Genomic DNA, 57,671 nt, shown 5'->3' on the forward strand with positions numbered 1-57,671 from the left:
AATTTGAATTTTGTTGTAAAAGTTCGACGTTGACGTGGCATAATAGCAGGCTCCCTTTAGGTTAGTATGTTAAGTCTACTAGCCCTTATAGTATCTGTCCAACTTAGTGTAACCGATTCAGGGTATTTTTTGAAAGGATTTAATAAAGAACCCCTACAACAATTTTAGGTTATTATAGTTCCCATAAGTATAATATTCGTACTTATAGGAACTTAATTGAATAACTCAATCGTTACCTTAGAAAAACATTAAGAAGAAGGAGTACCTGTTATTAAGGCTCGATAATAATTGTAAGCATTTAAATCATAGCTAATCGAAGTTCATTAGAAGAATTACACTTTTTAATTTAGCAAAGAACCTTTGATTAATTTGGAAAGACGGTTCACAATCATTTTCCAATCAGAAAAAGGTTCAATTTTTTCAATTTCAAGAAAATCAAGAATTTCATATTTTAATGGCTTAAGATATAAATCAATAATAGTATTTATTATATTTGTCGGATAATTGGATTCTTGATTTATCTTGTTGGTTAAATACCCAAAAAAGTTACTTTCATTATTCTCAGAATCGATGTCATAATGAATCATGTTCCTCATTTCACTACATTCTTCTTTAATTTCTATTTCATATTTCTCTATAAGTCGTTTTACTCTCCCATCACTTTCATTATTCCATTCATTAAATTGTTTTTTGGAGTGGTTTCTTATATTCAATAAGTTGTCCATAATTTCATCAGTCTTTAAGGTTGTTAATCTTAATAGTATATAAGAATCTAAAAACAAAGGATTTTTTAATTTGGTCATATATCTGTCCCTAAGCCAAATTACATCGTTTATTTCTTGTAAACTAAAAATCAACCTAAGTTTAAAGGTATTCATTAAATCATCATCAGAAGAAAATAAAGCTTTATGATTTATATCTCTACATTCATACGAATTTTCTGCATCTATTCTTTCAATAAAATCAGTATTGGTAGGTAAGCTTATGCCAAAAGTCTTTTCTAATGATTGTGATAATAGTACGCTTATTTCACCTATATATTCAGCAAAAGAGAGTGTACGCTCTCTAATTTGTGCTTTCTCTTCCAAACTAGGAAAAGGGAGATTACCTGTATCAATAAGAATGTATGCTATATAAAGTGTGCTGCCAACAACTTCATCATCATCATTCAAATAAAATCCTATGTTGTTCACATCTTCACCATAAGCATTAATATGATAATCCAGAACTTTTCGATACATTTTTTGATTATGACCTCTTTTTTTTATGTAGAGATGAATATGGTTTCGAATTGTATTCACTCGTTCATCAATTCCAATAGAATCTGTAAAAAAAGCATTTGAAAATTCATCAATGATTAAGCATATATCTCTCAGTAACGAATACACATGTGTACATGTAAATTCCTTATTTCCACGCATATTCAAAATAAGCCTTTGAATCGCTTTTAAATCTGTATAAGCTGTAAGTACAACACTTGAATTAATAATATCACCTAGCTTTCCAACTTGATTTAATACATATTCTTATTTTATACAATAGTTGAAAGTGCATAAAGTAGTAACTATTTATTTTAATAGCTTCTAATATAATAGCTGCTGTAAAATGTAGAATTCTCCTAAAAAAGAGCAGCCACAATGACCGCTCCCTTTTTGTCCACATTATACATCTAGTGTATTTAGTGGATTATTATTAGCAACATCACATATCAAAGAGACTTGTTATGCACAACCTTTTTTTGCTACTTTAGGGTTGTTATTATTCATTTAGAGGATTGTGTACAAGACTATTTCTCCCTGTAATTCACAATCCCTAATTAACTTCTATAATATTCGTAATTTAGTCACAAACTTCCGGTATACCTTTAACTTTAGCTGTTCTAAAGAAGTACCGCAGCCACATGATGCGATGGCGTTCGGATTGTCCATTAATAATCCACCGTCTATATGTCAAGATTATTTAAAGGACTATGTTTTTGATATTTTCTACCAATTTCAACGTCAGAGAAATCTAAATATGCTTTCATCGTTGTTGAAATATCTGAATGCCCTAACAGTTTTGATAACGTAGCAAAATCACCATTCTGTAAAAGATAATACTTCGCAAAATTATTTCTAAGCAAATGTGGATGAACTTCTAATCCGATTTCTTTACCCTTCCTCCTAACTGTAGCTTCGAAATTAGTAACATTTAATTTCGTACCTTTGCTTGTTGGAAATAAATAGTCACTATTTCTGAGTATTTATCCCTATGTTTAATCCATCTTTTTAAATCCATAGACATTTTATAACCAAAATACACATACCTCTCATGACCATTTTTAGTTTTTCTTACAAGAATCGATTTAGTTTTAAAATCAATATCTTCTGGCATTAATTCACAACATTCACTAGCACGTAATCCCGTATCCAGAATTAATTTAAGTTGAATAAATGTTCTATATTCATGAAATTTAGACAAATCATAAGCACCTAACATTAACTTAATATCTTCTGGAGATAATAATTCTTTCTTTTTTCGTTTAGGCTTTATTTTATCGATTTTTTCCATAGGGTTGTTATCTATTTCACGTTCACTTTTTAGGAAATTAAAGAACACTCTAATATTTCGAGTATAATTGGCTATTGTAGTGTCACTTATCGGCTTTTTATAGTCTTCCCGTCTATTTGGGTAGTTTATATTTAAAGTCTTGTCTGAACCTGTTACAGTGTATTTCCCACGTTCCCTTAAATATTTTATATAGTGTCTTATATGACTCGTTTTAACCTCTGAAGCATCGTGAATTCCCAATTCCTGTACTAAATAATTTCTAAATAATATTAATGTCTGCTCATAAGACTTTAATGTCTTTTTTGACAAATTTTTGGCATCACAATACAACATAAAATTGTCTAACTGTAAATCTATTTCGATAATTGTTCTGTCTTTTTTTGACATAAAAAAGCACCTCCATTTATTAGTTGATATAAACCCAATAAATAGACGTGCTTAAGAATTAATTGATATTCATTTAGTTATTTATTGCTTTGTTTAGTAGTTTATTTCTTAATTAATTTAGTGTAATGACACCTTTAAACTACTACAAATACCATCACACCAACCTTAGCTCGCCACTAATTCAATACGAATTTTATCGGCAATCATGGCAATGAATTCTGAGTTAGTTGGTTTTGATTTTAAATGGTGGACTGTATAACCAAACATTTGGGAAATCGATTCGTAATTTCCACGGTTCCACGCCACTTCAATGGCATGACGAATTGCTCTTTCTACACGAGAAGGAGTTGTACCGAATTTTTTTGCTATCTCTGGATATAAAATTTTTGTCACAGAACCTAACAATTCAATGTCATAATAAACCATTTGGATTGCTTCCCTTAAATATGAATAGCCTTTAATATGAGCAGGAACACCAATTTCCTTTATAATTGCAGTAATCGTTGTGTCAAGTTGCCGTTGATTTACTTTAGCTTGTCCATCCGGTTGAAGAATACTTTGTCTTTTTACACTCTCTGTTTTTTGACCCGCACAGTGTAATATTTTTTGTACAAGCTGATCGAACTCAAATGGTTTTAACATAAAGTAGGAAGCACCATATGTAACTGCTTGCTTCATTACATCTTCTTGTCCAAAGGCTGTTAACATAATCACTTGTGTTTTCGCAAGACGATCGTCGCTATACATAGCCTCAAGTACGCCAAGTCCATCTAAATGTGGCATGATTATATCAAGCAGTAATACATCAGGTTGAAATTCTTCTAACATTTTAATACAAAGCTTACCGTTTGCTGCAGTTGCTACTACTTCAATATCAGGATGATTTTCAAAAAATTGCTCCATCGTTCTGACTAAATCGCGGTTATCGTCGGCAATTGCCACTTTTACTTTCGCCAAAAAAATTCCTCCTTAGATTCAATAATACAAGTATTCTACTTAATTAGTATTCCGTCTCATTTTATGCCACAGTTTTACTATACTTGACAATTGTAATTTCGACATCAGTTAGAAAATTCCTTTAATTTATAAAAAAATGATAAACTAGTCCGAAGGTTTCATGTTTTCTCGACATTATTTTTGAATTCCTCTTAATTAAACTATAACAAAAAACATTTCACGTCATGATTTTGTTATAAATAACAAAAAAAGACTACACTTTTCATGAAAAGTGTAGTCTTTTTGCTTATTTCGGTTTTTTCTTTAACATTTCTGTAACCGTAATTGCTGCCCCTTTAGATGGTTGTTCGACAAACATATGCGTTACCGCACCTACAAATTGTCCTTTTTGTATAATCGGGCTGCCACTCATCCCTTGAAGGATACCACCTGTTTTTTCTAATAATTCTTTATCGGTTACGACAAACTGTAAAAAATTATCTTCGATTTTGGTTATGTCTATTTCAAAGGCTTCCACTTCCGACCCTTCAATAGCCGTATAAAGTTCTGCCTTACCGAGCTCAATTTCTTCTTCGTTCATAATATCAATTGGTTTGCGTAAACTTTCTTTTAAGTCGCTTTCCCAGCTACCGAAAATGCCATATAAGTCGTTGGATTTAACATTTCCTAAACGAATGTTGTTATGATCAATAACGGAAATTTTGTAACCAGGATTTCCCGGACTGCTTTTCTTGATCTGTTCTATGGAGGCTAAAAAGATGGAACCGTCCGTAAAGTCTGGGGGTTCATTTAAAACACCATCGATTATTTGGTGACCCAAAGCACCATATTGTTTCGACTCTGGATCTATAAAGGTTAATGTACCTATGCCATCTGTTTCATCTTTCAAAAACGGTAAAATATTATTTGCTTGTTCACTTGTTAATGAAAGCTCTCGTTTTTCTTGGGCTTTCTGTTTTACGGATAATGTAAGTTCATTCGAGGAAATTTGATCTTTTATTTTTTCGACAGATGTTACAGATGAACCGTTTACTTCTGTAATGACGTCACCCTTCTTTAACCAATGTCCATTTGGTAATAAAACATCGTGGGCAACGTATACAAATGGCAATTGTAACTGTATCCCAATTGATTCACCCATTGGTATTAATTTCTTCGCAAAGGCTTCTGCATTTGGCGAAAAAATAAATACCATGAATAGGACCAAAGACAACAGATTACGCAAATGGCATTTCATAGTCCACCTCCTTTAAGATTTGTACATTTACTATGTGTCACTTGTACATCATTAATGAGAGGTAAATATTTGTCGTCTAAACAATTAAAAAATGTGGATAAAGGAGTAGCCATTTAGCTACTCCTTTTACTTTTTTAAATTGGACAAATATTTTTTTCAAACGATGGAAAACTAAATTTACTACGAAAACAAATGTTGCATCTCTTTTTTGCGCACTTTTGCTAACTGCAGAAGCTCGGAAGCATGTTGTAAAGTTAAATCTGTAATTTCAGATCCGCCCATCATACGACTTATTTCTTCTATACGATTTTGCATATCGATATTGGAAACCGTCGTATAAGTTCTATTTTTCTCCACTTGTTTGCGGATTAAATAATGTTGGTCGGCCATAGCAGCTACTTGTGGTAAATGGGAAATACAAAGCACTTGTGAAGAGATGGAAATGGCAGCAATTTTCTCTGCAATTGCTTGAGCTACTCTTCCACTTACTCCTGTATCAACTTCATCAAAAATAATTGAAGTAATACCATTTGAAGAAGAAAAAATCGTTTTTAAAGCGAGCATAATTCGAGATAATTCACCGCCAGATGCAATTTTTGGTAATGATTTTGGCGGTTCCCCTACATTTGTTGATATGTAGAATGATACATAGTCTTTCCCATTCACATCAAAACTATGTAAGGAATCAAAATTAACAATAAACTTAGCTTTTTCCATATGTAAATCTCGCAATTGACCCATGATGGCTTCACTAAGTTTTGAAGCACAATGCTTTCTTTTGCTCGTAAGTTGCTTTGCTAATTGCTCCAATTCCTCTTCCATTTTAGCTAATTTTATTTCGTTATTTTTAATCGTTTCATCTCGATTTTGTAATTGAACTAACTCATCGGTAATTTTTTCATAATAATTTAATATTTCTTCAACGGTTGTCCCATATTTTCTTTTCATCGTTTGATATTGAGCTAATCGATGTTCTACTTCGTTCAATCGATTTGGATCGAATTCCAATTCATCTATAATATTTTTAATTTGATGTGCCGCATCTTGTAATGCATAAAAGGAAGTTGTAACAGCCTCAGATGAATCTTTAAATTGCTCATCCAACTCTACGATATCATCCAACGCATTCATCGCATCACCAATATTATCTAATCCTTTTAATTCCCCAGAAATCGCCTCATAGGCAATATTAGCCCGTTCAAAAATTTTATGGAAATTAGATAACCGTTTCCGTTCTTCTAATAGTTCCTCTTCTTCCCCTAATTTCAGATTAGCTTCTTCCAGTTCATTCATTTGAAATTGATATAAATCTATTCGTTGGGCTGTTCTTTGTTCATCAATATTAATAGCTGCTATTTCTCGTTTGAAGTCACGATACGCTTGATACTTTTGAGTGTACCGTTCTTTCAATTCTGCTATTTCTTGATGGGCAAAATGATCCAGTAAATGAATATGCTGCTTTTCATCCATCAGCTCTTGACTTTCATGTTGACCATGAATGTCAATTAATGTTGAGCCAATATCTCGTAAAACGGATAACGGAACGAGTTTACCATTGACCCGGCATACACTTTTACCATTTTCATTAATATCCCGGCGAAGTATAATCGTTCCTTCTTCACTTTCAAGTCCAACTTCTTCAAGTTTTTCGTAAATTGGATGATGTTCATTTGTCATCATGAACAGTCCTGTTAATTCTGCTTTTGTGGCACCATGTCGAATAAATTCTGAAGAAGCTCGTCCACCAGCAAGGAGATGAACGGCATCAATAATAATCGATTTTCCCGCACCTGTTTCACCAGTTAAAACGGTTAGACCATCAGAAAAATCAACTGTTAAGTCATCTATAATAGCAAAGTTACGTATACTAAGCTCTTTTAACAAAAATCCTTCACCTCTTAAAATACCCTTTTACTAAATTAGTAAAATTTATGAGATTCATTTAAATTAAAGTAAATCTAAAATACGTTCTTTTACAATTTCACGATCTTCTTCTCTACGACAAATAATAAGAATCGTATCATCTCCTGAAAGGGTTCCTAAAATCTCTTTCCATTCTAAATGGTCGATTAAAACCGCAATCGCATTCCCATTCCCTGGTAAAGATTTTAACATTAAAAAATGGGATACACCATCAATGCTTACGAAGGAATCTGCTAAAGCTCTTTGTAGTTTTTGCAATGGATTAAATCGTTGATCGGCAGGAAGACTGTATTTATAACGGCCATCTTGGAGGGGAACTTTTACTAAATGTAGTTCTTTTATATCCCTCGAAACAGTTGCTTGTGTAACGTTATATCCATTTTGTTTTAAACGATCTACTAATTCATCTTGCGTTTCAATTTCATTATTTGTTACAATTTCACGGATTCGCATATGACGTTGGCCTTTATTCATCCTGTTCACCTCTTATGAATATATATGTATATTTATACTAACATTCCACCTATAAAACCTCAAGAAAAAGTGGATGACCCTTATATGAAGAGTCACCCACTTATTTTGGGTATCATAAATTTTCATGTATACCAATTATCCAATAGTTATTTTAATTCACTATGTGCTGCTTCTACAATCTCTTTGAAGTTAGTAAAAGGTTCTACTTCTTCATTCGCTTTTGGATTTACTAAATGGAATAAAAATTCAATATTTCCTTCACCGCCTGTTATCGGTGAATAAGAAGCATTTTTTACAACAAATCCGATATCCGTTGCCATTTTAGCCGTATCTTCTAATACTTGTAAATGAATTTTCGGATCACGGACTATGCCTTTTTTCCCTACATTTTCACGCCCAGCTTCAAATTGTGGCTTTACTAGCGCCATCACATCTCCACCTGGCAATAAAATTGTTTTTAAAACCGGTAATATTAAAGAAAGGGAAATAAAAGAAACATCAATCGTTGCAAATTCCGGCAACCCTTCTGTGAAGTCTTCCGGTTTAGAATATCGAAAATTTGTTTTCTCCATTACCGTAACCCGTTCATCGGAACGAATTTTCCAAGCAAGCTGATTCGATCCGACATCGAGGGCATAACAATGTTTCGCCCCATTTTGTAAAGCACAGTCCGTAAAACCACCTGTTGATGAACCAATGTCCAACATCAATTTTCCTTCAACGGACATATCAAACACTTCTAATGCCTTTTCCAGTTTTAGACCTCCACGACTGACATATTTCAGTTGAGACCCTTTTACTTGGAGAGGTGCATCGATAGAAATCTTTTCACCAGCTTTATCGATACGGGTTTCATTGGAATAAACTAATCCCGCCATAATAGAGCGTTTTGCTTTTTCACGAGTTTCACATAATCCTCTTTCAACAAGTAATATGTCCACCCGCTCTTTGATTTGTTTCGTCATACTAATTTCGTTCCTACTTTTTTGTTACTATTCGCCAATTTTCGAAGGCGTTCAACGGCTTCTTCTTTTGTAAGATGAATTTCTTCCAATAACAAATCAACGCTACCTTGTTCAATAAATTGATCTGGAATACCCATTCGGTCGATTTCCACATCTAAGTATTTATTTTCACTAGCAAACTCAAGAACCGCACTACCAAATCCACCTTGAAGAACAGCTTCTTCAATCGTTAAGATTGGAACCTTTTTCGCTAATAATTCATGTAGCATATCAACATCTAAAGGTTTAATGAAACGAGCATTCACAACTTTTACATCAATTCCTGCTTGTTCTAATTCTTTAGCAGCATCCATCGCCATTGGAATTGTCGTACCAAAGGTTAAAATCGCAACATCCTTACCTTCTTTTAGTATTTCCCAGCTACCGATAGGGATTGTTTTCATTTCTTTATCCATCGGTACACCATAACCGTTACCACGAGGATAACGTAGCGCAATCGGTCCATCATTATATTCAATCGCCGTTTTTACCATATGTTGACCTTCATTTTCATCCTTTGGCATCATAAGAACCATATTCGGTAAATGTCTTAAGAACGCGATATCGAATACACCTTGGTGGGTTTCGCCATCCGCACCAACTAAACCAGCACGATCAATTCCAATGAATACGTTTAAGTTTGGTCTTGCAATATCATGTAATACTTGATCATACGCCCGTTGTAGGAAAGTAGAATAAATAGCTAAATACGGTTTCATTGCTTGAGTAGCAATACCTGCTGCCATCGTTGTTGCATGTTGTTCAGCAATCCCAACATCAAAGAAACGATCAGGGAATGAACGTTGAATTCCTTCCATTTTTGAACCAACCGGCATCGCGGGTGTAATAGCCACAATCCGTTCATCATCTTCCATTAGCTTACGAACTGATTCCGAAACTAAGCTGCTCCAACTTGGACCTTTTGCAGAAGATTTAACAAAGTCACCAGTTTCCATCTTATAAGGACCTGTACCATGCCATGTCCCTACAGTATCTTCTTCAGCTGGTTTATACCCTTTTCCTTTTTTCGTAATGACGTGAACAATGACAGGACCTTTTACTTTTTTCGCATACTCAAGCGATTTTTCTAAAGCTTCAAAATCGTGTCCGTCAATTGGACCTAAATATTTAAAGCCCATTTCTTCAAAGAATACACCTGAAACAACTAAATATTTTAAACTGTCCTTTACTCGTTCAGCAGTACTCGCAACTTTTCCACCTAACACAGGAATTTTTTTCAATAGTACTTCCAATTCCTCTTTTGCCTTTGAATACTCTTTTGCTGTACGCAGTCGACCTAAAATATTGTGTAATGCACCAACGTTTGGAGCGATAGACATTTCATTATCATTTAAAATGACAATCATGTTCTTTTTTTCATGGCCAATATGGTTTAGAGCTTCTAAAGCCATTCCACCTGTTAATGCACCGTCTCCAATAATTGGAATAACATAATTTTTTTCTTTTTTAATATCACGAGCAATAGCCATACCCATCGCAGCAGAAAGAGACGTGGAACTATGGCCAGTTTCCCATTCGTCGTGTTCACTTTCACTGCGCTTTGGAAAGCCGCTTAGACCTTTAAATTGTCGTAAAGTATCAAATTGATCTGCGCGACCTGTTAATATTTTATGAACATAAGCTTGGTGCCCTACATCCCATAAAAATTTATCCTTCGGACTATTAAAAGCCTTATGCAATGCGATCGTTAACTCAACAACACCTAGGTTTGGGCCAATATGTCCCCCTGTAATCGAACATTTTTCAATAAGAAAAGAGCGAATATCACTTGCTAGTGACTCTAACTCTTTTTTATTCATATTTTTCAAAAAGGATGGACTAGTAATTTTGGTTAAATCCATCTCACACACACCTTTTCATAATTATTAATCAAAGAAAACGTTTTTACTATTATACCAGTGAAAACTTTTAATCAAAAGAATTTGCTATTTTTTAATTATTTCGATGAACAATATATTGGGCAAACTCCTTTAATAAAGAAGTGTCCTTCTCCACTCTTTCTAGCGCTTCTATTGCAAAATGATAGTGTTCTTCTAACTTTTGCTTTGCTCCTTCGAGAGTAAGTAATGCTGGATACGTGCTTTTATTACTTTTTTCATCTTTCCCAGCAGTTTTTCCAAGTTCTTCAGAAGTGGCGACAATATCTAAAATGTCATCTTGGATTTGGAATGCTAAGCCGATATGGTGGGCATATTCTACTAATGCCGCCCGTTCTTCTTCACTTGCATTTGATAAAACAGCACCTGACTCTATACTAAAACGTAAAATTGCTCCTGTTTTATTTATATGGACATGTTCAAGCTCAGGTAAATTTAATTGACGAGATTCCCCATCGATGTCTAATACTTGTCCACCAACCATACCTTCAGCACCTGAAGCGATACTTAATAAATTAATTAGCTCAACCCGTTGATTGGATGGAACGTTTTCCATTCTCGCTAAAATACCAAAGCTTAATGTGTTTAGCGCATCGCCAGCTAATGTTGCTAATGCTTCACCGAAAACAATATGATTTGTCGGTTTACCTCTTCGCATATCATCATTATCCATACTTGGTAAATCATCGTGGATAAGTGAATATGTATGAATCATTTCCACAGCTGCACCGACAGTGAATGCTTCTTGTTGTTTATTTTGAAACAAATCACATACTGCTAAAACAAAAAGGGGGCGAATTCTTTTCCCGCCAGCTTTTAACGAATAGAGCATAGATTCTTTTAATTGTTCTGGCGCTTTAATACATTGAACTAATGAGTATAACTCATTCTCAATTTTAGGTAAATTATCAGCAATAAATTCCTTTATACGATTTGTCATAGCTATTCCTCTCCGTTTGTTGGTTCAAAAGGTTGTTTCTCACCTTGGTCGTTTACTATCGATATTAATTGTTTTTCCGCATTTTGTAACTTTTCATGACAAAAATGGGATAATTCCATTCCATTTTTATATAAATCAATCGCTTCTTCTAAAGGGACGTCACCTTGTTCCAGCTTACGTACAATTTCTTCTAATTCGGACATAGCTTGTGCAAAGGACTGTTCTTTTTTCATTATTTTTCCCCTCCTTCATGAATTTCAATAATTTTTGCTTGAACTTTTCCATCATGGAAATGAATGTCAATTTCTTCATCTTTTGATAATTGCGTGACAGATTTAACGACTTGTTGCTCTTTATAAGTAACACTATACCCTCTTGTCATAATTGATAATGGGTTTAACGCCTCTAAAGTTCTTACATTTGCACCATATTGATCTTTCTTTTTTTGTAACAGAGACAAAACGGAGCGGGTTAATAAATCGGTCATATGATTAATTTGTTTATAATTATACTGGATTTCATTTTTAGGCGAATGGGATTTTATCGTCGAATCAAGTTTTTGTAATGCATTATACTTTTTCATCAAATACATTTGAGAGGCTCTACCTAGTTGCATATCCAACTGTACAATTTTTTCTATAAAGGGACGATACAGCCTTTCTGGTGTTGCCAATGGATAAGCATTTTGCAGTTTCTTTAAGCGGCTCCGCTCAAACTGGACTAATGCTGATGTCATTTGTTGCAATCTGGATTTATTAGATATTATTCGTTGAATTAACTCATGTTGGTTAGGAACAGCTAACTCTGCTGCTGCAGTTGGTGTCGGTGCACGAAGGTCCGCAACAAAATCTGCAATTGTCGTATCCGTTTCATGTCCTACCGCACTAATAATAGGAATTCTACTTTCAAAAATAGCTTGGGCAACGATTTCTTCATTGAATGCCCATAAATCCTCTATAGAACCGCCACCTCGACCTACGATTAAGACGTCACATAACTGTTGATTGTTCGCCAACTGAATATTTTTCACAATATTGGGCGCAGCATTTTCACCTTGAACAACGGTTGGATAAATAACGATTTCCGCTAAAGGATAGCGTCTGTTAATCGTTGTACATATATCTCTAATGGCTGCTCCCGTTGTTGCAGTTAACACGCCAACGGTATTCGGAAATTTAGGGATCGGTTGTTTAAAATTCGGATTAAAAAATCCTTCCTTTTGCAATCTTTCTTTTAATTGATTAAAAGCAACAAATAAGCCACCTACACCATCGGGTTCCATCGTTTGCACATACAATTGGTAAATACCCGATGATTCGTACACATTGACTTCCCCTCGAATATAAACCTGCATCCCCTCTTCAGGCTTAAATTTCAATTTACTTGCTTGTGTACGAAACATAGCAGCTGTAATTCTTGCTGCATCATCTTTTAAAGTAAAGTATATATGGCCAGAACTATGTATTTTTACATTGGAGAGCTCACCTTTTACATACACTTCACGTAAATGAGGATCTGCATCGAATTTACGTTTTATATATTTTGTTAGGGCTTTCACAGTTAAATAAGAAGACGTTGTCATATGTACGGCTCCTCCAACTTAAAATTAGTATTTGTATGAAACTATCAAAATCATTTCATTCCAAAAGAAAAGCTGTTTCTCTTTTAGAAAAACACAATTTGTCGCTTAAAAGGGCAAATTGATGTATTTTCTTATGCGGAAAACTTATAGGTTCATATCCGCGCAGAAAAACAGCTTCTGTTTCTATAGTTTACATGTTTTCAACTTATTTGTCCTGTACTAAGGTGTTCTCTGCTGATTGTACAGTGTTATAAAGTAACATTGTAATCGTCATTGGACCTACACCGCCAGGAACAGGTGTAATATGGGATGCGATTCCATCAACTGCTTTGAAATCTACATCTCCAGTTAATTTATTATGATCGTCTCGGTTAATACCTACATCAATGACAACAGCACCAGGTTTCACATGCTCTTTTGTAATAAAGTTGGCTCTTCCAACAGCTGCGATTAAAATATCCGCTTGCTTTGTAATGGAAGGTAAATCCGGTGTTTTGGAATGAGTATATGTAACAGTAGCATCTTTTTGAAGTAACAGTTGTCCCATTGGTTTTCCAACAATATGGCTTCGACCAACTACAACTGCGTGTTTACCAGCGATGTCTATCCCTGAATATTCAAGTAATTTCATCACACCAAATGGCGTACATGGTAAATATGTCTCTTGGCCTAACATCATTTTCCCTACACTTACTGGAGAAAAACCGTCCACATCTTTATCAGGGGAAATCGTTGCGATGACTTTGTCTTCGTCGATATGTTTTGGTAATGGTAATTGTACTAAAATTCCATGAATATCGTTGCGATGATTTAATGAACGAATTTGTACAAGCAATTCTTCCTCTGTCACATCTTCCGGTAGTTGGATCAGTTCAGAGAAAATTCCAATTGCTTCACAAGATTTTTGTTTATTTCGAACGTAAGTTTGTGATGCTGGATTATTACCGACTAAAATGACAGCTAAACCAGGTGTCACTCCTTGTTCTTTTAACAATTGAACTCGCTCGGCAATTGATTTTCGAATTTCTTGGCCAATTTCTTTTCCGTTAATGATTGCACTAGACATCTTCTGATACTTCCTTTCAAAGGACTATTGTTGTGTGAATTTTGATAGAACACCATTGACAAATTTGCTAGACTTTTCATCGCCAAATGTTTTACAAAGCTCAATCGCTTCGTTTAAAACAACACGGCTCGGTGTATCTTGCATAAAGAGTAATTCATAAACTGCCAATCTCAATACCGTTCTTTCGATTTTAGGTAAACGGCCGAGTGACCAGTTTTCTAAATTTCGACTAAGTTTTTCGTCGATTTCTTTTTGATTTTCTGTAACACCTTGTACTAATTGTTCGAAAAATGCATCGGATTCTTCGTCATTTAGTACGTGTCCAATCGCTTCCTGTAATGTTAGATCTGTGTTGTCTAACTGAAACAGTACTTGCACAGCTTTTTCGCGCGCATCATGTCGTTTCATGTATAAATCTCCTTCATTAGTAACATTAAGTCCTATAATAACATATTTTAGCTATTCTAACACAGCTTCAAACGAACTTTTAAAAAATACGAACAGTAACATGATTTTTATTTAACTGGATAGCATTTTCTTTCATTTTTGAATGTTCGAGAGAAGAGTATTATGCTGTGTTTCCTTTTAACATCATTTGAAGACTTGTGCCGCCTTGACCGCTTTTTTCCATCCTTCGTACAATGCTTCTTTTTTCTCCACTTCCATTTCAGGAACAAATTTTTTGCCGATATTCCAGTACTTTGAAATCTCCTCTTTACTTTTCCAAAACCCAACTGCCAGCCCTGCCAAATAAGCTGCACCTAATGCTGTCGTTTCATTAATAGCCGGTCGTTCAACAGGAACGGATAAAATATCCGACTGGAATTGCATTAAAAGATCATTTTTCACAACGCCGCCATCAACCCGTAAAGATTTAAGGGAAATTTCCGAGTCTGCTTCCATTGCCCCTAATACATCTTTTGTTTGATAAGCAAGGGATTCTAATGTTGCACGAATGAAATGCTCTTTCGTCGTTCCACGGGTAAGGCCAAAAACTGCTCCCCTCACATCACTATCCCAATAAGGGGTTCCTAGTCCAACAAAAGCTGGGACGACGTAAACGCCCTCTGTACTGGAAACTTTCTCTGCATACCGTTCACTTTCACTGGAATCACGAAACATTCTTAATCCGTCACGTAACCATTGAATCGCTGAACCAGCAACAAAAATACTCCCTTCCAAAGCATATTCCACTTTCCCATCTATTCCCCATGCGATGGTTGTTAATAATCCGTGATTGGAACAGACCGCTTTCTCCCCAGTATTCATTAACATAAAACACCCAGTGCCATATGTATTTTTAACCATTCCCGACTCAAAACAAGCTTGTCCAAAAAGGGCTGCCTGCTGATCTCCAGCTATCCCTGCAATGGGGACTTCCACGCCGAAGAAATGACTTTTGGAAACATGCCCGTATATTTCAGATGATGGGCGTACTTCCGGTAACATCGTGGAAGGAATATTAAGTATTTCTAACAATTGTTCATCCCATTTTAGATCAAAAATGTTATACATTAACGTTCTAGAAGCGTTCGAATAGTCTGTTACATGGACTTCTCCTTCCGTAAGTTTCCATATAATCCAACTATCAATCGTTCCAAAAAGCAGTTCACCCTTTTCCGCTTTTTCTCTGGCACCTTCTACATGATCCAATATCCATTTCACTTTCGTACCAGAAAAATAAGGGTCAATAATAAGACCTGTTTTTTGTTGGAATAACTTTCCATAACCTTGCTCTAATAATTCGTTGCAAATTGGAGCAGTTTGACGGGATTGCCAAACGATTGCATGATAAATCGGCTCTCCCGTTGTTTTATCCCATACGACCGTTGTTTCCCGTTGGTTTGTGATCCCTATGCCTTGAATTTGTTCAGGACGAATATTTTTTTCTGAAAGCACCGTTGCAATGACAGATAAGATGGAACTCCATATTTCATTTGCATTATGCTCAACCCAGCCATTTTGTGGAAAATGTTGTTTGAATTCTCGCTGGGAAATATGTTCTACCTTCCCCTCCTTATTAAATAAAATAGCTCGGGAACTAGTTGTTCCTTGATCTAATGATAAAATATATTTTTCCAATGTCTTCCCTCCAAAAGAACTACAAAACATTATGTATGTTTTTATTCATAACTATAATACCACTGTTACGACGTATACTTTTAACTCGAGTACTTTTTATTCTAAAAAAGAGTATGCCCAAAAAGACATACTCTTCTTTAAATCTATTCAAAAATTACATCTTTCTTTTAAATATTTTTTCCATCAGAGCAATTGAGCGACAAAATTATTCCCCTTGTTGACGATCAGCTGCTTCGTCTTTAATTTCTTCTCTAAAACCATCTAAAGCTTGTTTGCGGCGCTCGTTTTTAGCTTGAATCTTCGCTTTCTCTTCAGGACTTGAAAATCCCATCGTTTCTTCTGCTGCTTCAATATTTTCAATCGTGTTGTGAACCATCTTTTGTAATTTCTCTACATTATCTGAGCGGTCATCTGGATTCGGTTTACGATTATTCATCATTTGAAAATACCTCCTATTTTTATTTTTACGGGATTAGTTTGGTTCCATTTCCTATGTTTATACAGTAATTGCATTGTTAATCGAATAAAAAAAAGATCTCTTTCTAACTTAAGAAAGAGATCTACTATTTGTTAATTACTCGTCATCTTTTGAGTTTTCGAATTGAATGGCCGTAATATGAACATTTACTTCACTCGTATCAATCGATGTCATATTAAAGATTGCTTGACGAATGGATGTTTGGATTTCCTTCGCTACTTTTGGAATAGAGTAGCCATATTTTACTGAACAAAATACATCCATCACAATTTGTCCATCTTCCGAAATCGTTGCCTTAACACCTTTAGAATGGACTTTTTTTCCTAAACGTTCTGCAACACCTGATGCAAAGTTTCCTCTTGTAGCAGCAACACCGTCAATTTCTGTTGTGGCAATTCCTGCGATTACCTCAATTACTTCAGGAGCTACTTCGATTTGACCAAGTTCTTCTTTACCAGAAGGAGTTGGTTGTATGAAAGCTTTTGCTACTTTCTCAGCCATCTTCTTCATCCTCTCTTACTTCGCAAATTGTCTTCTAATATTAATAATGACAAAATTCACAAAGATTTCTATTTAGAATATATTATACCTTATTTTTTTCCTTAGCGCTTTATCGAATACATTTTTTCTAAATAATATTTTACTCATGTTCTTTCCAAATGTTTGCCAAATATTCATAAGAAGTTTTACGCTTTTCAATATCATAAATTGGACTATTAATCATCAATTCATCTACTTCACGATGGCGTAAAAATTCTAATAATTGATCATATACAGTTTGTTTAGAGCCGTAGAACGTATATTTCAGTTGTTGGAATACGACTTTCTTTTCATCCTCTGTCCAAAGGCTTGCCATTTCCCTTGGCGGTTGGGTTTTACCCCTTTTCCCTTTAATGATGCCTAAAAACTGTTGGAATAATGTACTAGCTAAATATTCCCCTTCTTCATCGGTATTTGCCACCATAGCATTCACAGCAACCATAGAATAAGGTTTATCCAATACGTTTGAAGGTATAAAGTTTCTTCTATACGTATTAAGGGCATCATCTAACAAATCAGGTGCAAAATGACTTGCAAAGGAATATGGTAAACCAAGTCGACCTGCCAATTGGGCACTATAAAGACTGGAGCCTAATAACCAAACAGGAATAGACATTCCTTTTCCAGGTACGGCAATAACAGGCCGTTCAACATCTTCAAAGTACCCTCTTAATTCATCTACTAAACGATCAAACTCATAAGCTCCTCTATCATCACGTCGTAACGCACGGGCTGTGAGCATATCTGAACCAGGTGCTCTTCCTAACCCTAAATCGATTCGACCTGGATACATGGATTCTAATGTTCCGAATTGCTCTGCAACAACGAGTGGTGAATGGTTCGGTAACATAATCCCCCCTGAACCAACTCGAATCTTACTTGTTGCAGCAGCTAAATACCCTATTAAAACGGGTGTTGCAGAGCTGGCAATCCCTTGCATATTATGATGTTCTGCCACCCAATATCGATTGTAACCAGACTTCTCAGCAGTCAGGATTAATTCTCTACTATTTTGAAATGAATTAGCTGGCGTTTGCCCCTCTAAAACGGGTGCTAAATCGAGTACAGATAATTTTGGTAACAACTGTAACTCCCCCTTCCATATTGATAGTATAAAACGAACTGGAGAAGTATTCATTTATTTCGTCTCGGGACAAAAAAATGACTATCTCAAATTGAGATAGTCATTTTATGGAATCATTTATTGATTCGGTACTTCTTCTTTTTTTGCTGTATTTAATAAATCGTTTTCCTCAAGGAATTTCGTATTGAATTTTCCTGATTGGAATACTTCATTGTTCATTAAAGCTTGATGGAATGGAATCGTTGTATGAATTCCAGGTCCCGCCACTTCAAATTCACTTAAAGCACGATTCATTTTAGCAATCGCTTCTTCTCGAGAATCCGCATGAACAATTAATTTGGCAACCATTGAATCGTAATATGGGGGAATTGTGTACCCTGCATATACTGCAGAATCAATACGAACCCCATAACCACCTGGTGTAATATAAGTTTCAACCGTACCTGCTGAAGGCATGAAGTTTTTATATGCATTTTCCGCATTAATGCGGCACTCAATTGCCCAACCATTCATTTTAATATCTTCTTGTGTAAATGGAAGTGGCTCTCCAGCTGCGATTTTTAATTGTTGTTGTACTAAATCAACACCAGTGATCATTTCCGTTACCGGATGTTCTACTTGGATACGCGTATTCATTTCCATGAAGTAAAACTTATCTTCTTGATAATCGTAAATAAATTCGATTGTACCCGCACCTTCATAATTACAAGCTTGTGCAGCTTTAACAGCTGCAGCACCCATTTCAGCTCGACGTTCTTCTGATAATGCAGGTGAAGGTGCTTCCTCTACAAGCTTTTGCATACGGCGTTGAACTGTACAGTCCCGTTCACCTAAATGGACAACATTTCCAAAAGAGTCTGCTAACACTTGAATTTCACAATGGCGGAAGTATTCGATGAATTTTTCAAGATAGACACCTGGATTACCAAAAGCTGCTGCTGCTTCTTTTTGCGTAATATCGATCCCTTTTACAAGGTCTTCTTCCGTACGAGCAACACGAATCCCTTTACCGCCGCCGCCAGCAGTCGCTTTAATAATAACCGGGTAGCCAATCTCTTTCGCCCATTTTTTACCTGTTTCAATATCTGGAACGATCCCAGTACCAGGAACAAGTGGTACTCCCGCTTCTTCCATCGTACTGCGAGCAACGTCTTTAATTCCCATAATTTTGATCGAATCAGATGAAGGACCAATAAACTTAATTCCTGCATTTTCACAAGCTTCAGCAAAATCAGCATTTTCAGCTAAAAAACCGTAACCGGGATGAATGCCATCGACCCCTGTTTTTTGGGCTACACCTAAAACTGCTGGGAAGCTTAAATAAGAGTCTTTTGATAGTTTTGGTCCGATACAATATGCTTCATCTGCTAATTTCACATGAAGGGCATTTGCATCAGCTTCTGAATATACCGCAACGGTTTCAATACCGAGTTCTTTACAAGCACGAATAATTCGTACTGCAATTTCACCACGGTTTGCAATTAAAACTTTTTTCATTATAGAAGCACCCCTTACTCAGGTTTCACTAGGAATAGTGGTTGTCCATATTCTACTAATTGCCCGTCTTTCACAAGTACTTCAACAATTTCACCTTTAATTTCAGCTTCAATTTCGTTGAATAATTTCATCGCTTCAACGATACATACAATTGTTTCTTCTCCAACTTTATCTCCTACTTTTACGTATGGTGGTTGGTCAGGTGAAGGTGCTTGATAGAATGTCCCTACCATTGGCGAAGTAATTTTATGTAATGAAGATTGATCAACAGTAACAGGTGCTGTCTTTTCCTCCACTTTTACTTCTTCCTTAGTCGTTTCAACAACAGGTTCTACAGCTACTGGAGCTGGCGCTGGTTGTTGTACTACTGGAGCAGTTTCAACTTTAGGAGCGACAACTTCTGTTACAACTCCGTTATTTTTTTTCAATTTTAGTTTAGCCCCATCATGTTCATAAACGAATTCGTCTATGGATGATCCGTCAACTAATTTAATAATTTCTCTCAATTCTTGTACTTTAAACACGTAAAGACACCCCTTATGTTTTATTCACTTCTTTACTATTTTATAGTTTTTTTCCTAAATTTGAAATACATAAATACAATTTTAAAGAAATAACGTAAAAAACAGTGCTTTCGTCTTGAAAACGAACGCACTGCGTAATTTCTGTTAGCTAAAATATTATTCTTGTAATAATAATTTCGAATTAATAGTAATTCGATTCAACGTTTACTTGTACATCGCTTACATCTTCAAGTTCTGATCGAACTGTAAAAATAATTTCGTTAGCTTGTTGTTTCGAAATTTCATCTGATAATACTGTTACTGCCACTTTCTCATCTTCTACTCGTACTAGAGCATCTGAATAACCAAGGGATTCAATTAACATCTCTAGCATAGATTCTGATGACTCTTGTTCAATAAGGGCATTCATTTGGTTAAAGGCTTCATTTTTCTCTTCTGCTGAATACTCATCAGATGCAATTTTTTGTGTTAGTTGCTCTCTTAATTGATCTCGTTCATTACTTTTTTCCATTCTCATTTCTTCAAATAAGTAACTTTCAGATGTTGTTGTAGTCATTTCTTCTTCATCTACACCTGTTAGAGTAGTTTCTTGTAATGCGTCATCTGAAAAAATTGTCGCCAGATCCACATCACGATTTGGTTCAAATACATAGTAAACTGAAATGACGGCCGCTAAACTTAGTAGCGTTAATAACCATACTGTTCTTCTTTTTACTTTCATTGTTCATCTCCTTTACTCTCCATCGGTACAATCATAATTCTGTGAGTAGGCATTTGCATTACTCGACTAATAGTTTCCAAAAGTTGCTTTTGAATAGCTGGGTTAGACGCCCCTTCCGATACAACGAGCAATCCTGATACATGCTGTTGATTTTCACTTGAACTGAGATACCCATTTAATAGACTGTCAGCGTTTGAATCCTTTGATGAAGGGACGTCGTAATGAAAGTAGACCTTTACTTGTCCAACACCTTTAATCTGACTTAGGGTTTGCTCAAGTTTACTTTCCTCTTCAGATGAGTTATATTGCTCCTCCTTTGGATCATTCAACGTTACAGAAATGTACGCAATGAACACTAGAACTGCAATCGGAATAAAGATTAATTTTTGTTTTGACCATTTCTTTTCCACCTCACGTTCTTTAGCGCCTCCTTTCTATCAAATACGCCTCGGCGTATTGCCGGAGGCTTTCCCTTTGTTCAGCATCGTTCAAAATGAATTCATAATCTTCATATTCCCTTTACTCTAGATGAAGGCACTTTACTGAACAAAGTTTAACGTTTCATCACATTGTATGAAGCTAGTCCTAACTGTATGCTTTATAGTTTAAGAAAATCTAACACTGTTGTTAAAAAAATTAATAATGTTGCTAGTTTTACATAGACAATGACGTCTTTCTCATCAGCTAAAAGTAATAAACATTTCCCTATTAAAATAATGATGATGAGTTTGATCAAAAGCTTTTCCCCACCCCTAGCTGCATAATCACTATTAAGATGAGCCAAATAAATACAAAGGCAATTCCAAGTAATATTGCTACAGCACAAAGTAATAATAAAGATTTCCCAACGTCATCTAACAGTCCGCTAATCGTACTTCCGGTAAAGGGTTCTATAACAGCAGCTAATAACTTAAAAGTCATAGCATGGATTAGTAGTTTACCAGCTGGATAAAAAGCAGCAATCCAAAAAGCCGTCATCGCTCCTAATCCTACCACTGTAGTAGCAGTTGATTGATATTTATGGAATATCGAAAACCCTTCTACAATGAGAGAGCCGACGATGGGTATCGTTTGTTCGATTACTTTTTTTACTGGACTTGCTATAGCTTGGTCAATTGTAAAGAAGGCTACACCAGTAAAGGAAAGTACCGTTACCATTCCTAAAAGCGATGCTGTAATGAGTGTCATGACGGTTCCACGAATTAAATCTGATGCCTTTGAAAATGAAATATCTTGAATAAATCTAGAACAAAAATCAAGAATTAGCGCTACCGTTATGGCAGGAATTAAAATTTTTTTACAAAGTAGCATAAGCATTTCAAAAATAAAGAGAACGACTGGGCTCCAGGCGATAAATGAAAATACCGCATTTAATACAACTAAAATGGAAGTTAATATCGGTGTAATGGCTAAAAAGAAATCCGAGGCTACGTTGACGATTTGCCCCATCGTAGAAAAAGCATCCATTACAGTTTGTCCAAGGGTTAATACGAGTACAATGATGAATAACGTATCGCCCCATTTTTTAAATTTCGGCACAAAGGCCTCTATCAAAAGAAATAACACGGTATAAATTAAAACTAAGATGATGGATTGTCCAGCGAGTTTCAATGGATCTGTAAAAACATTTAGTATTTCATTCATTATTAAAGCCCCTTACTGAAGCTTTTCTAAAATTGACGAGAAATCTGACAATACTTTTGCAAATTCGCTAGTCCAATAAAATAGTAATACGATGCGAATGGAAAACATGACAAGTTCTCCAAATGTTTCATATTCCTTTTCATCAAATAAAGATTGAAAGAACAAACCTATCTGGTAAAAAAGTGCAGAGTACACAAGCTGAGGTACATATGGCACTGATTGCACATAAGTAAGGAGCTGCTCTGTAAAAGGAATAGCGAGCATCGACAGTAAGAAATAAAGTAAGATGAAAAAGAAAACAATGACGGTTATCGCGTGTAGTTTTTCGAACGTTTCTTTAATTAGTATTAAAAGTAAAATTAAAATGACAGCATAAATTAAAAATTTCATATGTTACCCTAATTTAAATTTAGCCATTGGAAGAATGTAAGTATGTCGTCAAAGAAAAGCCGTAAAAATCGAATTAGTTCTGCCGTAATATACAAATATGCGATAAAAAATATAAAGAATGAAAATTCCTTTTTGCCGATTTGCTCAAAGAAAACATGAAGTAAAGCAATAATGAGCCCTACCCCAGCTACCCGCAAAACGTCCTGTAATTCCATCACGACGCCTCCTTGTGTAAGGCAATATATGAGCTTGTTCAAAAAAATAGACCTTTTTATCATGAAAAAAAGTCATCTCTTCGAAAGAGATGACTTAAAAAATGTTCAATAATGAAAGAAAAAGCCTTCCATAAAGGAATGGCTTTTAACTTTCATTTCTATTCTTTTCTACTATGCACGAGATACGTAAGATCCGTCAGTAGTATTAATCACTAATTTGTCCCCTTCATTTACGAAGAATGGAACTTGAACAACTAAACCAGTTTCAAGGGTAGCAGGTTTTGAACCACCAGAAGCAGTGTCTCCTTTAATACCTGGTTCAGTTTCTTTCACTTCTAATACAACTGTGTTTGGTAATTCAACACCTAGCATTTCACCTTGGTATGATTGGATGTAAACTTCCATATTTTCAAGAAGATATTTTAATTCTTCTTCGATTTGTACACTTGCTAATTCTGTTTGTTCATATGATTCCATATCCATGAATACGTGGGAATCACCTTGTGCATATAAATATTGCATTTTACGGTTATCGATTTGTGCCTTTTCAACTTTCTCACCTGCGCGGAAAGTTTTTTCTGTTACGTTACCGTTACGTAGGTTACGTAATTTCGAACGTACGAAAGCAGCACCTTTCCCTGGTTTAACGTGTTGGAAATCCATTACACGGTATAATTGGCCATCAATCATAATTGTAAGACCAGTACGGAAATCGTTAACTGAAATCATGAGTTGTATTCCTCCATTATAAAATAATTAAATCTTTGGTTGAATGGGTTAATTTTTCATTACCTGTTTCTGTGATTAAAATATCGTCTTCAATACGAACGCCGCCAATTCCCGGTAAATAAATACCTGGTTCAATTGTCACCACCATATTTGGCTCTAGAACGGTTTCGGAACGAGATGAAAGGCCTGGGCCTTCATGTACTTCAAGTCCGATTCCGTGGCCAGTAGAATGACCAAACGCCTCGCCATAACCTTTTGAAGTTAAATAGTCACGAGCAATTGCGTCAGCTTGAATACCAGTCATACCTGGTCCAACTTTTTCTAATGCTAGAAGCTGTGATTCTAAAACCGTTTGATACATTTCCTTTAGTTTATCTGACGGTTGACCAACTGAAATTGTACGCGTGATATCTGAAACGTATCCATTGTAAATCGCACCGAAATCAAGTGTGACGAAATCACCCTTTTCAATGACCTTCTCTGTTGCTACACCATGGGGTAATGCGCTGCGCACACCACTAGCAACAATTGTGTCAAAAGATGATGCAGTTGCGCCTTGTTTTCGCATGAAAAATTCTAATTCATTCGATACTTCAAGCTCAGTTACACCTGGCTTAATGAATTCTAATATATGGGAAAAAGCATTGTCAGCAATTTCACATGCAACCTTAATAATATTAATCTCTTGTTCAGTCTTAATCAAGCGAATTTTTTCAATTAACCCAGAAAGCGGTATTAATTCAGCGTTTATTAGGGATTTATAAGTTTCAAACATCCCGTAAGTCATCGTATCTTTCTCAAAACCTAACGTTTTAATACCCATTTTTTCTACTTGTGTAGCTACTTCTTTATAAAGAACACTTTCATGTTGTACGATTCGGAAATGCTGGACTTGATTTTTTGCTTGTTCTGTATAACGGAAGTCTGATATAAAAACTGCATCATCTTTTGTCACAATGGCTACTCCAGAAGTGCCGGTAAAACCTGTCATATAACGACGATTGTAGTCGTTTGTAATTAATAAACCATCCACATTATTTTCTACTAATGCTTTACGTAATTTCTCTAATTTTATCATCCCATTTTCCTCCCTTTATTGTTCTAGAAACTTTCTAAGTGCTAATTGATAACCAAAAGTTCCTAGACCACAAATTTGACCAACACATTCTGCAGCAAGTTTTGACTCATGACGAAACGATTCCCGTTTATGTATATTCGAAATGTGCACTTCAATGACAGGCACATTTACGGCTGCAATTGCATCTCGAAGAGCGATACTTGTATGGGTATAAGCTCCCGGATTAAACACAATGCCATCCACATTTCCGTCCTCCGCTTCATGAATCCAATCAATTAATTCCCCTTCATGGTTCGATTGCCGAAAATCAATTGTAGCATTGAATTGCGTCGCAAGATTTTGACATTTCAGCTTAACATCATCCAATGTTTCACTGCCATAAATCTCCGGTTCACGCTTCCCTAATCGATTTAAATTCGGTCCATTTAAGATTAATACCTTCATCGACATTCTCCTCTTTTAACGGAAATTACCACTTTTATTTTATCATAGTGTCTTTATACGGCAACTTATTTCGTTCATTTTCAGCTTTATAATGAAACATAGCCGTTTCAAAAACAAATCGGGCCGTAATGATAAGTGTCACCATAAATGGAATTGATAATTTTTTAAAGGATGAAAGTTCTGCAGGTAAATCAAAAATAATCCACTCACAAATAAGGGCAAAAATTGCACCAATGATCAAAGAAGAGAAAAAAGGTGGAACCATTTGAACGAATTGCATGATGAAATAAAAAATTAAAATAATACAAAAGATGACAATGATTAAAATAAGCCATTGAACGGTCCAATGACTTTCCGTTAATATATCTAACCTTGTTGTATAGCCAACTGGACTCCATTTGATGAAATGAAAAAGGGATAATAATTTCAATGTTAGAGCAAGTAATAATGAAGCAAATAGACTTGTGAAAATTGCCAAATAAACCATATGAACACCTCTTTTTTTCTCCTTAGTTTCCCCCATTCACAAAATTCGTATGCGTAAAACATAGTGCTTTTGGGAAAAATTTAGTACAATAAATGATACTAGTTTTAAAAATTGAGAGAGTGGTGTAGAAGTTTGAGTAATGAAGCACCGGTTTATGGTGGGCAAGCCCTTTTAGAAGGCGTCATGTTCGGCGGGAAAGAACATACTGTAACAGCAATCCGTCGTAATGACGATAGTATTGAATATTATTATGCTAAAAAACCAAAGAAACCTTTGTTCCAAAAGTTAAAAAAAATCCCCTTTGTTCGAGGTGTAATTGCTCTTATTGAATCATCCGGTTTAGGTGCAAAGCATCTACAATTTTCAAGTGATCGATATGACATTAATCCGGGAGAAGAAGAAGAAAACGAACCAGAAACATCGAAATTGCAAATGATATTAGGTGTTGCTGTTGTTGGTGTCATTTCCTTTTTATTTGGTAAATTTGTTTTTACATTAGTTCCAGTCTTTATTGCAGAATTATTTTCACCTTGGATATCGGGTAAGTTTCCTCAAATTTTTTTGGAAACCCTTTTTAAACTAATTTTACTTTTAGGCTATTTATACATAGTATCGATGACTCCGATCATTAAGCGGGTTTTTCAATATCACGGTGCGGAACATAAAGTGATCAACTGTTATGAATCAGGTTTAGAGTTGACAGTAGAAAATGTTCAAAAGCAATCACGACTCCATTACCGGTGCGGATCAAGTTTTATTTTATTTACCGTCATTATCGGAATGTTCGTGTACTTTTTCTTCCCTACCGATCCATTATGGTTACGGGTCGTAGTTCGTATTTTATTAATTCCAGTTGTACTCGGGATATCCTTTGAAGTGCTTCAAGCAACGAATGCAGTAAGAGGTATTCCAGTATTAAAATACCTCGGTTACCCTGGATTATGGCTTCAATTATTAACTACAAAGGAGCCAAAGGATGAAATGGTCGAGGTTGCTATTGCTTCATTTAAAAAATTACATGAAGTCGAGAAAAACCCGGAATTGGCTATGGAATTGCATCACGATTAATCGAATATAGACTTCTGTTAATTAACCTTGCAAAAGTTATCTTTTGCAAGGTTTTTATGATGAAAGAAGTTAACGTGAAACAATCAAGGACCTATTTACATTTTTCGACAAATCCGATACCATTTTCATAATACATAATGAGGAGTTTTGTAAAATGGAATTAGATATCGTGAAAGTATTCGTTCTCTCCTTCTTTGGTTTTGTCGGCGCATTTATTAATGCCACTGTAGGCGGTGGTGGTTTAATTACTTTACCTGCCCTTCTATCTGTTGGTCTTCCCCCATCCGCTGCGATTGCAACGAACAAATTAGCTGCCTCGATGGGCAATTTAACTAGCTCTTTAACATTTTTTAAAGCTGGTAAAATTGATATGAAGCTAATCGGCCCCATTTTACCCCTCATCTTCATTTTTTCTATGATTGGAGCTTGGACTGTCCATTTAATGGATTCCGAACTATTAAGACCTTTAATTATCGTTATGCTCATTGTCGTATTAATTTACACGTTAGCAAAGAAAAATTGGGGACAATTAGCAGAAAGAAAACCGTTAAAGTGGAAACGGGGTATTCTCTTTTTTTCTAGCCTTGTACTATTAGCATTTTATGATGGATTTTTTGGCCCTGGGACAGGTTCTTTCATTATTTTTGTCTTTTTGATTATGGGGTTTGATTTTTTAGAAGCGGCTGGAAATGCAAAAGTATTAAATTTTATGAGTAATATAGCCGCACTCATTATGTTTTTAATTTTAGGAGAGGTTGTTTTTACGTATGGAATCATCATGGGGTTATCGATGATCGTCGGCGCCTTCTTCGGAACGAAATTCGCTTTAAAGAAAGGGACAAGTTTTGTTCGAATGTTATTCATTGTCATGACGATTGTTTTAATAATGAAAAATATTTATGATTATTTTCAAGCATAATTGTTGATATAAAAAACCGGAAACAAAACTCTTGACGTTTTGCTTCCGGTTATTTTATTTTACGCTATTTTTTATAGTCCACATTTCAACTGGGCACCACAGCTTGTACATGTGTTACAACCACCTAATTCTTCTACTGTTCCTTGACGACAAACAGGACAAGTATTCCCTACTTCGGAACCGATTGTAACGTTTGTAGTAGTAAGAGGGGCAATTGTATCCACTAATACAACGGGTTGTTTTTCAACGACTTTCTCTTCCAATACTTCATCAAAGGCTAATTGCTCATCATGGGATGATTCTGCTTTTAATGTAAGTACTTGTGAATCACGGCTACCATCTACGTAAACCGTTCCACCTTTTGCTCCACCTTTGTATAGACGTTCGTACACTTTTTGTACTTGCTCTACTGTGTAGCCTTTTGGTGCGTTTACTGTTTTAGAAATCGATGAATCTACCCAACGTTGGATAACACATTGTACATCCGCATGGGCTTCAGGCGTTAACTCCATCGATGAAATAAACCAATGTGGTAAATTGTTTTCATCTGCTTCTGGATGATTATTTAAATAATCTTGCACAATTTCAGCTTTTACTTCAATGAACTTACCAAGACGACCAGAACGGTAGTAAGTGAAGGAGAAGTATGGTTCTAATCCCGTTGCAACCCCAACCATCGTACCAGTAGATCCTGTTGGAGCAACCGTTAATAAGTGGGAATTACGAATACCATTTTCAAGCACTCCTTGTCGAACATGTTCAGGCATTTTCTTCATATAACCAGTGTTAATGAAGGCTTCTCTTAAACGTTTCGTTTCTTCTTCTGTTTCACCTTGTAAGAATGGGAAGCTACCACGTTCTTTACCAAGTTCGATAGATGTTTCATAAGCTGTTACAGCAATCGTTTCAAAGATTTTATCTACTAATTCATTGCCTTCAGGAGAGCCATACTCTTTTTCACAATAAATTAATAAATCGGCAAGACCCATTACTCCAAGACCTACTCGACGTTCACCTAACGCTTGTTTACGGTTTGGTTCTAAGAAGTAAGGTGTCGCATTAATGACGTTATCTTGCATACGTACTCCGATACGAACGGTTTCCCGTAGTGCATCGTAATTAACTGTTTTTGTTTCTATATTGGCAAATTGAGCTAAATTGACAGCAGCTAAATTACATACTGAGTATGGTGCAAGGGGTTGTTCTCCACATGGGTTTGTTGCAACCACTTTTTGACCATAGGCACGAGCGTTCGTCATGTCGTTCGCATTATCGATAAAGAAAATACCCGGTTCCGCAGCATATGTAGCACAAATATTAATTAAGTTCCACAGTTCTCGAGCTTTAATTGTTCGATAAGTACGAACTCCGTAACCCATTGCTTCCCATTCACGTACGTCCCCTACTTCATGCCATTTTTCGTTGTAAATAGCCATTTCTTCTGGAGTGTAGTTCGCAACATCTGGGAATCGTAATTCATAATCAGCGTCATGTTCAACTGCTTCCATGAATTCTTTTGTTAAAGTAACCGAAATATTAGCACCTGTTAAAAATTCCGGATTATGAACGCTATAAGTTCCACCATCACGTAATTTACTTTCTGCTTCTTTTATAATCGCTTCGTTGAAACCGCCAAGACCAGGAATTGCTTTATAGTTTACAATACCTTGGTACATCGCTTCCTCTTGTTGTGTTAAAGGTTTGAATTTTAACTTTTCCTTTGCTAATGAAGCAATTAACTCATCTTCTGTATTTTCAATTAAGTAACGAAGAATACGTGGGTTTTGCATTTTTGAAATAATGAATTCCACAATATCTGGATGCCAATCGGCTAACATAATCATTTGCGCCCCACGACGGCTACCACCTTGCTCTACAAGATGCGTAAGCTTAGCAATATCATCAAGCCACGATACGGATCCGCTTGATTTACCGTTTACACCTCGGGCTAATGTGTTACGTGGACGTAATGTTGAACCATTTGTACCAACGCCACCACCACGGCTCATAATTTCCATTACTTGTTTTCGATGATCACTAATACCTTCACGACTATCTGGTACGAAAGGCATTACGTAACAGTTAAAGAATGTAACATCTGTTTGAGAACCTGCTCCATACAATACACGACCAGCAGGAATAAATTTTAATGAAGCAAGCTGTTCATAAAACTTTTCAAACCATTTTTGTTTATTTTCTTCTGTTTCTTCAACAGCAGCTAATCCAGTCGCATTGCGTTTTGCAATTTGTTCGTAATAAATTTCAAGAGGCTTTTCAATTACGTCTAAGGAACGCACAATGATGCCTGTTTCTTGTTCAATTGGATTGTCTAATACATGGCGGTATTCTTCTTCAATTAATATTTCAGCTTTTTTTGCTTCCACATCGATTGAACGAATGAACCCTAATCCGCGCGCAGGAAACTTTGGATCTTCTTTAATAGTTAATACAACAAAATCTCCAGGCTTTAACGTTTTCTTTTCCGTATCCTTAAAGGAATAACGGTCAATCATAACCAATCTTGATACTCCCTTATGCGTAATATGCATGTCCGGTGTGATTGGATGTACTTGTGGGAAATTCTTGATGTCTTCATTTAGTTGTTCTACGAGGATGGTTGCATGCGTTTCACTTAACATTACCATCTGCCAGCCTCCCTTAATAAAATCTAGTGTTGTTTACATTGATAGAGACATACAACATATTGTATGCGAATAATATAAACAACACTAGATGTAGTTAATATTTATTTACTAGAAAAGATTACCTCATAACAAATATTGTTGCAAGGGGTTGATTTTTTTAAAAGTTGCCTGAACCCTTTAAATTCAATAGTTTAAACTCTATAAAAAAATTTTTCCGAAAAGAGAAACATACGTTCCTCTTTTATTTTTTGAAGTTCCACTCATCATTTAAATATTTTTTTTGTTCAAGTTCTTTCACATATTGCTTTTGTTTGTCCGATAATTCGTAAGGTACTAATTCAATGTCTAGTGCTTGCTCAAAACCTTTTTTAAACGCTTCTACACATTGTGGAATCGTAATTTGTTTATCTGTTAATTGATTAATGGCTACGGCCTTTTGAGGGAGTTTTTCACGCATTTTTTCTTTCATTTCTGGTGAAGAAAATTTAAAGAGGGATAACAATTTTTCTTCATCAAGATCTAATAATATAGCCCCGTGTTGTAAAATGACACCTTTTTGACGTGTTTGGGCACTACCTGCTACCTTTTTCCCTTCTACGACAAGTTCATACCAGCTTGGTGCATCAAAGCATACAGCACTTTTTGGTTTTTTTAAATCAGCCAGTTTTTCTTCTGTATCAGGAACACTAAAGTAAGCATCTAACCCTAAGTTTTGGAAGCCTAGTAATAAGCCTTCACTAAGTACCCGGTAAGCTTCTGTTACCCCTGCAGGCATTTCGGGGTATTGTTCAGTAACGATAATACTATAAGTCAGTTCACTTTCATGTAAAACGGCTCGTCCACCAGTAGGACGTCGAACAAAGCCAAGATTTTGCGCCTTTACAGCATCAAAATCAACATCCTTCTTCGCACTTTGGAAATAACCGATTGATAGAGTTGCTGGATTCCATTCATAAAATCTAATGACAGGAGGAATTTCTCCTTCACTATGGAAATCTAGTAAAGCTTCATCCAATGCCATATTATAAGAAGGACTGCATGGACCTGAATTAATAAAATACCATTTTGATTTCAAACCTATCATCTCCTCACACATAACTATCATTTTAACAAACTCATTGGACTATCGCTACTTTCTCTTTTATAATGGAATATGTAGAAAGAAAGGAGAAAGAAAGCAGTGACTGTACTTTATACAATTGCTATCATACTAGGCCTTATCATCGTATATGTTCTAGTCAATACACTGCGTTTAAAGAAAGCAGTGTCAAACTTAAATCAAGATCAATTTATCCAAGGCTATCGAAAAGCTCAACTAATCGATGTACGGGAAGCAAAAGAATTTGAAGCAGGTCATATTTTAGGTGCTCGTAATATTCCATCAACACAATTACGTCAACGTTATAAAGAAATCCGACCTGATTTACCAGTATATTTATACTGCCAAAACTCCGGACGTAGCGCCCGTGCTGCTTTATTTTTAAAGAAAAAAGGATATAACCAACTTTATCAGCTTCAAGGCGGTTTCAAAACTTGGACTGGTAAAATTAAAACAAAAGCTTAACCAATAATGAAAGGGGACATGCTCAAGCCATTGAGCTGTCCCCTTTCAAACGTTATAGAATGTCACTTGCACACCACGACAAAAAGTGTAGAGAGCCATTAAAATGACTCGATCTACACTAATTAGATTTTAAGCTTCTACTTTTGTATAACGAAGAATTGGAGTACGTGCCGCACGCGTTTCATCTAAACGGCTAATTACCGTTGTATGAGGTGCTTCTTGTACTAGGGAAGGATTTTCTTCCGTTTCCTTCGCAATTTGAATCATCGCATCGCAAAATGCATCTAACGTTTCCTTCGATTCTGTTTCCGTCGGTTCAATCATCATTCCCTCTTCCACATTTAATGGGAAGTAGATTGTTGGTGGATGGTATCCAAAGTCAAGGAGACGTTTCGCTATATCTAATGTGCGAACACCTAGTTTCTTTTGGCGACGTCCAGATAAGACGAATTCATGTTTACAATGACGGTTGTACGGTAGATCGAAATATGGTTCTAAACGACGCATCATATAATTCGCATTTAATACGGCATATTCAGTCACAGCCTTTAAGCCGTCTGGACCCATTGTACGAATATACGTATAAGCACGAACATTTATACCAAAGTTACCGTAATACGGTTTCACACGACCAATAGATTGTGGTCGATTATAATCGAAATGGAATGTTCCATCTTCTTTTTTCACTAGCACAGGTTTTGGTAAGAACGGAATTAAGTCCGCTTTTACGCCGACAGGACCAGATCCTGGTCCACCGCCGCCATGGGGACCTGTAAATGTTTTATGAAGGTTTAAATGGACACAGTCAAAGCCCATATCCCCTGGGCGAGCTTTACTCATAACAGCGTTTAAGTTAGCACCATCATAGTACACTTTCCCACCAACACCATGGATAATTTCCGCCATTTCAATAATGTTTTCTTCAAACAACCCTAATGTATTTGGGTTTGTTAACATTAAAGCTGCTGTATCTTCCCCAACGACACGACGTAAATCCTCTAAATCTACTAAACCATCTTCATTGGACTTAACCGTAATCGTTTCGAATCCAGCTACTGTTGCAGATGCAGGGTTCGTACCGTGGGCAGAGTCAGGAACAATGACTTTATTACGATGCCCTTCTCCGTTTGCTTCATGGAAAGCACGAATCATCATAAGCGCCGTCCATTCACCATGGGCACCGGCAGCAGGTTGTAACGTAACTTCGTCCATACCTGTAATTTCTACTAATGAAGTTTGAAGATCATAAAGTAATTCCATTGCCCCTTGAACTGTTGATTCGTCTTGTAGTGGGTGAATGTTCGCAAAACCTGAAAGTCTCGCAACATTTTCGTTTATTTTCGGATTATATTTCATCGTACAAGAACCTAATGGATAAAATCCGGAATCAACCCCGTGGTTACGGCGAGATAATGCTGTATAGTGACGCATTATATCAAGCTCTGAAACTTCTGGTAATTCAGGAGCTTCATCACGAACATAGCCTTCTGGTAATAATTCTTCTAAATCCACTTCAGGAACATCTAACTCTGGTAAACTATAGCCAACTCGGCCTTCCTTCGATAATTCAAAAATGAGTGATTGATTTTCGTTATGCATTGTAAGCCCCCATTTCTGCAACTAATGCGTCAATTTCTTCTTTTGTACGTAATTCTGTGACAGCAAGTAAAACATGGTTTTCCAACTCTGGATAAACACGACCTAAATCAAAACCACCAATAATCCCTTTTTCTAAAAGGTATTGATTGATTTCCGAAACCGGTTTGTTTGTTTTCACTACGATTTCGTTAAAATGAGCACCTTGGAATGGAATCGTAAATCCAGCTGCTTCAAAGGCATTTTTCGCATAGCGAGTTTTGACAATATTTTGTTTTGCCATTTCTTTCACACCCTTTTTACCAAGGGCAGTCATCGCTACAGAAGCTGCAAGGGCAAGTAACGCTTGGTTAGAACAAATATTAGACGTTGCTTTTTCACGACGAATATGTTGTTCACGGGCTTGTAATGTTAATACATAACCACGGCGTCCGTCCTGATCCACCGTTTCTCCTACTAGACGACCTGGAACTTTACGCATCAGCTTCGTTGTCGTTGCAAAGTAACCACAATACGGACCGCCAAAACTTTCAGGAATACCGAATACTTGTGCATCTCCTACCGTAATATCTGCACCAAGTTTACCTGGAGGAGTTAAAACGCCTAAAGCAAGCGGGTTACTGGAAACGATAAATAATCCTTTTGCTTCATGGACTAATTCACCCATTGTTTTCAGATCTTCAATTTGACCAAAGAAATTTGGATATTGAACCATCACAGCAGCAGTATTTTCGTCAATTAATGTTTTTAAAGCATCCATATCCGTCACACCGTCTTTTGTAGGAACTGTGACAATTTCAATCGATTGACCGTAGGCATAAGTTGCTACAACATCTCGGTATTCAGGATGAATCGCATCGGAAACAAGTAATTTTTTTCGTCGAGTATGACCAGCTGCCAGCATTCCTGCTTCCGCTAAAGACGTTCCCCCGTCATACATCGATGAATTGGCTAAATCCATTCCCGTTAACTCCGCAATCATCGTTTGAAATTCAAAGATTGCTTGAAGCTCCCCTTGCGAAATTTCCGGTTGATAAGGTGTATAAGCTGTATAAAACTCTGAACGAGAAATAACATGGTCAACAATCACCGGTTTGTAGTGATTGTAAATCCCTGCCCCTAAAAAGGAGACATTAGACTCTGTATCTTCATTTTTCGCAGCAAGTTGTTTTAATTCTTTTAATAAGGAAGATTCTGATTTCGCTTCTTTAATATTGTAGTACCCTTTAAAACGAACGCTTTCAGGGATATCTGAAAATAATTCATCAACACTCTCGACACCAATCGTCTCCAGCATTTCTTTTTTGTCTTGTTCCGTCATAGGAAGATAACGATGTTTCATTAGTAACCCTCTTTTCGATTTATTTTGAACGTTTATAAAAAGGTGTTGCTACCGTTTTTGCTTGTAATCGTTTATTACGAATTTCAATTTCCAATTCTGTATCTAATTGAGCAAATTTTGAGTCAATTAATACTAAACCGATATTTCGTTTCGTTAAAGGAGACTGGGTTCCTGTTGTGACTTCGCCAATTTCTTCACCATCTTTAAACACTTTATAACCGTGGCGAGGAATTCCTTTGTCCATCATTTCAATGCCAATGATTTTTCGTGATAAGCCGTTTTCTTTTTGAGCAGCTAACGCTTCTTTGCCGATAAAGTCCGATTCCTTTTGAAGTTTCACTGCAAATCCAATTCCCGCTTCTAAAGGAGAAATGTCTTTCGAAAGTTCTTGACCATATAAAGGTAGGCACGCCTCAAAACGTAACGTATCTCGGGCACCTAAACCAGCGGGAACAACACCCTTTTCTTTTCCAGCTTCTAAAATTGCATTCCAAAGGTTAATAACCGCCGTCGGTTCACCGTAAATCTCAAAGCCGTCCTCTCCTGTGTAACCAGTACGAGAAACTAATACTAAATTTCCAGAAATATTGACATCTTGTTGGAATTTGAAATATTTAATCTCTTTTAAGTCTACTTCTGTTAATGTTTGAAGAACTTCTTCGGCAAGTGGACCTTGTAATGCAATTTGAGCGTAGTCATCAGATTGATTGATGACCGTTACATCCCCAAGGACATGTTGTTGCATCCATTCAAAATCTTTTTCAATATTGGCTGCATTGACACATAATAAATAACGGTTTTCTTCCAATCGATAAACAAGCAGATCGTCAACGACTCCACCAGTTTCATAACACATCGCATTGTACTGGGCGCCACCAATGGCAATTTTTGAAATATCATTTGTTAATAGATTTTGTAAAAACTTGAGCGCATCTTTTCCTTCTACTAAAATCTCACCCATATGGGATACATCGAAAAGGCCCGCGCGATTTCTGACTGCATCATGCTCTTCCTTTATAGAAGAAAATTGTACAGGTAATTCCCAACCGCCAAAATCAATTGTTTTCCCACCGTATTTGGCATATTCATGGAATAACGGTGTTCGTTTTAATTCATTCCCCATTGCATATCCTCCTTAGAGTTTCAACGTTTTTGAACAAAAAAAGGACAGACGAATCCCTCATCAATTTGAGGAATCCCCTGTCCTTGCACCTGAAAGTTACACCAAATTCAGTAATAGACAAGTCTACTCTCCTTTGGCTTTCCCCTTTGGTGGCTGTAACAAAAATGAACATATACAGCGCTCTCCAGAGATGCGTCCTGTACGAGTCTTTTTGCCTGAGAGATTCATAGTCCGTGACTACTTGCTCCTTCGGCGACGCTATTCACGTTCTCTCCCCGCACAATCATCCGCCCATATTTCATTATTCAATGTACAAATATGACAACTCTTGGCTATATCCTAACATTGAACGCTATAGAATGGCAATCTTTTTTTAAATTTAATGTAAAAACGAACATTCAACAAACATTCTAATTTATTGTTCACCTTTTAATCGATTCACTTGAAAAGCAATATACTCTACAATTTGACGTAGGGTACGACCTTCCGTCAAGACTCGAATATGACCTGCCGCCCGATAAAACTTTCTTCTCGTCTGATACAACTGTTCCAGCTCTTGTTTTGTGGAACGTTGTACAATTGGACGATTTTTATCATTTTTAATTCGAATATAAATATCTTCAAACGTGGCATCTAAAAAAAAGACGAGCCCTGTATGGCGCATGATTTTCCGATTTTCCTCGTTTATGGCAACTCCTCCACCTGTCGATATAATACATGCTTCATCTCGAAAATTACGAAGGAACTCGGTTTCCAACGCTCGAAAATGCGCTTCACCATATTTTTCAAATATTTCTGGAATCGACATCCCCTGTTGTCGAACTATTTCATGATCCATGTCATAATACGGCATTCTTAAAAAATAGCTTAATCTTCGACCGATAGCGCTTTTCCCACATCCCATGAAGCCTACTAAGTATATTTTTCGCATGCTATCACCTTCTTTACAACCAAAAATCTGTCTACTACTTACTACCAATTTTCTCTAGTAGGTTTATCGTAGCATGAACATTGGCTAATTCCAACGAATTATATGTTTTTATTTGTGATTCATATGAAATACAATAATAAGTTATAAAGGAAGTAGTGACAAAAAGTAACATGATAGCTAACGCGAAAGTACCACCTCTGTCATTGGTAATTTTTTTGAACAAAGAAGGTTCTCTCCTTTACTACACTATCCTGAAATTCAACATATATTGTCAAAAAATCTCCTTGAATTCTAAACTGAACCTTTTGAATACCGATTAATAACGGTACATAACCTTTATCATTTGTTTTTAGTCTTATTACATCACCGTATCGGTCGATTTGCTTTCGATCTACTGAATCTACATAAGCAATTTCAATTAGCTCTGATTTCTCTTTAACAGTTATCTCATCTACATTTGAAAATAACTGTTGAACATCTTGCACAAATAATTCCCACGTTACATCATCATCGGTTAATAACGAATGATTCATTTGATTTAACCATGAAACAACCATCATAAGGATAGCTGCTAATAAAATGAACACGACAAATTGAAATAATGCTTCTAGTAAAGTAAACCCTTTATTATTTAATAAATTTCTTCTTTTCGCCCGATACATTTTATCTTTTCATCATCCCCATTACGATATGTTACACAAATTTTTTGGCCGTCGTATGTCCAATGGTAATCGATTTGTTCAATTGTTTTCTTGCCACTTTTTAATGATTCCGTTTGAAGTCTTTTCGCCACTTCCAATGCCGTTTCAGAAGCGTGTAATTCTAATTTTTGGTTATATAAAGTTTCTTTTAAATGGTAAGTAAAAGGAATAAGAGTACCGGCAAGGATGAATAGAATGACGGCAGTTAGTAAAGTTTCAGCGAAGGATATTCCTTTATTATTTAGCATCAACTATCCTCATCCGTCCTTTTTGTATATTTACTATTAATTGTCTTTCTCCAAAGGGGGTATAAAAAATAATTTTGCCAAAATTCACTACTTCACCATTAGGATAAATCACTATATTTTTAAGATTACTATATATGTTTAATTGAACAATTGATGGAAAGGACCTCTCAAAAATTTTTTTACCATCAAGGCTGTAGTAGGCTTTATACGTATTATTATCACTAAACAATACATTGATTGTTTTCTTTTCCTCTATCGCAAGGGCTTGCATCCGTTGAATATCCAACTGAACTTGGTTAAAAAATTGCTCAACAGCCTGTTTTTCTGAGATGGTATACGTTACTTTATAAACAATAGAACTTACAACAATTACAATGAATAGGACCAATAACATTTCAATTAAACTAAATCCTTGATCGTTTTTCATATGTTTCATCAAGAGCATTTATTCAATTCGCTATTCTCCTTTCACTACAACTTTCCCATCGCTTTGTATTTGGATTTCTGCTCCATTCGGACAGGAAGTTTCACCTTCATTTATATAATCCTTCTCGACTAATTCACTTAAAGTAGGAATGTCATGGTAATCAATTTTGTATGCTTCAACTTGTCCTTGAACCATTTTGACAAAGGCATCGCACCCCTTTTGATCTATTGAAGAAAAATGTTTTGTTACATTTGGAATTGTAATCAATATTAAAATGGAAATAATTAACAAAACTATAAGCATCTCTATAAGAGTAAACCCGTCTTGTCTTTTTAAAATCAAAACCATCACTCCTTTTAAATCAATTCAATTAATTCATACATTGGTAATAAAATACTTAAATAGGCAGCGATAATACATACTGCAATAAGGATGAAAAAACATGGTTGTACAATAGCAATAATGAATTGAATGTTCGTTTGCAGTTTTTCTTCCAATAAATCACAGTAAATGAGCAATTCTCGACCTAAATAACCGCTTTTTTCTCCGTGTTTTATAAATTCTTCAAACTTCGGTGAGAACCAAGCTAATATAGAGACTGCATTTGATAGTAATTCACCATAGATGACTTGTCTTTCTAGCTCCCTCGCTACATAAGCAATCGTTTGATTTAATTGTTGATTTTGTAAAATGTCTAATGCTTGTTGTAGTGAAATACCACTAACAAGTAGTTCTCCTAGGGTTTTCGATATTCGTATCGTTAATTGCAACTTGAAAAAGTAATTTACAACTGGAAGTTTTAATAAAATATTGATTCGTTCGGATATTGCTTTCCTTTTTAAATGAACGAAGAATATTAGAAAAAGGATGAAACAACTGGAGGAAATAATAAAGAGTATATCTGGGAGATGGAGAAAAAGATTTGAAATACTAACCATTCCGCTTACTTCCTTTGATCGAGAACGAATGATTTCCGTAATACTTGGTAAAAAATACGTACGGAAAGCGATAAAGATCATCATGAGAACAACGGATAAAAATATTGGATAGCTTAACAGTTTCACTACTTTTTTCCTCATTTGATATGTAAATTCTAACTGCTTCGAAACTGTTTTTAATACTTCAGCAATGTTTCCACTTTCTTCAGCAATTTGAAGGGTAATCAAGTAATGATTCGGTATGGGAAAACTTTTTAATATGTCGATAACTTTCCCACCATTTTTTAGTTTTTCATAGATTATTGCCCTCCAATAAACTAAATTTTCTACATGGTAAGGAAGTAACATATCAATGGAGTCGGCAAATGTGTAACCTTCATTCAGCAACGTACTTAACCGATTTAAAAATGCAGGTAGTTGTTTGACTTTCTTCTTTTTTGAGGGAAGATAAGGATACTCCTTTAATTTAAGTAGTAACGGTTGCATGCCTATCCTTCACCTCATAGGAAGCTAATTGGTGGGATAACTTCTCATGTTTAGGTAATTGATACTTGTCACCCCGCATAACCGCTGCTATCGCCTCAACTAAATGACAATCACTTAAAATTTCATATAACGCTTTCCTTTCCTCTGTTCCTATTTCCACCAAACATTGAGCAACAATTCCAATAAGAGCTTGTCTAATTTCTTCAATCGATATATTTAAATCTAACAATCGATATATGCAATTAACTGTATCCTTCGCATGAATGGTACTTAATACTAAATGGCCCGTTAACGAAGCTTCAATTGCAATCTTTGCGGTTTCCTGATCACGAATTTCTCCAATCATGATGACGTCCGGTGAGTGACGTAATATTGCTTTTAAACCGGCTGCATAGGTTACCCCTGCCCTTTCATTTACTTGAATTTGCAATAAATTCGATTGACTATTCTCAACTGGATCTTCTAAAGAAATGACGTGACGGGCAAGAGTTTCGCTCGTGTAATTCACTAATGAATATAAAGTAGTCGTTTTTCCTGAACCAGTTGGCCCACAAAATAACAAAAGACCTTGTTGGTTGGATATGAGTTGAACTAGTTTTTCTGCCGATTTTTGATTGAGGGAAAGTGAAGTAAGGGGGAGACTGGAATTTTGAAGCATTAATCGGATAACGACACTTTCTCTTTTAAAAACAGAAGGTAGAGTAGATACCCGAAAGGCATATAACTGATTTGAGAATTCCTTTTGAAAAGAACCGCTTTGAGGTTTGCGTTTTTCGCTTATATCAAGGGATGATAAAAATTTGAAATAAGAGATGATCCGGTCTCCTAATTCAAAAGGTATATTGGTCGTTGGAAATAGTTTTCCATATTTACGAAAATGTATGGAATATTGATGATTTTGAGGAACAATATGAATATCCGATGCTCCGAAATGGAGTGCCTTCAATAATAACTGCATACTTTTATTTTCTACTACAGATTCAATGTCCATAGGCAACACCTCATCATTATAGTATTTTAATTGACCGCAACTGAATTAAAAACAGTATATAATGGTAATGGAAATTGGAAAACCCCTTTTTCTAACTTTAATATTTCAACTTAATTTTCTAAAGAAATGATAAATTTGATCAAGATATTATTGTTTATCCAAAAAAACCTTTTAGTATTGTTTAACGTTTTCTTTAATAATGAAGGTTAAAATATAAAATAGAAGGAAATATTATTTTCATTACGTATGACCGTTTAAAAAATCGTAATTAACAAATAATGAAATTAAACTGCTTTTTCTATTCCATTGAAAACCTTACCAAAAGTTAACGTTTATTTCCATTTTAAATAGGAGAAAAAAAGATAAAACGTTCTCTAAATTTTAATTTGTTTGTCACAAACAAAATGGAAGTAGCAGTTTACATTATCCTTACCAATCATTTATAATAAAAGTTGAGATTATTGAGTCACATGGCAAAAGGAGGGATTCTTCATGAGCAACATGTATAAAGTTATGGCATTCTGGACTGGTGTTTTTGCCGTTATGTTCTACCTTGGTGATATGTACGAGGTTTCGCTATTATTCGTTGGTAATACAATTTTATTTATATTATTAGGCTTCTTAAACCTAACAGAACGCATGTACATGTACATTTTCGGAGCTTATTTAACTATATTCTTCGCTGGATTTACGTATTATACTACATTTATCCATGTACCTGGTGCTGGCCATTAAAAAAAGACATCGACTGGTTGTTCAGTCGATGTTTTTCTTTTTACCCTTCGTAACCGTTTAAAAACGGATTCATATCCATTTCAGCTTGTGGCGTTGTATAAGAGCCATGTCCAGGGTAAATAATTGTATCCTCTGGTAATACTAATAATTTTTCATGGATAGATTGAAGAAGTACTTTTAAAGACCCTTCAAGTAAATCTGTTCTACCAATACTTCTTTCAAAAAGTGTATCCCCTACGATGGCAAAGCCATCCTCTTCAAAAATATACGAAATACTTCCAGGAGAATGACCAGGAGTGAATACAGCTTTGAATGTAAAACCATCGATGTTAAACGTTTGCTCTTTGCGAATTATATGAGCTTCTTCTGGTTTATTTACAATATAATTTGGAAGTTCTGCATATTTACCAGAGCCGTTTTTCATCGGATCTCCAAGCCAACTGACTTCCCGTTCATGTACATATAATGGTAAATCAAACATTTCCCTTAATTCATCCACTGCTCCAATATGGTCAAAATGGGTATGGGTCAAAAAGATTGCCTTTGGTTTCAATTGATTGGAACGAATGACATTCACTATTTTTGAAGCTTCTTCACCTGGGTCGAATAGAATGCAGTCCTTTTGCTTATTACTAACAATATAACAGTTTGTTTGAACAGGACCTAAACTAAAAACTTTTACATTTAACATCAATCATCACCTCTTGATTATTATACATGGATAAGAAAAAAATTACATTGAACGTTCAAATAAACTGTATTTTTTGTTCTCGACAAAAAGATGTAAGTGCTTTACAATAAAGAAGGAATATTGTCTACGACATTCAACTTCTAATGTCTAAAGGAGTGTCATCTTAATGAACTTATTAATGGTTATTTTCGCTTTAGTAGCAATCTTTGCTGTAGTAAATTTATTCCAAGCAATTAAAGAAAAAAATATTCTTGCTTTAGTTTTCAGTATTGCTACAGCTGCAATTTTCGGTTGGTTTGTAGTCATGACAGTTTTAAACCAAGGTTACCCACCAAAATTGCACTAATTCATTGTAAAAGACGAGGTATCAAAAGATACTTCGTCTTTTTCGTTTCTTTAACAGTATTGTTAAAGAACATTTAGGTTATCCAGCGTCATTGAATAAGTTAAAAACAAAAGGGCCATTTCATTTGTGAAATGACCCTTTTCGTTATTCTTTCTCTTCTTTTATTACATTTTGTTTTAAATTCCCTGTATCTTCATCATAAAAACGTAATAAATCGCCATTAATAATTTGATCAGAATATTCAAGTTCGATTAAAGCACGGTCAATGTATGGTTGACACGCGTCAATTTCTATTTCTTCGCCTGTTCCCCGATCGTAACATACTTCACCCGCGTAAACTAATTGATCTGTCACAAAACGACCATCCCGGAATATAACGAAATCTTCATGTTCTTCTGAGAACATATCGTCACCTAGTTGCATGTCATTTGAAGTATCAATTCCTAAAAGGTGTAAAATCGTCGGACGAATATCAATTTGACCTGAAGTTTTATCAATTACTTGACCATCGTTCGATCCTGGAATATGGATAAATAACGGTACTGATTGCAATAATGCACTATCATAGGCAGTAATCTCTTCCTTACCTAAATATTGCGCCATTGCTTTATTATGGTTTTCCGAAATACCATAATGGTCACCGTACATGACAATAATGGAGTTATCGTAAAGACCTGCTTCTTTTAACTCTTCAAAGAATATTTTAATGGATTCATCTAAATAACGAACCGTTTGGAAATAACGATTCAGTGTTCCAGAATTTGAATTATATTCTGGAATCATAATATCCTCTTCCGTTAAAGTAAATGGATAATGGTTTGTTAATGTGATCATACGCGTAGCAAAAGGTTGCTCCATCTCAGTCATCATATCAACGGACTGTTCGAAAAATGGAATATCTTTTAATCCCCAGTTCACAGAGTTTTCATCTGTTACATCATAGGAATCGACATCGTAAAATTTCTGAATATCTAACGATTGATAAATGACATCCCGATTCCAAAAAGATGCATTGTTGGAATGCATGACACTTGTAAAATAACCATTTTCATTTAATTTTTCAGACATCGAATTATACGTATTCCCACCATGAGTAAAGAACACTGCACCACTGCCTAAGCCAAACAATGAATTTTCTACTATAAATTCAGAATCGCTTGTTTTCCCTAATCCAGTTTGGTGATAGAAGTCACTGAAATAATACGTATCTTTATCTTGTGTAAGAGAATTTAAGAAAGGTGTTACTACTTCTCCATTCATTGTATTATTTATCACAAAATTTTGGAGTGATTCTAATTGTACAAAAATGACATTACGTCCTTTATACTTACCAAACATTTCTTCATTAATGGCAGATTGGTTTGCTTGCACATAGTTTTCTACTTCCACAAGTTCACTGCCATCTGCTAATGCTCTTTGCGCACTTGATTTCGATTGAACATAAATATCATACAGATGATAGTTATATGTCCCAATATTTTTTACTAATAATTCACGATCAAATGCACGGGTTAATAATTGTGGGCGTTCCGTTTCCGCTAATCCTAAATTTAAGAACACCATTGCAACAGCTAATACAAAATAAGCACGACGAATTTCTTTACGAATTGGTGTTGTTTCTTGTAATTTTGGTAAAAATTTAATAACTAAAATTAAAACAACAACATCTGTGAAGTAAAAAATATCGTACCAGTTAATAATTTCCGTTACTGAAGTGCCTAAATCTCCGAAATTGCTAGTTTGGAATAAAACTGCTAATGTAATGAAATCATTATAGAATCGATAAAACGCAACATTAGCAAATAATACAATCGCCAGAAGAACACTTACTGTTATTAAGTAACGATGGCGTACTTTTGCCGTTTTAAAAAATAATGAAATCCCATAAGCAAATAATAAGAAACTTAATGGGTTTATTATTAAAATAAGCTCTTGCATTGCGTTTTCAATGTCCATTTCAAAACTTGTATGGTAGACAATCACAGTTTTGATCCAAGTCGTCAGTATAGCTATAGCTAAAATCGAATGTTTAGGCCATTTAGAAAAATTCATTCCAAAACATCCTTTCCACATAATTGATACATAGATATAAACATAAATTTCTATTGAAATTTACACAAAAAAATAAATTGCTAAGTTTGAAAACAAATTTTATCTTAATCTTCATTCCTTTAATTATCAATATAATATGTATACAAAAATTTCAAAAACAATAGTGGGTATACATCATGAAATTGATAACATTTAAGATAACATTATATTGATGGCAACAAACAAACCTTTATACCGCTTACATTTGGAACGTTTTTTTAATTTTTTTGTACATACTTTTTCTCTAATTTTGCAAGAAGTATTAATTATCTTTCAAAAAAGTACGGAACATTACAAATATTAAAGAACTATATTATTATTTACGTTTTATTTACAAAAAAGTTCCCAAATGAAAACAGTGGCAAATAAATCCACTGTCAATTTAATGTATATAATTAACAATTATTAACAATATAATACCACTTAAAACATAATATATGGTAATTTTTTTGAAATTATTTAATAATTTTTAAATTCATGACGATTATTGCATTTTTTTCTCTTCCTGTTCTAGCCGTGATAACTCTTGTTTGATTAGGAGCATTGCTGACTGAAAGTCTTTTGGTTCAAGAACCTTTGCTTTATATAGCTCCCGAATTTCATCTTCCATTAATAATAAATCTCCAATTCGATCTCTTGTATAAATAAATGTTCCATATTGTTTTAGTAAATCATATATATCTTTCATTGTTTTCATTTTGACGTCCCCTTTCGATTTGCGACACAATCAATTCGCGATGTCTCAGTAATGATAAGATCCACTGGTATATCAAAGGTTTCAACTGGTACTTCATCTACAATTTGGATATTAAAAGCAAGGGAAATTAACTGACCTTTAAATTTTGTTAAATAGCGATCATAATAACCGCCACCGTAACCAATCCGGTAACCATTATAATCAAAGACGATTCCTGGCACGATTATACAATCAATTTCTTCAGCAGTAACAAGTTCTGTACATTGGGGAATCGGTTCTAATAAATCCATATATACGATTTCAAGCTGTTGAAAATTCTCAATTGCATAAAAGTCCATCGTAAGATTTACTGGATGACATTTTGGAACAACGACTTTTTTATTCATGTTCCATAAAGCTTCAATTATTTCTTTCGTATGAACTTCCCTTTTACGGGAAATCGTGATAGCAATCGTATTCCCTTCGATAATAGAAGGCTCTTTTAATAACTGTTCTTTCATGTACATAGAGGATTGTCTGAATCGATCATCGGACAGATCATTTAACGCTTTTCTTATTTGGTTTCTCAATTGTTTTTTATCCAAATTTACCATCCCCTAAATCCTTTTATCCATTTATAATTAAAAAGCCAAAACCACAAGTGGTTTTGGCAATAATGCTTACTTAGTTTCACGGTGAAGAGTGTATTTCTTCTCGCGAGAGCAATATTTTTTAAGTTCAAGACGTTCTGGATTATTACGTTTGTTCTTTTTAGAAATGTAGTTACGTTCACCACAATCTGTACAAGCTAATGTAATGTTTACGCGCATTATTAACCCTCCCACTCTATATAAAGACTTTAATTTCATTTGAGCATGATTTATACGACTAAATCATTATAACATAAATAGAAAAAAAATCTAGCATCATTTATTATTAACTTTTCTTATGCTAAAATAACTTAAAATAGTAAAAAAGACGGAGGAACAACAGTGGATTTATCAATGATTTTAATGATCATCGGCATTGTTTGTATTGTTGTATCATTTTTCCTAAAAGATACATCTAAACGAATTGAAAAAGACTTAGAAGACTTATCAATTAGTATTTACCAAGAAACAAATTCATTAAAAAAGCGGTTGAAAATAGTAGAAGAGGAGTTGCTTCTTGAACCAAACTTTTCCATTAAATCGGCATCTACACCGAAAATAAAAGAAACATCGGTACAAAAAAAACAACCAACAACTGTTCAACAGAAGCAAGTCAATGAAATATTAGTATCTCAAGTGATCCAACTTAATAAACAAGGCTATCCGATTGAGGAAATTAGCAAAATGTCTACTTTATCTACACAACAAATTTTATCGATATTACGAGATGGGAGATAGACGATGAAAAGATCATCTTTGCGTAGCTTCGGTATTGCTTGTTTTATCATTGGAATGGTCATGACGATGTCAAATAAGTTCCATATTCCATTCCTTTCATCAGACGATGTCTCCAACGAAGAACAATATAAAGAACAAATTACCCAATTGGAACATCAGCTAGAAGAAGCAAAAGAACAAATCGCCGTATTAGAACAAAAGGAACAAACTACTTCACAAAAACTAGAAACAACGAACGAAAATACGACGACAAAAGACGAAGTAACAGATGAAGAAGTAGTGAGTGGCACTTTATATATTTACTCTGGTTTAACAGTAGCAGAAATTGCTCAAAAACTAAAAGATATGGGCATTATACATAACAGTGTTGAATTAGAACTATTTTTAGCTCAACCTGAATACGCAAAATCAATACAAAAGGGACAATTTGAATTAAATTCATCTATGTCTATTGAAGAAATCGCTAATATTATTACTGGAAAACAACCAGCTTAACATAAAGGGGAAGGCTATTTAAGCCTTCCCCTTTTTCTTGAAATAACTTCTTATATATTCAACAAACATTATTGTGGCGGAGCTTTTAAAACGGCTTTTCATAAAGGCCAATCCAATTTCTCGTTTACAATTTCGGGCATCAACTCGAATAATTTTTAGTTTATATTGTTCTAATCCTTTAATATAAGGGATCAATGAAACGCCTAAACCACTTTCCACTAACCCAGCAACCGTATGTACTTCCTCCCCTTCGAAAGCAACGTTTAATTGGAAACCTTCCCTTTTAAATAAATCATCCACTGATTTTCTTAATGAGTTCCCTTTCTTTATACAAATAAAGGGATCATGGGCAAAATCCTTTATTTTTACCATCTGTTTATTAGCTAATCTATGACTTTCAGGTACAATGAAAAAAATTTCTTCTTCCCACAACTTTTCCCAAACAATCTCCTCATTTGAATCTACCGAAGAAATTAAACATACATCCAACTCTCCTGCTTCGAGCTTTTTTAAAATAGAGCTGGAGTTACTTTGGGTTAGTAGAAATTTCATTTGAGGATAAACTTTTTTCACATCCGTCATGAGGGAAGGAATAATTTCTAAACCAAGAGTATGCATAAATCCAATCGATACTTCCCCTTGACCAGGTGAAACTAAATTTGCTAAATCTTCTTTTGCCCTTTCATATTCCTTTACAATATATTCTGCTCGCTCTAAAAAGAACTTTCCATACCGATTTAATTGAATCGAACGACCGTTTCGATCAAACAATGCCACACCTAAAGATTCTTCTAATAAGGAAATGGGTTTACTTAAGGCAGGCTGGGTAATATGTAAATGTTGAGCAGCCTGGGACATATTTTCATATTTAGCCACCAATATAAAATATTGAAGGGAATTAAAATCCATTTTCCGTCTCCTTATTACTTTTATTTATAAGACAAATAAAAATTATGAATTATCATTATATGATTTCACTTATTATAATAAATGTAATACGAAAGTACAAAATGTTAATTTTTTCAAAAGAGGCGAACCAACATGAGTTATTTACAAAGAGGGACAAAGGAATTTCATTTAGCCAATTTAGCACTTTTTGCAGCTGGCTTTATTACCTTTGCCAATTTATATGTCACACAGCCATTATTCCCCCAATTTACTGAACAATATGGCGTATCACCTGCCGTCGCAAGCCTCTCCCTCTCCCTATCTACTGGTGTTTTATCCGTTAGTTTAATTTTATGTGGTTCGTTATCAGAAGCTTGGGGTCGTAAACGCTTAATGACGATTTCCATCTTTCTTTCATCTTTACTAACCATTGTTCTTGCTGTTTCACCTACCTTTGAAACTCTATTACTATTACGCATTATCCAAGGCTTTGTCTTTGCAGGTGTTCCTGCTATCGCCATGGCTTACTTAGGTGAAGAAGTTCATCCAAGTAGTCTTGGCGTTGCTATGGGATTATATATAAGTGGCAATTCCGTCGGTGGATTAGCTGGTCGCATTATTATGGGAACGATGTCTGACTTTTTCAGCTGGCAAATCGGCATGGTTGTTTTAGGCGTCATCAGTTTCCTTGTTAGTCTTTATTTTGTTTGGGCTTTACCAGCATCAAAACATTTTACCCCACGGCAACTGAAGCTGAAACCTTTAGCTAAATCGTTATTTTCCCATTTAAAGGACCCTGGATTAATTTGTTTGTTCGGTATTGCTTTTACATTGATGGGAAGCTTTGTCACACTGTATAACTATATCAGTTATAAATTAATGGGAGCCCCCTATCATTTAAGCGCAGGCGTTGTAGGTTGGATTTTTCTCGTTTACTTAGTTGGTACCTTTAGTTCAACTTGGTTCGGTAGCTTGTCAGATAAATTTGGAAAACAAAAAGTATTGTTAACTGGCATTACAATTATGTTTACGGGAGCGTTATTAACTTTACCTGTACATTTATTTATAAAAATTTTAGGAATTGTCATTTATACGTTCGGCTTTTTTGGCGCCCATTCCATTGCTAGTGGCTGGGTAAGTTCCCGCGCGAAAAAAGATAAAGCTCAAGCATCCTCCCTTTATTTATTTGCCTATTATTTCGGCTCAAGTGTAGGCGGTACGACAGGTGGTCTTTTCTGGTCAAGCTGGGGCTGGAATGGTGTTATTGGATTTATCAGTTCTTTTTTAATTACTTCTTTCACGCTAGCTGTTACACTAATAGTGTTAAATCGGAAAGAAAAAATGTTGGAAGACCATCTCCAATATTAAGAAAGAGAGTGAATGATGATGAACATTTATGACTTTGATGTAACTGCAGAAAATGGTGAGAAATATTCTTTGGAACGATACAAAGGGAAAGTATTGCTCATTGTGAACACTGCAACAAAATGTGGATTAGCTGGCCAATTTAGTGAATTGGAAGAACTTTATCAAAAATATCATTCCCAAGGTCTTGAAATTCTTGGTTTTCCTTCAGATCAATTCAAACAAGAATTAACTACAGGAAATGAAGCAGCGGAAGCTTGTCGTCTTACATATGGGGTAACTTTCCCGATGCACGACATTATTAAAGTAAACGGCGAAGAAGCCCATCCACTTTTCCAATATTTAACGGAAAAAACAAAAGGTTTTTTAGGAAAAAACGTTAAATGGAACTTTACGAAATTTTTAGTAGACCGAGACGGAAATGTTGTGGAACGATTCGCTCCAACGGATAAACCGTCCAAATTTGAAAAAGAAATTGCTAAATTACTATAAAATGAGGAAGGACACGTTGCTTGAAAAGCCCGTGTCCTTTTTCACTACCACAATGGTTCATCTTCTTTCGTAAAGCTAATTGTAAAATTGGAAATATAAAAAATATGGAAGATTGCAACGAGTGTAAAGGGAAAACCGATTAGTTGAAAAGGAATTCCTAACATACCTAAACTATAAAAACTAAGAAATGGAACGAAGAATGGTAGTATATTTCTCGATTTTTTACTTTGAAAAATCTGCTCGCCGCAATGATAACATTGGGTTCGAAAACTGCCTAAAGAGTTTTTGAATCGTCCTTTTTTTGAAATTTGATGACCGCAATGAGGGCAATTTGGTAAATGTTTATGGCGGATTGACCATAATAGTAATAAACAATTATTTAAAAGAACAAACAAAACGATAAGAAATTTTATTGCCTCAAGGGATTGACTGACAATTGTAAAACTGCCTATCCCTAGTAATAAAGATCCACCCACAAACCATCGTATGATCAACTTCTTTGAAAATCCCCTAATATAATGAATCCCTTTTTTCTCCCGCCATCTTTCCGTTTTTAGTAATACTGTAATCGTTAATAATAAAGCTAAACATTCAAGAATGATTAATCCTATAAACCAATAAAATGTAGCATCTAAATGTAGAAAAATATTTGATAAGTAATTTTCACTTTGGACAGTCGCATTAGTGAAATTGACACGGTTCTCTTTGAAAAGGATAAAGAAAAAAGCTAACCCAGCAAAAAAGGTTGTTAAAACAATTGGGTAACCCCAATTTCTTTTAGAAGTTTGTTCTATATTTTCATTGATAATTTTTCGAACTATTTCTTCCTTTGTTTCGGTACTTAAATGGATATTCCCATCCAATTCTTTTTTCCACAACTGTTGTAAATCATTCATTTCCATTGAGTAACACCTCCAAATCTACGCCTTTTAGTTTCTCTTTTAAAACAGTTCTAGCTTTTTGCAATCTTGATTTAACTGTTGATTCAGGAATACTTAAAATTTCTGCAATCTCTTTCGTTGTATGGTCTGCATAATAATAAAATAAGAGAACTTCTCGTAATTTAACATTTAATGAAAATACCGCTTCGGTAACTTCCATCTTTTCTTCTTTTTCAATGTATTTTCTTTCTATATTTTTTGTTTGCCCTCGAATATGGAATTTTCCAATGAGTAATTCCTTTTTATTTTTCCAACTTCTTAAATAATCGGTACATCGATGAACCGTTATTTTTGTTAAATACGTTTTTAGCGACGCTTCACCACGAAACTGTTCTTGTTTTTTATAATAAGTAAGAAAAACATCTTGAATCATTTCTTCCGCTATCCGCTGGTCTTTAACATATGTATAGGCGATTCTTAATAAGTAATCACCGTAAAGTTCAATTATTTCTTCTAAATGATCATGCACTGACTTCCCTCCCTTTCAACTATATAGACGAGAAAAATGAACTTTTGGACGAAAAAAGCACACAAAAAATTTTTGCGTGCGAGAAGGATTTATATAAAACTATCTAAAACAGTTTGGGCAACTTCATGCAATTTCCTTTTTCTCTCTTCATCTGTTGGGAGCTGGGCTATTCTTTGTAATTGCTCTTCTAAAGCAATCTTTACAAAAAAAGGCAGCTTACAAATTACATTTTCCATCATCCATTTCTTTAAATCGTAATCCATTGCTTCGCCTTCTAATAATTCAAAAATGAACGGCGTAATCTCCGCTGGATATTGAAGTAATAGTTCAGCTAATCCTTCGTTTCTCTCTATTTCCCCTACTTTTAACCATTCTAAAACGAAAGGTAAATTACTTCTTTTCTCTTCCTCAGATAATGTTAACAATTGTTCTACACTCGCTTCCAAGTATACCCATCCCTTTTTAAGCAGTTAGTTGTTTATTCGTTGAATATGATGTAAAAACGACTCTATTAAGTGGGTACCTTTTTCCGTTCCTATCGATTCTGGATGGAATTGTAAACCGAAGACCGGAAATTGTTTATGTTGAATCGCCATCACTTCCCCATCATCCTTCGAAGTTGCAACAATTTCTAAATCTTGATGCAATGTTGTTCGATCAATTATGAGAGAGTGGTAGCGCATTACTGAAATTTCCCCGTCCATTTTTTCAAACATTCCCTTTTGCTCATAATTTAAAGTAGAAAGTTTTCCATGCATAATATTGTTTGCCCGTAAAACTGTACTTCCAAAGGCTTCTCCAATTGATTGATGACCTAGACATATGCCTAGTATTGGAAACTCTTTATATAATTCTTTAACGACGGAAACTGTAATCCCTGCTTCCTTTGGCGTTCCAGGACCTGGTGATAGAACAATCGCTTCTGGCTTTAATTGACGAATGGATTCAATGGAAATCGCATCATTACGAATGACTTCAACGTTTTTTCCGAGGCTAGCGATTTGTTGATATAGATTATAAGTAAATGAGTCGTAATTATCGATTAGTAAAATCATATGGATACCTCCAAGAGTGCCTTCGCCTTATTTAACGTTTCTTCATATTCCAATTCGGGTATCGAATCATAAACAATTCCTGCACCCGCTTGAACCATTGCCTTATTGTCTTTTACGACCATTGTACGAATCGCTAATGCTAGATCCATATTGCCATTTACTGAAATGTAGCCAATTGCTCCAGCATAAACCCCACGCTTTAATGGTTCCAAATCATTAATAATTTGCATTGCGCGAATTTTCGGTGCACCGGAAACTGTTCCTGCAGGTAAACAGGAGATTAATACGTCGAGCACATGCATATTATCACATAATTCACCTGTTACTTCTGAAACAATATGAATGACATGTTTATACCGTTCAATCGTCATGTATTTGACCACTTCAACGGTCCCGACCTTACTTACTCGCCCTATATCATTACGCCCTAAATCTACAAGCATTCGATGCTCTGCTACTTCCTTTTCATCATTTAAAAGCAGCTGTTCGATTTTACTGTCCTCTTCCTTTGTTTTTCCCCTCGGTTTTGTACCAGCGATTGGGTTTGTCGTAACTTTTCCGTCACGTACCTTTACTAAGCTTTCCGGTGACGTACCAAGAATTGTATATTCATCGAACTCCATATAAAACATATATGGTGACGGATTGGATGTACGTAATTTTCGATATAACGAAAAAGGGTTCCCTTTAAAGCCAGAAGTAAATCGTTGGGATAATACTACTTGGAAAATATCCCCCCGTTCTATATGCTCCTTCGCTTTTTGAACCATATGAACAAAATGTTCCTTCTCCATTGTCGGTTTAAATTGAATCGAGTAGGAAGCTTCTTCATTAAAGGGTATACTTTGTTTAATTTGTTGTTCAAGTTGTTGGATTGCCTTTTTCATTTCCTCTTCCGAACGACCTGTATGAAACAAATCGATGGCTGCAATAAACACTTTTTGTAATAAATGATCAAACACGATAAAAGTATCGTAAAAATATACATGAACGTCAGGCATATTTAATTCATCTTCCAACACTTCCCCAATGTTTTCATAATAAAAGGCAGTGTCATACCCGAAATACCCAATGGCTCCACCAAAAAAGGAGAATGGATATTGTCGATTTTGGAGCGGCATCATTTCTCTTAATTTATCTAACACCGAACCTTTTCCGACTTGTATTTCACTCCCTTTCATTTCACATACAAAGCCTTCCTGATTTCCTTTTAGTTGGGCAATAGGGTTCACTGCGATAAAGGAATAACGCCCGCTTTCTTCATGTTTAGCAGATGATTCAAATAGTACTTTGCTGGTACCTGATAAACTTTCAAAAATCGAAATGGGCGTCATCATATCCCCTTGCAATTCTTCCATGATGAAGTTTTTTACCTCTACAGTCATCTCAACTCTCTCCTTCTCTCTACTAATCTCATCTCATCTATGCACATACGTATAACTGTCATTTAGACAGCTATACAATATAAAAGGCCCTTCCATCACTAAAGGACGGAAGAGCCGTGGTGCCACCTTCATTGACTAACAATGTTTAAAAACCATTCATTAGTCCACTTAACTGTTTTTAACGTCACATCACGCTAGTACCTACTCAACATTTCAGTACTAGAAGCTAGAAAGCCCATTCATATTATGTTATGCACTAGCTTCCACCAACCGCCAGTTCTCTTTGCCACTCCATAATACTACTATTTTTCATCATCGCTTCATTATTTACTTAAAACTATTTTATTATAAATTTTTCATCTATTCAAACAATTTTCAAAAAAAATTGGAGCTCCATTGAATTTGGAGCCCCAACAAAATTTAATGATTTAAATCGAAACGTTGACCTTTTTTCAAATACAGTAAATACTCAGCAATATTCGTTGCATGGTCTGCACATCGTTCTACAAAGCGACAAATAAATGACAAATACGTAATTTGAGAAATATTTTCAGGGACAACAGAGCTTAGCTGCATCAGATGTTTAATCATATTTCCATACATTTCATCAATTTCGTCATCGTACTCAGCAATGACTTTTGCCTTAGACATGTTTTCTTCCTTGAAAGCTTCCACAACTTGTCGAAGCATTTCTGTTGATTTGTAACACATATCTTCGAGCAATTCTACAGAAGTAATAAACCGTTCATTTCCTATGCGAATTGCTTCTTTTGCGATGTTTACGGCATGATCTCCAACCCGTTCCATATCAGAAGCTGCTTTTAACAATACGATTAAACGTCGCAAATCAGTCGCAACCGGTTGTTGTCGAGTCATTAATTTAATCACGCGATCATTAATCGCTTCTTCCATACGATTAATTTCAACATCTTGAATAATGACTTGATGGGCAAGCTCAAGATCTTTTTGAAATAGTGCTTCAAAGGAATTTTCCAACGTTTCGATACTGCGGTTACTTAGCTCAATAAAATCATTTTGCAACGCTTGAATTTCATGATCAAAACGTTCTCTAGCTGACATACACAATCAATCCCTTCTTATCCAAAACGACCTGAAATGTAATCTTCTGTACGTTTATCTCGAGGAGTAGAAAAGATTTTATCTGTTTGATCAAACTCTACAACTTCTCCGTTTAAGAAGAAGGCAGTTTTATCGGAAATACGAGCTGCTTGTTGCATGTTATGCGTTACGATAATAATTGAATAATTATCTTTTAATTCTTGAACAAGTTCTTCTACTTTCAAAGTTGAAATTGGGTCAAGAGCTGATGTTGGTTCATCCATTAAAATCACATCTGGCTCAATTGCTAAACAGCGTGCAATACAAATACGTTGTTGCTGACCACCGGATAATCCGTATGCATTTTGGTTTAAACGATCTTTTACTTCATCCCAAATTGCAGCACCACGTAAAGATTTCTCAACAATTTCATCAAGAATTTTTTTATTTTTAATACCGTGAATACGTGGACCGTAAGCAATATTATCGTAAATCGATTTTGGGAATGGATTTGGTTTTTGGAATACCATCCCTACTTTCGTACGTAGTTCTTCTACTTCATACGAAGGATCTAAAATATTGCGACCACGGTAATTAATTTCACCGTTTGTTTTAACCGTTGGAACAAGCTCTACCATACGGTTTAGTGCTTTAATATATGTGGATTTACCACAACCAGAAGGACCAATGATGGCAGTCACTTCATTTTTTTTAATATCTAGATTAATATCCTTTAATGCATGGTGATCTCCATACCAAAGATTGAAACCTTTCGTTTGAACAACAGTATTTTTTTCTACTGTTTGAATACTATCACTAATAATCGGCGACGGAGTTTTAATAGTAGCTTTCGCTTTTTCGTTTTTAATCATAAGCTCTACCAATTTTACACATCCTTAATATCGTTTTTGGAATTTATTTCGAATCATAATTGCGATCGAGTTCATTAAAATCAAGAAAATCATTAACACAATAATCCCTGCAGCCGCAACAAACTGGAATTCTTCTTGCGGACGTTTTGCCCAGTCATAAATTTGCAACGGTAATGTTGTAAATTGACTTAACAAACCATCAGGTAAGAATTGTAAAATAACCGGAATACCTAGGACAACAAGGGGTGCCGTTTCTCCGACAGCTCGGGATAAGGCTAAAATACTACCTGTTAAAATCCCTGGAATAGCTGCTGGCAATACGACCCGCGTAATTGTTTGCCATTTTGTTGCACCCATTCCATAAGAGGCTTCCCTTTGCTCTTTCGGTACAGCACGAATCGCTTCCTGTGCTGCCACAATGATGACAGGTAATATTAACAAACTCATTGTAAAACCTGCAGCTAAAATACTTTTTCCTAATAGGAACATTCGAACAAAAATCGTTAAACCAAGTAAACCAAATACGATCGATGGAACACCGGCTAAGTTCGAAATATTCATTTGAATAAATCTTGTAAATTTATTTTTCTTTGCATATTCTTCTAAATAAATCGCTGTTCCAACACCTAAAATGATGGATACAGGTGCGATAACAAGCATTAAATAGATGGAACCAATTAAAGCTGCTTTAATTCCTGCTTTATCTGGGAAACGAGAACCGAAGTTATTAAAGAAATCCCAGTTTAAATAGCCAGCACCTTGAGAAACGATACGTACAAGTAAAATGACTAATGTAAGCAATGCTAATCCTGTAGCGGCAAGGAAAACCGTTTTCCAAACCTTGTTTAATTTTAAACGTGATTTCATCCGCTTCATTACGTCAGTATTATCGATGTATTTCATTTTAATACTCCTCCCTGAAGCGTTTCGAAATAAATTGCGCTAGTAAATTCATAAGTAATGTAAAGACGAATAATGTAAATCCAACAGCGTAAATCGAGTAATAAATTGTTGTACCATAACCAGCATCACCAGATGATACTTGAACGATGTAAGCTGTCATCGTTTGAATCGATCCCGTTACATTGAAATCAAATGTTGGTGTCGCACCACCAGCAAGGGAAACGATCATTGTTTCACCTATAGCACGGGAAACAGCTAATACGACCGAAGCAATAATCCCTGATAACGCAGCAGGTAATACAACTTTTAAAGATACTTCTAATTTCGTAGCACCTAATGCTAATGCACCTTCTCGAATTGAATTAGGAACGGAGCTCATTGCATCCTCTGATAATGATGCAATCATTGGTAAGATCATAATACCTACCACAATCCCTGGGCTAAGCGCATTGAATATTTTCAGCGACGGTATCAATTCTTGAAGTAAAGGTGTTACAAATGTTAATGCGAAAAATCCATAGACAATTGTAGGTACACCAGCTAATACTTCTAAAATTGGTTTAATGATTCGACGGGTCTTATCCGAAGCGTATTCACTTAAATAAATGGCAACTGCAATACCTAATGGAACTGCGACACATGCTGCGATGACTGAAACTTTTAAAGTTCCTAATATTAAAGGTAATACCCCATATAATGGTTCTCTACCTGAGAATGGTAGCCATTCAGTACCGAATAAGTAGTCGGTAATTGATACTCTCTGAAAAAATTCAAACGTTTCAAAAATAAGTGTCATGACGATTCCAATGGTAGTTAAAACTGAAATTAATGCAGTAATGACTAATATAATCGGCATACATTTTTCTATAAATTTTTTCCCTTTTTTGTTTCGAGATTGGGCAATCATATC

Annotated in this window: 64 protein-coding genes, 2 pseudogenes, 1 riboswitch and 1 other annotated feature (1 of these 68 running past the window's edge); of the genes and pseudogenes, 9 read left to right on the plus strand and 57 right to left on the minus strand. The window is 35.3% G+C overall.

Going from position 1 to position 57,671, the window contains the following annotated elements:
* Nucleotides 1–341: 341 nt before the first annotated feature.
* The 30 genes and pseudogenes from EC501_RS08390 to EC501_RS08530 all read right to left on the minus strand — a co-directional run bounded on the left by EC501_RS08390 (nucleotide 342) and on the right by EC501_RS08530 (nucleotide 25,931).
* On the minus strand, nucleotides 342–1,427 hold the full coding sequence (locus EC501_RS08390; RefSeq protein WP_148037814.1) for a hypothetical protein: 1,086 nt from the start codon (nucleotides 1,425–1,427) through the stop codon (nucleotides 342–344).
* Nucleotides 1,428–1,839: 412 nt separating this feature from the next.
* Nucleotides 1,840–1,940 (minus strand): annotated as a pseudogene (locus EC501_RS18640) (iron-sulfur cluster assembly accessory protein); the annotation flags it as partial.
* Nucleotides 1,941–1,942: 2 nt separating this feature from the next.
* Nucleotides 1,943–2,916: pseudogene (locus tag EC501_RS08400) on the minus strand (tyrosine-type recombinase/integrase).
* Nucleotides 2,917–3,102: 186 nt separating this feature from the next.
* Nucleotides 3,103–3,894, minus strand: a complete 792-nt coding sequence (spo0A, locus tag EC501_RS08405) for a sporulation transcription factor Spo0A (protein ID WP_122971838.1) — start codon at nucleotides 3,892–3,894, stop codon at nucleotides 3,103–3,105.
* A 286-nt stretch (nucleotides 3,895–4,180) separates the two neighbouring features.
* Nucleotides 4,181–5,131, minus strand: coding sequence for a SpoIVB peptidase S55 domain-containing protein (locus EC501_RS08410; RefSeq protein WP_122971839.1), 951 nt, complete (start codon nucleotides 5,129–5,131; stop codon nucleotides 4,181–4,183).
* Nucleotides 5,132–5,311: 180 nt separating this feature from the next.
* Nucleotides 5,312–7,015 carry a DNA repair protein RecN gene (gene recN / locus EC501_RS08415; RefSeq protein ID WP_122971840.1) on the minus strand — a complete coding sequence of 568 codons (1,704 nt, stop codon included), beginning with the start codon at nucleotides 7,013–7,015 and terminating at the stop codon, nucleotides 5,312–5,314.
* A gap of 63 nt (nucleotides 7,016–7,078) precedes the next feature.
* Entirely contained in the window at nucleotides 7,079–7,528 is a 450-nt protein-coding gene (gene ahrC, locus EC501_RS08420; RefSeq protein ID WP_122971841.1) for a transcriptional regulator AhrC/ArgR, read from the minus strand.
* 146 nt (nucleotides 7,529–7,674) lie between these two features.
* Nucleotides 7,675–8,493: a TlyA family RNA methyltransferase gene (locus EC501_RS08425; protein ID WP_122971842.1), complete on the minus strand. Its 819-nt coding sequence runs from the start codon at nucleotides 8,491–8,493 to the stop codon at nucleotides 7,675–7,677.
* Nucleotides 8,490–10,394: a 1-deoxy-D-xylulose-5-phosphate synthase gene (dxs, locus tag EC501_RS08430; RefSeq protein WP_122971843.1), complete on the minus strand. Its 1,905-nt coding sequence runs from the start codon at nucleotides 10,392–10,394 to the stop codon at nucleotides 8,490–8,492. The genes EC501_RS08425 and dxs overlap by 4 nt, the downstream gene beginning before the upstream one ends.
* A gap of 91 nt (nucleotides 10,395–10,485) precedes the next feature.
* Nucleotides 10,486–11,370, minus strand: coding sequence for a polyprenyl synthetase family protein (locus tag EC501_RS08435; protein WP_122971844.1), 885 nt, complete (start codon nucleotides 11,368–11,370; stop codon nucleotides 10,486–10,488).
* Nucleotides 11,371–11,372: 2 nt separating this feature from the next.
* A complete protein-coding gene (gene xseB, locus EC501_RS08440) occupies nucleotides 11,373–11,606 on the minus strand; it encodes an exodeoxyribonuclease VII small subunit (protein WP_277749716.1) in 234 nt (77 codons plus the stop codon).
* Nucleotides 11,603–12,952 carry an exodeoxyribonuclease VII large subunit gene (gene xseA / locus EC501_RS08445; protein ID WP_122971846.1) on the minus strand — a complete coding sequence of 450 codons (1,350 nt, stop codon included), beginning with the start codon at nucleotides 12,950–12,952 and terminating at the stop codon, nucleotides 11,603–11,605. Before xseA ends, xseB begins: the two co-directional genes overlap by 4 nt.
* Nucleotides 12,953–13,157: 205 nt before the next feature.
* Entirely contained in the window at nucleotides 13,158–14,018 is an 861-nt protein-coding gene (folD, locus tag EC501_RS08450; RefSeq protein WP_122971847.1) for a bifunctional methylenetetrahydrofolate dehydrogenase/methenyltetrahydrofolate cyclohydrolase FolD, read from the minus strand.
* A gap of 24 nt (nucleotides 14,019–14,042) precedes the next feature.
* Nucleotides 14,043–14,426, minus strand: coding sequence for a transcription antitermination factor NusB (nusB, locus tag EC501_RS08455; protein WP_122971848.1), 384 nt, complete (start codon nucleotides 14,424–14,426; stop codon nucleotides 14,043–14,045).
* Nucleotides 14,427–14,609: 183 nt separating this feature from the next.
* Entirely contained in the window at nucleotides 14,610–16,100 is a 1,491-nt protein-coding gene (glpK, locus tag EC501_RS08460) for a glycerol kinase GlpK (RefSeq protein ID WP_122971849.1), read from the minus strand.
* Nucleotides 16,101–16,305: 205 nt separating this feature from the next.
* Nucleotides 16,306–16,539 carry a small acid-soluble spore protein Tlp gene (tlp, locus tag EC501_RS08465; RefSeq protein ID WP_174232671.1) on the minus strand — a complete coding sequence of 78 codons (234 nt, stop codon included), beginning with the start codon at nucleotides 16,537–16,539 and terminating at the stop codon, nucleotides 16,306–16,308.
* Between the two features lie 135 nt (nucleotides 16,540–16,674).
* Nucleotides 16,675–17,079: an Asp23/Gls24 family envelope stress response protein gene (locus EC501_RS08470; protein ID WP_122971850.1), complete on the minus strand. Its 405-nt coding sequence runs from the start codon at nucleotides 17,077–17,079 to the stop codon at nucleotides 16,675–16,677.
* 139 nt (nucleotides 17,080–17,218) lie between these two features.
* Nucleotides 17,219–18,202 (minus strand): LLM class flavin-dependent oxidoreductase, encoded by a 984-nt coding sequence (locus EC501_RS08475; protein WP_241559306.1) that lies wholly within the window; start codon nucleotides 18,200–18,202, stop codon nucleotides 17,219–17,221.
* Nucleotides 18,203–18,319: 117 nt separating this feature from the next.
* Nucleotides 18,320–19,699 (minus strand): acetyl-CoA carboxylase biotin carboxylase subunit, encoded by a 1,380-nt coding sequence (gene accC / locus EC501_RS08480; protein WP_122971852.1) that lies wholly within the window; start codon nucleotides 19,697–19,699, stop codon nucleotides 18,320–18,322.
* Between the two features lie 14 nt (nucleotides 19,700–19,713).
* A complete protein-coding gene (gene accB / locus EC501_RS08485) occupies nucleotides 19,714–20,223 on the minus strand; it encodes an acetyl-CoA carboxylase biotin carboxyl carrier protein (protein ID WP_122971853.1) in 510 nt (169 codons plus the stop codon).
* 181 nt (nucleotides 20,224–20,404) lie between these two features.
* Nucleotides 20,405–20,944, minus strand: coding sequence for a SpoIIIAH-like family protein (locus EC501_RS08490; RefSeq protein ID WP_122971854.1), 540 nt, complete (start codon nucleotides 20,942–20,944; stop codon nucleotides 20,405–20,407).
* On the minus strand, nucleotides 20,941–21,354 hold the full coding sequence (locus EC501_RS08495) for a hypothetical protein (protein WP_122971855.1): 414 nt from the start codon (nucleotides 21,352–21,354) through the stop codon (nucleotides 20,941–20,943). Before EC501_RS08495 ends, EC501_RS08490 begins: the two co-directional genes overlap by 4 nt.
* A 188-nt stretch (nucleotides 21,355–21,542) precedes the next feature.
* A complete protein-coding gene (locus EC501_RS18385) occupies nucleotides 21,543–21,680 on the minus strand; it encodes a hypothetical protein (protein WP_158599690.1) in 138 nt (45 codons plus the stop codon).
* Nucleotides 21,677–22,588 carry a stage III sporulation protein AE gene (locus EC501_RS08500; RefSeq protein ID WP_122971856.1) on the minus strand — a complete coding sequence of 304 codons (912 nt, stop codon included), beginning with the start codon at nucleotides 22,586–22,588 and terminating at the stop codon, nucleotides 21,677–21,679. The genes EC501_RS18385 and EC501_RS08500 overlap by 4 nt, the downstream gene beginning before the upstream one ends.
* Nucleotides 22,589–22,600: 12 nt before the next feature.
* Nucleotides 22,601–22,978: a hypothetical protein gene (locus tag EC501_RS08505; protein ID WP_122971857.1), complete on the minus strand. Its 378-nt coding sequence runs from the start codon at nucleotides 22,976–22,978 to the stop codon at nucleotides 22,601–22,603.
* 8 nt (nucleotides 22,979–22,986) lie between these two features.
* Entirely contained in the window at nucleotides 22,987–23,193 is a 207-nt protein-coding gene (locus EC501_RS08510; RefSeq protein ID WP_122971858.1) for a stage III sporulation protein AC, read from the minus strand.
* A 171-nt stretch (nucleotides 23,194–23,364) separates the two neighbouring features.
* Nucleotides 23,365–23,922 (minus strand): elongation factor P, encoded by a 558-nt coding sequence (gene efp, locus EC501_RS08515; RefSeq protein WP_122971859.1) that lies wholly within the window; start codon nucleotides 23,920–23,922, stop codon nucleotides 23,365–23,367.
* Nucleotides 23,923–23,938: 16 nt separating this feature from the next.
* Complete coding sequence (locus EC501_RS08520) at nucleotides 23,939–25,000, minus strand: M24 family metallopeptidase (RefSeq protein ID WP_122971860.1); 1,062 nt, start codon at nucleotides 24,998–25,000, stop codon at nucleotides 23,939–23,941.
* A 15-nt stretch (nucleotides 25,001–25,015) separates the two neighbouring features.
* Nucleotides 25,016–25,444, minus strand: a complete 429-nt coding sequence (aroQ, locus tag EC501_RS08525; protein ID WP_122971861.1) for a type II 3-dehydroquinate dehydratase — start codon at nucleotides 25,442–25,444, stop codon at nucleotides 25,016–25,018.
* A gap of 34 nt (nucleotides 25,445–25,478) precedes the next feature.
* Nucleotides 25,479–25,931, minus strand: coding sequence for a hypothetical protein (locus EC501_RS08530; RefSeq protein ID WP_122971862.1), 453 nt, complete (start codon nucleotides 25,929–25,931; stop codon nucleotides 25,479–25,481).
* Nucleotides 25,932–26,063: 132 nt separating this feature from the next.
* Between EC501_RS08530 and EC501_RS08535 the strand changes: the two genes are divergently transcribed.
* Both EC501_RS08535 and EC501_RS08540 read left to right on the plus strand, forming a co-directional pair.
* Nucleotides 26,064–26,999 carry a DUF1385 domain-containing protein gene (locus tag EC501_RS08535; protein ID WP_122971863.1) on the plus strand — a complete coding sequence of 312 codons (936 nt, stop codon included), beginning with the start codon at nucleotides 26,064–26,066 and terminating at the stop codon, nucleotides 26,997–26,999.
* A gap of 154 nt (nucleotides 27,000–27,153) precedes the next feature.
* Nucleotides 27,154–27,918: a TSUP family transporter gene (locus EC501_RS08540; RefSeq protein WP_122971864.1), complete on the plus strand. Its 765-nt coding sequence runs from the start codon at nucleotides 27,154–27,156 to the stop codon at nucleotides 27,916–27,918.
* 71 nt (nucleotides 27,919–27,989) lie between these two features.
* On the opposite strand, the gene EC501_RS08545 is transcribed toward EC501_RS08540, so the two are convergent.
* Nucleotides 27,990–30,563 (minus strand): vitamin B12-dependent ribonucleotide reductase, encoded by a 2,574-nt coding sequence (locus EC501_RS08545; RefSeq protein ID WP_122971865.1) that lies wholly within the window; start codon nucleotides 30,561–30,563, stop codon nucleotides 27,990–27,992.
* 241 nt (nucleotides 30,564–30,804) lie between these two features.
* The gene (locus EC501_RS08550) at nucleotides 30,805–31,584 is read right to left on the minus strand and encodes a lipoate--protein ligase family protein (protein WP_174232672.1); all 780 of its coding nucleotides are present in this window, start codon (nucleotides 31,582–31,584) and stop codon (nucleotides 30,805–30,807) included.
* Between the two features lie 159 nt (nucleotides 31,585–31,743).
* On the opposite strand from EC501_RS08550, the gene EC501_RS08555 reads away from it, so the two are divergent.
* Nucleotides 31,744–32,127: a rhodanese-like domain-containing protein gene (locus EC501_RS08555; protein WP_122971867.1), complete on the plus strand. Its 384-nt coding sequence runs from the start codon at nucleotides 31,744–31,746 to the stop codon at nucleotides 32,125–32,127.
* A gap of 129 nt (nucleotides 32,128–32,256) precedes the next feature.
* Here the strand turns inward: EC501_RS08555 and gcvPB are convergent, their stop codons facing one another.
* The 10 genes from gcvPB to comGA form a co-directional block, all read right to left on the minus strand.
* Entirely contained in the window at nucleotides 32,257–33,726 is a 1,470-nt protein-coding gene (gene gcvPB, locus EC501_RS08560; RefSeq protein ID WP_122971868.1) for an aminomethyl-transferring glycine dehydrogenase subunit GcvPB, read from the minus strand.
* A complete protein-coding gene (gene gcvPA / locus EC501_RS08565; protein WP_122971869.1) occupies nucleotides 33,719–35,065 on the minus strand; it encodes an aminomethyl-transferring glycine dehydrogenase subunit GcvPA in 1,347 nt (448 codons plus the stop codon). The genes gcvPB and gcvPA overlap by 8 nt, the downstream gene beginning before the upstream one ends.
* 19 nt (nucleotides 35,066–35,084) lie before the next feature.
* The gene (gene gcvT, locus EC501_RS08570) at nucleotides 35,085–36,188 is read right to left on the minus strand and encodes a glycine cleavage system aminomethyltransferase GcvT (protein ID WP_122971870.1); all 1,104 of its coding nucleotides are present in this window, start codon (nucleotides 36,186–36,188) and stop codon (nucleotides 35,085–35,087) included.
* Nucleotides 36,189–36,381: 193 nt separating this feature from the next.
* Nucleotides 36,382–36,475: riboswitch (glycine riboswitch) on the minus strand.
* A 128-nt stretch (nucleotides 36,476–36,603) separates the two neighbouring features.
* Nucleotides 36,604–37,119 (minus strand): shikimate kinase, encoded by a 516-nt coding sequence (locus EC501_RS08580; RefSeq protein ID WP_122971872.1) that lies wholly within the window; start codon nucleotides 37,117–37,119, stop codon nucleotides 36,604–36,606.
* 200 nt (nucleotides 37,120–37,319) lie between these two features.
* The gene (gene comGF, locus EC501_RS08590) at nucleotides 37,320–37,781 is read right to left on the minus strand and encodes a competence type IV pilus minor pilin ComGF (RefSeq protein ID WP_122971874.1); all 462 of its coding nucleotides are present in this window, start codon (nucleotides 37,779–37,781) and stop codon (nucleotides 37,320–37,322) included.
* Entirely contained in the window at nucleotides 37,751–38,068 is a 318-nt protein-coding gene (locus EC501_RS08595) for a hypothetical protein (protein ID WP_122971875.1), read from the minus strand. Before EC501_RS08595 ends, comGF begins: the two co-directional genes overlap by 31 nt.
* On the minus strand, nucleotides 38,058–38,495 hold the full coding sequence (locus EC501_RS08600; protein WP_158599691.1) for a prepilin-type N-terminal cleavage/methylation domain-containing protein: 438 nt from the start codon (nucleotides 38,493–38,495) through the stop codon (nucleotides 38,058–38,060). Before EC501_RS08600 ends, EC501_RS08595 begins: the two co-directional genes overlap by 11 nt.
* 30 nt (nucleotides 38,496–38,525) lie before the next feature.
* Nucleotides 38,526–38,834, minus strand: coding sequence for a competence type IV pilus major pilin ComGC (gene comGC / locus EC501_RS08605; protein ID WP_406927656.1), 309 nt, complete (start codon nucleotides 38,832–38,834; stop codon nucleotides 38,526–38,528).
* 17 nt (nucleotides 38,835–38,851) lie between these two features.
* A complete protein-coding gene (gene comGB / locus EC501_RS08610) occupies nucleotides 38,852–39,919 on the minus strand; it encodes a competence type IV pilus assembly protein ComGB (protein ID WP_122971878.1) in 1,068 nt (355 codons plus the stop codon).
* On the minus strand, nucleotides 39,900–40,910 hold the full coding sequence (gene comGA, locus EC501_RS08615) for a competence type IV pilus ATPase ComGA (RefSeq protein WP_122971879.1): 1,011 nt from the start codon (nucleotides 40,908–40,910) through the stop codon (nucleotides 39,900–39,902). The genes comGB and comGA overlap by 20 nt, the downstream gene beginning before the upstream one ends.
* Before the next feature lie 492 nt (nucleotides 40,911–41,402).
* Between comGA and EC501_RS08620 the strand changes: the two genes are divergently transcribed.
* On the plus strand, nucleotides 41,403–41,645 hold the full coding sequence (locus EC501_RS08620) for a DUF2626 domain-containing protein (protein ID WP_122971880.1): 243 nt from the start codon (nucleotides 41,403–41,405) through the stop codon (nucleotides 41,643–41,645).
* Nucleotides 41,646–41,685: 40 nt separating this feature from the next.
* On the opposite strand, the gene EC501_RS08625 is transcribed toward EC501_RS08620, so the two are convergent.
* A complete protein-coding gene (locus EC501_RS08625; RefSeq protein WP_122971881.1) occupies nucleotides 41,686–42,336 on the minus strand; it encodes an MBL fold metallo-hydrolase in 651 nt (216 codons plus the stop codon).
* A 166-nt stretch (nucleotides 42,337–42,502) separates the two neighbouring features.
* Between EC501_RS08625 and EC501_RS08630 the strand changes: the two genes are divergently transcribed.
* The gene (locus EC501_RS08630) at nucleotides 42,503–42,682 is read left to right on the plus strand and encodes a DUF2759 domain-containing protein (protein WP_122971882.1); all 180 of its coding nucleotides are present in this window, start codon (nucleotides 42,503–42,505) and stop codon (nucleotides 42,680–42,682) included.
* 144 nt (nucleotides 42,683–42,826) lie between these two features.
* Here the strand turns inward: EC501_RS08630 and EC501_RS08635 are convergent, their stop codons facing one another.
* The 4 genes from EC501_RS08635 to rpmG all read right to left on the minus strand — a co-directional run bounded on the left by EC501_RS08635 (nucleotide 42,827) and on the right by rpmG (nucleotide 46,279).
* Nucleotides 42,827–44,734 (minus strand): LTA synthase family protein, encoded by a 1,908-nt coding sequence (locus EC501_RS08635; protein WP_122971883.1) that lies wholly within the window; start codon nucleotides 44,732–44,734, stop codon nucleotides 42,827–42,829.
* A gap of 523 nt (nucleotides 44,735–45,257) precedes the next feature.
* Nucleotides 45,258–45,470: a YqgQ family protein gene (locus EC501_RS08640; protein ID WP_122971884.1), complete on the minus strand. Its 213-nt coding sequence runs from the start codon at nucleotides 45,468–45,470 to the stop codon at nucleotides 45,258–45,260.
* Nucleotides 45,467–46,054, minus strand: coding sequence for a 5-formyltetrahydrofolate cyclo-ligase (locus tag EC501_RS08645; RefSeq protein WP_122971885.1), 588 nt, complete (start codon nucleotides 46,052–46,054; stop codon nucleotides 45,467–45,469). Before EC501_RS08645 ends, EC501_RS08640 begins: the two co-directional genes overlap by 4 nt.
* Before the next feature lie 75 nt (nucleotides 46,055–46,129).
* A complete protein-coding gene (gene rpmG / locus EC501_RS08650; protein WP_008408521.1) occupies nucleotides 46,130–46,279 on the minus strand; it encodes a 50S ribosomal protein L33 in 150 nt (49 codons plus the stop codon).
* 162 nt (nucleotides 46,280–46,441) lie between these two features.
* On the opposite strand from rpmG, the gene EC501_RS08655 reads away from it, so the two are divergent.
* Nucleotides 46,442–46,837 (plus strand): hypothetical protein, encoded by a 396-nt coding sequence (locus EC501_RS08655; protein WP_122971886.1) that lies wholly within the window; start codon nucleotides 46,442–46,444, stop codon nucleotides 46,835–46,837.
* A 3-nt stretch (nucleotides 46,838–46,840) separates the two neighbouring features.
* Nucleotides 46,841–47,332, plus strand: coding sequence for an endolytic transglycosylase MltG (locus EC501_RS08660; RefSeq protein WP_122971887.1), 492 nt, complete (start codon nucleotides 46,841–46,843; stop codon nucleotides 47,330–47,332).
* 18 nt (nucleotides 47,333–47,350) lie between these two features.
* On the opposite strand, the gene EC501_RS08665 is transcribed toward EC501_RS08660, so the two are convergent.
* Nucleotides 47,351–48,241, minus strand: a complete 891-nt coding sequence (locus EC501_RS08665) for a LysR family transcriptional regulator (RefSeq protein WP_122971888.1) — start codon at nucleotides 48,239–48,241, stop codon at nucleotides 47,351–47,353.
* 132 nt (nucleotides 48,242–48,373) lie between these two features.
* Between EC501_RS08665 and EC501_RS08670 the strand changes: the two genes are divergently transcribed.
* Nucleotides 48,374–49,588, plus strand: a complete 1,215-nt coding sequence (locus EC501_RS08670; protein ID WP_122971889.1) for an MFS transporter — start codon at nucleotides 48,374–48,376, stop codon at nucleotides 49,586–49,588.
* 18 nt (nucleotides 49,589–49,606) lie between these two features.
* Entirely contained in the window at nucleotides 49,607–50,077 is a 471-nt protein-coding gene (locus tag EC501_RS08675; protein WP_122971904.1) for a glutathione peroxidase, read from the plus strand.
* Between the two features lie 44 nt (nucleotides 50,078–50,121).
* Here the strand turns inward: EC501_RS08675 and EC501_RS08680 are convergent, their stop codons facing one another.
* From EC501_RS08680 to pstC, 9 genes are all read right to left on the minus strand, one after another.
* Entirely contained in the window at nucleotides 50,122–50,979 is an 858-nt protein-coding gene (locus tag EC501_RS08680) for a hypothetical protein (RefSeq protein ID WP_122971890.1), read from the minus strand.
* Complete coding sequence (locus EC501_RS08685; RefSeq protein ID WP_122971891.1) at nucleotides 50,966–51,487, minus strand: sigma-70 family RNA polymerase sigma factor; 522 nt, start codon at nucleotides 51,485–51,487, stop codon at nucleotides 50,966–50,968. The genes EC501_RS08680 and EC501_RS08685 overlap by 14 nt, the downstream gene beginning before the upstream one ends.
* 89 nt (nucleotides 51,488–51,576) lie before the next feature.
* Entirely contained in the window at nucleotides 51,577–51,933 is a 357-nt protein-coding gene (locus EC501_RS08690) for a DUF5071 domain-containing protein (protein ID WP_158599692.1), read from the minus strand.
* 24 nt (nucleotides 51,934–51,957) lie between these two features.
* Complete coding sequence (locus EC501_RS08695; RefSeq protein WP_122971893.1) at nucleotides 51,958–52,542, minus strand: anthranilate synthase component II; 585 nt, start codon at nucleotides 52,540–52,542, stop codon at nucleotides 51,958–51,960.
* Nucleotides 52,539–53,927 carry an anthranilate synthase component I gene (trpE, locus tag EC501_RS08700; RefSeq protein WP_122971894.1) on the minus strand — a complete coding sequence of 463 codons (1,389 nt, stop codon included), beginning with the start codon at nucleotides 53,925–53,927 and terminating at the stop codon, nucleotides 52,539–52,541. Before trpE ends, EC501_RS08695 begins: the two co-directional genes overlap by 4 nt.
* A gap of 98 nt (nucleotides 53,928–54,025) precedes the next feature.
* Nucleotides 54,026–54,252, minus strand: a binding site (T-box leader).
* Between the two features lie 95 nt (nucleotides 54,253–54,347).
* On the minus strand, nucleotides 54,348–55,007 hold the full coding sequence (gene phoU / locus EC501_RS08705; RefSeq protein WP_122971895.1) for a phosphate signaling complex protein PhoU: 660 nt from the start codon (nucleotides 55,005–55,007) through the stop codon (nucleotides 54,348–54,350).
* A gap of 17 nt (nucleotides 55,008–55,024) precedes the next feature.
* Nucleotides 55,025–55,858 (minus strand): phosphate ABC transporter ATP-binding protein PstB, encoded by an 834-nt coding sequence (gene pstB, locus EC501_RS08710; RefSeq protein WP_122971905.1) that lies wholly within the window; start codon nucleotides 55,856–55,858, stop codon nucleotides 55,025–55,027.
* A 24-nt stretch (nucleotides 55,859–55,882) separates the two neighbouring features.
* Nucleotides 55,883–56,761 carry a phosphate ABC transporter permease PstA gene (pstA, locus tag EC501_RS08715; protein WP_122971896.1) on the minus strand — a complete coding sequence of 293 codons (879 nt, stop codon included), beginning with the start codon at nucleotides 56,759–56,761 and terminating at the stop codon, nucleotides 55,883–55,885.
* A gap of 1 nt (nucleotide 56,762) precedes the next feature.
* Nucleotides 56,763–57,671: the 3' portion of a phosphate ABC transporter permease subunit PstC gene (gene pstC, locus EC501_RS08720; RefSeq protein ID WP_122971897.1), read on the minus strand. Its footprint extends 39 nt past the window's final position; 909 of the gene's 948 nt are visible here — the last part of the coding sequence; the start codon falls outside the window, past its right edge; its stop codon occupies nucleotides 56,763–56,765.

Origin of the sequence: Lysinibacillus halotolerans (assembly GCF_003711845.1) — a bacterium.
Classification (GTDB): Bacteria; Bacillota; Bacilli; order Bacillales_A; family Planococcaceae; genus Ureibacillus; species Ureibacillus halotolerans.

What these genes read in the sequence shown, in the direction of transcription:
- EC501_RS08410 (WP_122971839.1), bottom strand. Translation starts at nt 5,131, where the DNA reads ATGAAATGCCATTTGCGTAATCTGTTGTCTTTGGTCCTATTCATGGTA.
- ahrC (WP_122971841.1), bottom strand. Translation starts at nt 7,528, where the DNA reads ATGAATAAAGGCCAACGTCATATGCGAATCCGTGAAATTGTAACAAAT.
- EC501_RS08425 (WP_122971842.1), bottom strand. Translation starts at nt 8,493, where the DNA reads ATGACGAAACAAATCAAAGAGCGGGTGGACATATTACTTGTTGAAAGA.
- dxs (WP_122971843.1), bottom strand. Translation starts at nt 10,394, where the DNA reads ATGGATTTAACCAAAATTACTAGTCCATCCTTTTTGAAAAATATGAAT.
- EC501_RS08435 (WP_122971844.1), bottom strand. Translation starts at nt 11,370, where the DNA reads ATGACAAATCGTATAAAGGAATTTATTGCTGATAATTTACCTAAAATT.
- xseA (WP_122971846.1), bottom strand. Translation starts at nt 12,952, where the DNA reads ATGACAACGTCTTCTTATTTAACTGTGAAAGCCCTAACAAAATATATA.
- folD (WP_122971847.1), bottom strand. Translation starts at nt 14,018, where the DNA reads ATGTCTAGTGCAATCATTAACGGAAAAGAAATTGGCCAAGAAATTCGA.
- nusB (WP_122971848.1), bottom strand. Translation starts at nt 14,426, where the DNA reads ATGAAACGACATGATGCGCGCGAAAAAGCTGTGCAAGTACTGTTTCAG.
- tlp (WP_174232671.1), bottom strand. Translation starts at nt 16,539, where the DNA reads ATGATGAATAATCGTAAACCGAATCCAGATGACCGCTCAGATAATGTA.
- EC501_RS08470 (WP_122971850.1), bottom strand. Translation starts at nt 17,079, where the DNA reads ATGGCTGAGAAAGTAGCAAAAGCTTTCATACAACCAACTCCTTCTGGT.
- accC (WP_122971852.1), bottom strand. Translation starts at nt 19,699, where the DNA reads ATGAAAAAAGTTTTAATTGCAAACCGTGGTGAAATTGCAGTACGAATT.
- EC501_RS08490 (WP_122971854.1), bottom strand. Translation starts at nt 20,944, where the DNA reads ATGAAAGTAAAAAGAAGAACAGTATGGTTATTAACGCTACTAAGTTTA.
- EC501_RS08500 (WP_122971856.1), bottom strand. Translation starts at nt 22,588, where the DNA reads ATGAATGAAATACTAAATGTTTTTACAGATCCATTGAAACTCGCTGGA.
- EC501_RS08505 (WP_122971857.1), bottom strand. Translation starts at nt 22,978, where the DNA reads ATGAAATTTTTAATTTATGCTGTCATTTTAATTTTACTTTTAATACTA.
- EC501_RS08510 (WP_122971858.1), bottom strand. Translation starts at nt 23,193, where the DNA reads ATGGAATTACAGGACGTTTTGCGGGTAGCTGGGGTAGGGCTCATTATT.
- efp (WP_122971859.1), bottom strand. Translation starts at nt 23,922, where the DNA reads ATGATTTCAGTTAACGATTTCCGTACTGGTCTTACAATTATGATTGAT.
- EC501_RS08520 (WP_122971860.1), bottom strand. Translation starts at nt 25,000, where the DNA reads ATGATAAAATTAGAGAAATTACGTAAAGCATTAGTAGAAAATAATGTG.
- aroQ (WP_122971861.1), bottom strand. Translation starts at nt 25,444, where the DNA reads ATGAAGGTATTAATCTTAAATGGACCGAATTTAAATCGATTAGGGAAG.
- EC501_RS08530 (WP_122971862.1), bottom strand. Translation starts at nt 25,931, where the DNA reads ATGGTTTATTTGGCAATTTTCACAAGTCTATTTGCTTCATTATTACTT.
- EC501_RS08540 (WP_122971864.1), top strand. Translation starts at nt 27,154, where the DNA reads ATGGAATTAGATATCGTGAAAGTATTCGTTCTCTCCTTCTTTGGTTTT.
- EC501_RS08545 (WP_122971865.1), bottom strand. Translation starts at nt 30,563, where the DNA reads ATGGTAATGTTAAGTGAAACGCATGCAACCATCCTCGTAGAACAACTA.
- EC501_RS08550 (WP_174232672.1), bottom strand. Translation starts at nt 31,584, where the DNA reads ATGGCATTGGATGAAGCTTTACTAGATTTCCATAGTGAAGGAGAAATT.
- gcvPB (WP_122971868.1), bottom strand. Translation starts at nt 33,726, where the DNA reads ATGCATAACGAAAATCAATCACTCATTTTTGAATTATCGAAGGAAGGC.
- gcvPA (WP_122971869.1), bottom strand. Translation starts at nt 35,065, where the DNA reads ATGAAACATCGTTATCTTCCTATGACGGAACAAGACAAAAAAGAAATG.
- gcvT (WP_122971870.1), bottom strand. Translation starts at nt 36,188, where the DNA reads ATGGGGAATGAATTAAAACGAACACCGTTATTCCATGAATATGCCAAA.
- EC501_RS08580 (WP_122971872.1), bottom strand. Translation starts at nt 37,119, where the DNA reads ATGCGAAAAATATACTTAGTAGGCTTCATGGGATGTGGGAAAAGCGCT.
- comGF (WP_122971874.1), bottom strand. Translation starts at nt 37,781, where the DNA reads ATGTATCGGGCGAAAAGAAGAAATTTATTAAATAATAAAGGGTTTACT.
- EC501_RS08595 (WP_122971875.1), bottom strand. Translation starts at nt 38,068, where the DNA reads ATGCTAAATAATAAAGGAATATCCTTCGCTGAAACTTTACTAACTGCC.
- EC501_RS08600 (WP_158599691.1), bottom strand. Translation starts at nt 38,495, where the DNA reads ATGAAAAACGATCAAGGATTTAGTTTAATTGAAATGTTATTGGTCCTA.
- comGB (WP_122971878.1), bottom strand. Translation starts at nt 39,919, where the DNA reads ATGCAACCGTTACTACTTAAATTAAAGGAGTATCCTTATCTTCCCTCA.
- comGA (WP_122971879.1), bottom strand. Translation starts at nt 40,910, where the DNA reads ATGGACATTGAATCTGTAGTAGAAAATAAAAGTATGCAGTTATTATTG.
- EC501_RS08620 (WP_122971880.1), top strand. Translation starts at nt 41,403, where the DNA reads ATGAGCAACATGTATAAAGTTATGGCATTCTGGACTGGTGTTTTTGCC.
- EC501_RS08625 (WP_122971881.1), bottom strand. Translation starts at nt 42,336, where the DNA reads ATGTTAAATGTAAAAGTTTTTAGTTTAGGTCCTGTTCAAACAAACTGT.
- EC501_RS08630 (WP_122971882.1), top strand. Translation starts at nt 42,503, where the DNA reads ATGAACTTATTAATGGTTATTTTCGCTTTAGTAGCAATCTTTGCTGTA.
- EC501_RS08635 (WP_122971883.1), bottom strand. Translation starts at nt 44,734, where the DNA reads ATGAATTTTTCTAAATGGCCTAAACATTCGATTTTAGCTATAGCTATA.
- EC501_RS08640 (WP_122971884.1), bottom strand. Translation starts at nt 45,470, where the DNA reads ATGAAAACAATGAAAGATATATATGATTTACTAAAACAATATGGAACA.
- rpmG (WP_008408521.1), bottom strand. Translation starts at nt 46,279, where the DNA reads ATGCGCGTAAACATTACATTAGCTTGTACAGATTGTGGTGAACGTAAC.
- EC501_RS08660 (WP_122971887.1), top strand. Translation starts at nt 46,841, where the DNA reads ATGAAAAGATCATCTTTGCGTAGCTTCGGTATTGCTTGTTTTATCATT.
- EC501_RS08665 (WP_122971888.1), bottom strand. Translation starts at nt 48,241, where the DNA reads ATGGATTTTAATTCCCTTCAATATTTTATATTGGTGGCTAAATATGAA.
- EC501_RS08670 (WP_122971889.1), top strand. Translation starts at nt 48,374, where the DNA reads ATGAGTTATTTACAAAGAGGGACAAAGGAATTTCATTTAGCCAATTTA.
- EC501_RS08675 (WP_122971904.1), top strand. Translation starts at nt 49,607, where the DNA reads ATGAACATTTATGACTTTGATGTAACTGCAGAAAATGGTGAGAAATAT.
- EC501_RS08680 (WP_122971890.1), bottom strand. Translation starts at nt 50,979, where the DNA reads ATGGAAATGAATGATTTACAACAGTTGTGGAAAAAAGAATTGGATGGG.
- EC501_RS08695 (WP_122971893.1), bottom strand. Translation starts at nt 52,542, where the DNA reads ATGATTTTACTAATCGATAATTACGACTCATTTACTTATAATCTATAT.
- trpE (WP_122971894.1), bottom strand. Translation starts at nt 53,927, where the DNA reads ATGACTGTAGAGGTAAAAAACTTCATCATGGAAGAATTGCAAGGGGAT.
- phoU (WP_122971895.1), bottom strand. Translation starts at nt 55,007, where the DNA reads ATGTCAGCTAGAGAACGTTTTGATCATGAAATTCAAGCGTTGCAAAAT.
- pstB (WP_122971905.1), bottom strand. Translation starts at nt 55,858, where the DNA reads ATGATTAAAAACGAAAAAGCGAAAGCTACTATTAAAACTCCGTCGCCG.
- pstA (WP_122971896.1), bottom strand. Translation starts at nt 56,761, where the DNA reads ATGAAATACATCGATAATACTGACGTAATGAAGCGGATGAAATCACGT.